Annotated in this window: 49 protein-coding genes, 1 tRNA gene and 2 pseudogenes (1 of these 52 cut by a window edge); 28 read left to right on the top strand and 24 right to left on the bottom strand. The window is 72.7% G+C overall.

Features of this window, described 5'->3' with window-relative positions; genetic code table 11:
- Positions 1–680, bottom strand: partial view of a helix-turn-helix transcriptional regulator gene (locus ACIHAR_RS14030; protein ID WP_400019373.1) — the 5' portion only. 322 nt of this gene lie to the left of the window's left edge; 680 of the gene's 1,002 nt are visible here — the first part of the coding sequence; the start codon lies at positions 678–680; its stop codon lies off the left edge, out of view.
- A gap of 62 nt (positions 681–742) precedes the next feature.
- Here ACIHAR_RS14030 and ACIHAR_RS14025 point away from each other — a divergent pair, with 62 nt between their 5' ends.
- From ACIHAR_RS14025 to ACIHAR_RS14005, 5 genes are all read left to right on the top strand, one after another.
- Positions 743–2,272, top strand: a complete 1,530-nt coding sequence (locus ACIHAR_RS14025; RefSeq protein ID WP_400019371.1) for an MFS transporter — start codon at positions 743–745, stop codon at positions 2,270–2,272.
- 310 nt (positions 2,273–2,582) lie between these two features.
- Positions 2,583–3,344 (top strand): DeoR/GlpR family DNA-binding transcription regulator, encoded by a 762-nt coding sequence (locus ACIHAR_RS14020; RefSeq protein ID WP_400019369.1) that lies wholly within the window; start codon positions 2,583–2,585, stop codon positions 3,342–3,344.
- A complete protein-coding gene (gene pfkB, locus ACIHAR_RS14015; protein ID WP_365463841.1) occupies positions 3,341–4,288 on the top strand; it encodes a 1-phosphofructokinase in 948 nt (315 codons plus the stop codon). The genes ACIHAR_RS14020 and pfkB overlap by 4 nt, the downstream gene beginning before the upstream one ends.
- A gap of 400 nt (positions 4,289–4,688) precedes the next feature.
- Positions 4,689–6,803: a fructose-specific PTS transporter subunit EIIC gene (locus ACIHAR_RS14010; protein WP_400019366.1), complete on the top strand. Its 2,115-nt coding sequence runs from the start codon at positions 4,689–4,691 to the stop codon at positions 6,801–6,803.
- 201 nt (positions 6,804–7,004) lie between these two features.
- Complete coding sequence (locus tag ACIHAR_RS14005) at positions 7,005–7,469, top strand: hypothetical protein (RefSeq protein WP_400019364.1); 465 nt, start codon at positions 7,005–7,007, stop codon at positions 7,467–7,469.
- Between the two features lie 313 nt (positions 7,470–7,782).
- Here the strand turns inward: ACIHAR_RS14005 and ACIHAR_RS14000 are convergent, their stop codons facing one another.
- From ACIHAR_RS14000 to ACIHAR_RS13985, 4 genes are all read right to left on the bottom strand, one after another.
- Positions 7,783–8,529 carry a DUF6227 family protein gene (locus ACIHAR_RS14000; RefSeq protein ID WP_365463835.1) on the bottom strand — a complete coding sequence of 249 codons (747 nt, stop codon included), beginning with the start codon at positions 8,527–8,529 and terminating at the stop codon, positions 7,783–7,785.
- A 195-nt stretch (positions 8,530–8,724) separates the two neighbouring features.
- Entirely contained in the window at positions 8,725–9,963 is a 1,239-nt protein-coding gene (locus ACIHAR_RS13995) for an Ig-like domain-containing protein (RefSeq protein ID WP_400019361.1), read from the bottom strand.
- Between the two features lie 360 nt (positions 9,964–10,323).
- Positions 10,324–11,352 (bottom strand): P1 family peptidase, encoded by a 1,029-nt coding sequence (locus ACIHAR_RS13990; protein WP_400019359.1) that lies wholly within the window; start codon positions 11,350–11,352, stop codon positions 10,324–10,326.
- Between the two features lie 41 nt (positions 11,353–11,393).
- Positions 11,394–12,632, bottom strand: coding sequence for a low temperature requirement protein A (locus tag ACIHAR_RS13985; RefSeq protein WP_365463829.1), 1,239 nt, complete (start codon positions 12,630–12,632; stop codon positions 11,394–11,396).
- 164 nt (positions 12,633–12,796) lie between these two features.
- Between ACIHAR_RS13985 and ACIHAR_RS13980 the strand changes: the two genes are divergently transcribed.
- On the top strand, positions 12,797–12,979 hold the full coding sequence (locus ACIHAR_RS13980; RefSeq protein WP_365463826.1) for a hypothetical protein: 183 nt from the start codon (positions 12,797–12,799) through the stop codon (positions 12,977–12,979).
- Position 12,980: 1 nt separating this feature from the next.
- On the opposite strand, the gene mscL is transcribed toward ACIHAR_RS13980, so the two are convergent.
- From mscL to ACIHAR_RS13950, 6 genes and pseudogenes are all read right to left on the bottom strand, one after another.
- Positions 12,981–13,454 carry a large conductance mechanosensitive channel protein MscL gene (gene mscL, locus ACIHAR_RS13975; RefSeq protein ID WP_365463823.1) on the bottom strand — a complete coding sequence of 158 codons (474 nt, stop codon included), beginning with the start codon at positions 13,452–13,454 and terminating at the stop codon, positions 12,981–12,983.
- A 381-nt stretch (positions 13,455–13,835) separates the two neighbouring features.
- Positions 13,836–14,294: pseudogene (locus tag ACIHAR_RS13970) on the bottom strand (hypothetical protein); the annotation flags it as partial.
- A gap of 750 nt (positions 14,295–15,044) precedes the next feature.
- Positions 15,045–15,878: an S-methyl-5'-thioadenosine phosphorylase gene (locus ACIHAR_RS13965; protein WP_400019356.1), complete on the bottom strand. Its 834-nt coding sequence runs from the start codon at positions 15,876–15,878 to the stop codon at positions 15,045–15,047.
- 98 nt (positions 15,879–15,976) lie between these two features.
- Positions 15,977–16,282, bottom strand: coding sequence for an FmdB family zinc ribbon protein (locus ACIHAR_RS13960; RefSeq protein ID WP_365463817.1), 306 nt, complete (start codon positions 16,280–16,282; stop codon positions 15,977–15,979).
- Positions 16,283–16,349: 67 nt separating this feature from the next.
- Complete coding sequence (locus tag ACIHAR_RS13955; RefSeq protein WP_365463814.1) at positions 16,350–17,639, bottom strand: MFS transporter; 1,290 nt, start codon at positions 17,637–17,639, stop codon at positions 16,350–16,352.
- A gap of 490 nt (positions 17,640–18,129) precedes the next feature.
- Positions 18,130–19,653, bottom strand: a complete 1,524-nt coding sequence (locus tag ACIHAR_RS13950) for a potassium/proton antiporter (RefSeq protein WP_365463811.1) — start codon at positions 19,651–19,653, stop codon at positions 18,130–18,132.
- Between the two features lie 245 nt (positions 19,654–19,898).
- Between ACIHAR_RS13950 and ACIHAR_RS13945 the strand changes: the two genes are divergently transcribed.
- On the top strand, positions 19,899–22,721 hold the full coding sequence (locus ACIHAR_RS13945) for a penicillin acylase family protein (protein WP_400019353.1): 2,823 nt from the start codon (positions 19,899–19,901) through the stop codon (positions 22,719–22,721).
- Between the two features lie 147 nt (positions 22,722–22,868).
- Here the strand turns inward: ACIHAR_RS13945 and ACIHAR_RS13940 are convergent, their stop codons facing one another.
- Entirely contained in the window at positions 22,869–23,444 is a 576-nt protein-coding gene (locus ACIHAR_RS13940) for a 5-formyltetrahydrofolate cyclo-ligase (RefSeq protein ID WP_388752224.1), read from the bottom strand.
- Between the two features lie 132 nt (positions 23,445–23,576).
- Here ACIHAR_RS13940 and galU point away from each other — a divergent pair, with 132 nt between their 5' ends.
- The 7 genes from galU (at position 23,577) to ACIHAR_RS13905 (ending at position 29,222) form a co-directional block, all read left to right on the top strand.
- Positions 23,577–24,488 carry a UTP--glucose-1-phosphate uridylyltransferase GalU gene (gene galU, locus ACIHAR_RS13935; RefSeq protein WP_365463802.1) on the top strand — a complete coding sequence of 304 codons (912 nt, stop codon included), beginning with the start codon at positions 23,577–23,579 and terminating at the stop codon, positions 24,486–24,488.
- Complete coding sequence (gene glp, locus ACIHAR_RS13930; protein WP_400019350.1) at positions 24,485–25,810, top strand: gephyrin-like molybdotransferase Glp; 1,326 nt, start codon at positions 24,485–24,487, stop codon at positions 25,808–25,810. The genes galU and glp overlap by 4 nt, the downstream gene beginning before the upstream one ends.
- Before the next feature lie 85 nt (positions 25,811–25,895).
- Positions 25,896–26,408 carry a cyclic pyranopterin monophosphate synthase MoaC gene (gene moaC / locus ACIHAR_RS13925; protein WP_365463796.1) on the top strand — a complete coding sequence of 171 codons (513 nt, stop codon included), beginning with the start codon at positions 25,896–25,898 and terminating at the stop codon, positions 26,406–26,408.
- A complete protein-coding gene (locus ACIHAR_RS13920) occupies positions 26,405–26,947 on the top strand; it encodes a MogA/MoaB family molybdenum cofactor biosynthesis protein (protein ID WP_365463793.1) in 543 nt (180 codons plus the stop codon). Before moaC ends, ACIHAR_RS13920 begins: the two co-directional genes overlap by 4 nt.
- Positions 26,944–27,612 carry a GNAT family protein gene (locus tag ACIHAR_RS13915; protein WP_365463903.1) on the top strand — a complete coding sequence of 223 codons (669 nt, stop codon included), beginning with the start codon at positions 26,944–26,946 and terminating at the stop codon, positions 27,610–27,612. Before ACIHAR_RS13920 ends, ACIHAR_RS13915 begins: the two co-directional genes overlap by 4 nt.
- A 150-nt stretch (positions 27,613–27,762) precedes the next feature.
- Positions 27,763–29,061 (top strand): gephyrin-like molybdotransferase receptor GlpR, encoded by a 1,299-nt coding sequence (glpR, locus tag ACIHAR_RS13910; protein WP_400019348.1) that lies wholly within the window; start codon positions 27,763–27,765, stop codon positions 29,059–29,061.
- Between the two features lie 87 nt (positions 29,062–29,148).
- Positions 29,149–29,222: transfer RNA gene (locus tag ACIHAR_RS13905), tRNA-Ala, on the top strand.
- Between the two features lie 116 nt (positions 29,223–29,338).
- Here ACIHAR_RS13905 and ACIHAR_RS13900 read toward each other — a convergent pair.
- Positions 29,339–31,741, bottom strand: a complete 2,403-nt coding sequence (locus ACIHAR_RS13900) for an FtsX-like permease family protein (RefSeq protein WP_400019346.1) — start codon at positions 31,739–31,741, stop codon at positions 29,339–29,341.
- Between the two features lie 416 nt (positions 31,742–32,157).
- A pseudogene (locus tag ACIHAR_RS13895) lies at positions 32,158–32,880 on the bottom strand (ABC transporter ATP-binding protein); the annotation flags it as partial.
- Between the two features lie 167 nt (positions 32,881–33,047).
- Here ACIHAR_RS13895 and ACIHAR_RS13890 point away from each other — a divergent pair.
- Complete coding sequence (locus ACIHAR_RS13890) at positions 33,048–34,460, top strand: sensor histidine kinase (RefSeq protein ID WP_400019345.1); 1,413 nt, start codon at positions 33,048–33,050, stop codon at positions 34,458–34,460.
- Complete coding sequence (locus tag ACIHAR_RS13885; RefSeq protein ID WP_400019343.1) at positions 34,457–35,155, top strand: response regulator; 699 nt, start codon at positions 34,457–34,459, stop codon at positions 35,153–35,155. The genes ACIHAR_RS13890 and ACIHAR_RS13885 overlap by 4 nt, the downstream gene beginning before the upstream one ends.
- Here ACIHAR_RS13885 and ACIHAR_RS13880 read toward each other — a convergent pair.
- Positions 35,145–35,627 (bottom strand): GNAT family N-acetyltransferase, encoded by a 483-nt coding sequence (locus ACIHAR_RS13880; protein WP_365463778.1) that lies wholly within the window; start codon positions 35,625–35,627, stop codon positions 35,145–35,147. The two genes, ACIHAR_RS13885 and ACIHAR_RS13880, sit on opposite strands and share 11 nt — an antisense overlap.
- 89 nt (positions 35,628–35,716) lie before the next feature.
- Here ACIHAR_RS13880 and ACIHAR_RS13875 point away from each other — a divergent pair, with 89 nt between their 5' ends.
- On the top strand, positions 35,717–36,511 hold the full coding sequence (locus tag ACIHAR_RS13875; protein ID WP_365463900.1) for an exodeoxyribonuclease III: 795 nt from the start codon (positions 35,717–35,719) through the stop codon (positions 36,509–36,511).
- On the opposite strand, the gene ACIHAR_RS13870 is transcribed toward ACIHAR_RS13875, so the two are convergent.
- Positions 36,499–37,167: a MerR family transcriptional regulator gene (locus tag ACIHAR_RS13870; protein WP_365463775.1), complete on the bottom strand. Its 669-nt coding sequence runs from the start codon at positions 37,165–37,167 to the stop codon at positions 36,499–36,501. The genes ACIHAR_RS13875 and ACIHAR_RS13870 overlap by 13 nt on opposite strands.
- Before the next feature lie 163 nt (positions 37,168–37,330).
- Here ACIHAR_RS13870 and ACIHAR_RS13865 point away from each other — a divergent pair, with 163 nt between their 5' ends.
- The 4 genes from ACIHAR_RS13865 (at position 37,331) to ACIHAR_RS13850 (ending at position 40,920) form a co-directional block, all read left to right on the top strand.
- The gene (locus tag ACIHAR_RS13865; protein WP_365463772.1) at positions 37,331–38,848 is read left to right on the top strand and encodes an NAD(P)/FAD-dependent oxidoreductase; all 1,518 of its coding nucleotides are present in this window, start codon (positions 37,331–37,333) and stop codon (positions 38,846–38,848) included.
- Positions 38,845–39,747, top strand: a complete 903-nt coding sequence (locus ACIHAR_RS13860; RefSeq protein ID WP_365463769.1) for an alpha/beta hydrolase — start codon at positions 38,845–38,847, stop codon at positions 39,745–39,747. Before ACIHAR_RS13865 ends, ACIHAR_RS13860 begins: the two co-directional genes overlap by 4 nt.
- On the top strand, positions 39,744–40,628 hold the full coding sequence (locus ACIHAR_RS13855; protein ID WP_365463766.1) for an SDR family oxidoreductase: 885 nt from the start codon (positions 39,744–39,746) through the stop codon (positions 40,626–40,628). Before ACIHAR_RS13860 ends, ACIHAR_RS13855 begins: the two co-directional genes overlap by 4 nt.
- Positions 40,629–40,716: 88 nt before the next feature.
- Positions 40,717–40,920, top strand: coding sequence for a hypothetical protein (locus ACIHAR_RS13850; protein WP_365463763.1), 204 nt, complete (start codon positions 40,717–40,719; stop codon positions 40,918–40,920).
- A gap of 417 nt (positions 40,921–41,337) precedes the next feature.
- On the opposite strand, the gene ACIHAR_RS13845 is transcribed toward ACIHAR_RS13850, so the two are convergent.
- Positions 41,338–44,598, bottom strand: coding sequence for a S41 family peptidase (locus ACIHAR_RS13845; RefSeq protein ID WP_400019339.1), 3,261 nt, complete (start codon positions 44,596–44,598; stop codon positions 41,338–41,340).
- Positions 44,599–44,783: 185 nt separating this feature from the next.
- Between ACIHAR_RS13845 and ACIHAR_RS13840 the strand changes: the two genes are divergently transcribed.
- The 5 genes from ACIHAR_RS13840 to ACIHAR_RS13820 all read left to right on the top strand — a co-directional run bounded on the left by ACIHAR_RS13840 (position 44,784) and on the right by ACIHAR_RS13820 (position 50,307).
- Positions 44,784–45,383 carry a TetR/AcrR family transcriptional regulator gene (locus tag ACIHAR_RS13840; RefSeq protein ID WP_365463757.1) on the top strand — a complete coding sequence of 200 codons (600 nt, stop codon included), beginning with the start codon at positions 44,784–44,786 and terminating at the stop codon, positions 45,381–45,383.
- Positions 45,384–45,562: 179 nt separating this feature from the next.
- The gene (locus ACIHAR_RS13835; RefSeq protein WP_400019336.1) at positions 45,563–47,788 is read left to right on the top strand and encodes an MMPL family transporter; all 2,226 of its coding nucleotides are present in this window, start codon (positions 45,563–45,565) and stop codon (positions 47,786–47,788) included.
- Positions 47,789–48,141: 353 nt separating this feature from the next.
- Positions 48,142–48,750, top strand: a complete 609-nt coding sequence (locus ACIHAR_RS13830; protein WP_365463751.1) for a lamin tail domain-containing protein — start codon at positions 48,142–48,144, stop codon at positions 48,748–48,750.
- A 223-nt stretch (positions 48,751–48,973) separates the two neighbouring features.
- Positions 48,974–49,465: a YbaK/EbsC family protein gene (locus ACIHAR_RS13825; RefSeq protein ID WP_400019334.1), complete on the top strand. Its 492-nt coding sequence runs from the start codon at positions 48,974–48,976 to the stop codon at positions 49,463–49,465.
- Positions 49,462–50,307 carry a DMT family transporter gene (locus ACIHAR_RS13820; RefSeq protein ID WP_365463745.1) on the top strand — a complete coding sequence of 282 codons (846 nt, stop codon included), beginning with the start codon at positions 49,462–49,464 and terminating at the stop codon, positions 50,305–50,307. Before ACIHAR_RS13825 ends, ACIHAR_RS13820 begins: the two co-directional genes overlap by 4 nt.
- Before the next feature lie 145 nt (positions 50,308–50,452).
- On the opposite strand, the gene ACIHAR_RS13815 is transcribed toward ACIHAR_RS13820, so the two are convergent.
- Entirely contained in the window at positions 50,453–50,857 is a 405-nt protein-coding gene (locus tag ACIHAR_RS13815; RefSeq protein WP_400019331.1) for a VOC family protein, read from the bottom strand.
- Positions 50,858–51,258: 401 nt separating this feature from the next.
- On the opposite strand from ACIHAR_RS13815, the gene ACIHAR_RS13810 reads away from it, so the two are divergent.
- On the top strand, positions 51,259–52,134 hold the full coding sequence (locus tag ACIHAR_RS13810; protein ID WP_400019329.1) for an arylamine N-acetyltransferase: 876 nt from the start codon (positions 51,259–51,261) through the stop codon (positions 52,132–52,134).
- A 79-nt stretch (positions 52,135–52,213) separates the two neighbouring features.
- The gene (locus ACIHAR_RS13805) at positions 52,214–52,489 is read left to right on the top strand and encodes a DUF1876 domain-containing protein (protein ID WP_365463737.1); all 276 of its coding nucleotides are present in this window, start codon (positions 52,214–52,216) and stop codon (positions 52,487–52,489) included.
- A 265-nt stretch (positions 52,490–52,754) separates the two neighbouring features.
- Here the strand turns inward: ACIHAR_RS13805 and ACIHAR_RS13800 are convergent, their stop codons facing one another.
- The 6 genes from ACIHAR_RS13800 to ACIHAR_RS13775 form a co-directional block, all read right to left on the bottom strand.
- Positions 52,755–53,924, bottom strand: a complete 1,170-nt coding sequence (locus ACIHAR_RS13800; RefSeq protein WP_365463734.1) for a serine hydrolase domain-containing protein — start codon at positions 53,922–53,924, stop codon at positions 52,755–52,757.
- Positions 53,925–53,997: 73 nt separating this feature from the next.
- Entirely contained in the window at positions 53,998–54,444 is a 447-nt protein-coding gene (locus ACIHAR_RS13795; protein WP_365463731.1) for an organic hydroperoxide resistance protein, read from the bottom strand.
- A gap of 101 nt (positions 54,445–54,545) precedes the next feature.
- Positions 54,546–55,007 (bottom strand): MarR family transcriptional regulator, encoded by a 462-nt coding sequence (locus tag ACIHAR_RS13790; protein WP_365463728.1) that lies wholly within the window; start codon positions 55,005–55,007, stop codon positions 54,546–54,548.
- Positions 55,004–55,771 (bottom strand): energy-coupling factor ABC transporter ATP-binding protein, encoded by a 768-nt coding sequence (locus tag ACIHAR_RS13785; RefSeq protein WP_400019325.1) that lies wholly within the window; start codon positions 55,769–55,771, stop codon positions 55,004–55,006. Before ACIHAR_RS13785 ends, ACIHAR_RS13790 begins: the two co-directional genes overlap by 4 nt.
- Complete coding sequence (gene cbiQ, locus ACIHAR_RS13780; protein ID WP_388752185.1) at positions 55,759–56,520, bottom strand: cobalt ECF transporter T component CbiQ; 762 nt, start codon at positions 56,518–56,520, stop codon at positions 55,759–55,761. Before cbiQ ends, ACIHAR_RS13785 begins: the two co-directional genes overlap by 13 nt.
- A 1-nt stretch (position 56,521) precedes the next feature.
- On the bottom strand, positions 56,522–57,577 hold the full coding sequence (locus ACIHAR_RS13775) for an energy-coupling factor ABC transporter permease (RefSeq protein ID WP_365463719.1): 1,056 nt from the start codon (positions 57,575–57,577) through the stop codon (positions 56,522–56,524).
- Positions 57,578–57,671 lie beyond the last annotated feature (94 nt).

Below are 57,671 nucleotides of genomic sequence, written 5' to 3'. Positions count from 1 at the left end.
TCGGCGGCGTCGCCCTCCGGCACCTCCCGGGGAGCGAACCGTGCGCCGGTGGCGAACGGCTCGCTGACCCGGTCGACGCGGAACGTGCGCCAGTCCTGCCGTTCGAGGTCGTACGCGACCAAGTACCACCGGCGTCCCGTGGACACCAGCCGGTACGGCTCGGTCAGCCGGCGGGTCTCGGTCCCGTCCTTGGCCCGGTAGGCGAACCGCAGCCGCTCCCGCCCGGCCACCGTCGAGGCCATCACGGTCAGTGTCTCGGGTGCGATGCTCGCCCCGTCTCCGCTGGTCAGCGGCGTGGTCGCGGCCTGGAGGGTGGAGACCCGGTGCCGTAGCCGGGAGGGCAGCACCTGTTCCAGTTTCGCCAGCGCGCGCACCGACGCCTCGTCCACGCCCTCCAGCGCGTGCCCGGCGCCCGCGCGCAACCCGATCGCGATCGCCACCGCCTCCTCGTCGTCGAGGACGAGCGGCGGCATGGCCTTGCCGGCGACGAGCCGGTATCCGCCGTCCGAGCCCTTGGTCGCCTGCACGGGATACCCGAGCTCGCGCAGCCGGTCGATGTCCCGCCGGACCGTGCGGCGGGAGACCCCGAGCCGGCCGGCGAGCTCGCCGCCGGGCCATTCGCGGGGCGTCTGGAGGAGGGAGAGGAGCTGCAGCAGCCGTGCCGGAGTGTCCGTCGTCATGTCGTCGAGCATGCCCGACCACTAGGACATGATCTGACCTAATGCGCTCCTATGTTCGGGACATGACCTCCACCGAAGCCAATTCCGGCGGGCAGTCCGCCACAGGTGACCGTCGCCGCTGGTTCGCCCTCGCGATCGTGATGACCGCGGCCTTCATGGACCTCGTCGACGTCACGATCGTCAACATCGCCATCCCCGCCATCCAGCGGGACGCCGGTGCCTCCTTCAGCCAGATCCAGTGGATCACCGCCGGGTACGCGCTCGCCTTCGCCGCGGGCCTGATCACGGGCGGTCGCCTCGGCGACATCCACGGCCGCAAGCGCCTGTTCCTCATCGGCATCGGTGGCTTCACCGTCGCGTCCGCGCTGTGCGGCTTCGCCGCGAACCCCGAGATGCTCGTCGCCTCCCGGATTCTCCAGGGCGGCATGGCGGCGCTGATGGTCCCGCAGGTGCTGTCGATCGTGCACGCCACCTTCCCGGCACACGAGCGGGGGAAGGTGTTCGGGCTCTTCGGCGCGGTCGTGGGGCTGGGCGCCGTCTCCGGTCCGCTGCTCGGCGCGCTGCTCACCGAGTGGAACCTGTTCGGGCTCGAGTGGCGGCCCATCTTCCTCATCAACCTGCCCGTCGGCATCGCCGGCCTGATCCTCGGCAGCCGTTTCATCACCGAGTCGCGCGCGCCGAAGGCGCTCAAGCTGGACCTCGTCGGCGTCGTCCTCGTGACGCTGGGCCTGCTGATGCTGCTGTACCCGCTCACCCGCGGCCGCGAGCTGGGCTGGCCGCTGTGGGGCCACCTCTCGATGGTCGGCGCCCTCGGCGTCTTCGGGGCGCTCGTCGCGTACGAGAAGCGCAAGGGCGCGCGTGACGGCTCCCCGCTGATCGAGCTCTCCCTCTTCCGGGTGAAGAGCTTCGCTGCCGGCATCGCGGTGCAGACCGTCTTCGGCGTCGGCCTGGGCGTCTTCTTCCTCGTCTGGACGCTGTACATGCAGATCGGTCTGGGCTGGAGCGAACTGCGCGCCGGTCTCACGGGGGTGCCGTTCTCGCTCGCCGTCTCGACGGCCGCGGGTCTGTCGGTGCAGAAGCTGGTGCCGCGCTTCGGCCGCAAGGTGCTCCAGGCGGGCGCGCTCACCATGGCCGCGGGCGTCCTTCTCTACCTGTGGGAGTCCGAGCGGTACGGCCTCGGCATCGCACCCTGGCAGATGGCGCTCCCGCTGGTCGTGATGGGCGTCGGCATGGGCCTGATCGTCGCCCCGCTGACGGACGCGGTGCTCTCCGAGGTGCCGCGCTCCCACGCCGGTTCGGCGTCCGGGCTCATCAACACCGTGCAGCAGATGGGCAACGCGCTCGGCCTCGGCCTGGTGTCCGTCGTCTTCTTCGGGCGGATCGGCGACCGGCTCACCCCGGCCGAGGTGGGCCCGGAGTACGCCGACGCATTCCAGTACGCGCTGGGGTGGGTGGCCGCGGTGATGGGCGCCATCTTCCTGCTGATGTTCGCCCTGCCGAAGCGCCCGGCGCAGCATGTGGAGGGGGCGGGGGAGCAGCCCTCCGAGCGAGGCGCCGTCGCCGACGAGCGGCAGCCCGAGCCCGTGGGCTGATCGATTCGGAACGATTCTCCGGAGGGGCCCGGCATCTTCCCAGGTGCCGGGCCCCTCGGCTGTGTCCTGAACAGGTGGGCCGACCGGTGGGCCGACCGGTGGGCCGACCGGTGGGCCGACCGGTGAGCTGACTGGAAAGTCCGTTCATGCCCGGATGGGGCCCGAACCTGTTTACTTCCTGGACATGTGGGCGTAGCCTCCAAGGAGAAACCACAAGTTCGGGCATGCTCGGGCACGGTCCCGGACATGAGTCGGAGGCCCGCCGGGCATGGGCGGGCGTCGGTCGGGCATCGGTCGGAGGCGAGCGGACATGTACGCACCGGAGCGGCAGCAGGAGATCCTGCGGCTCGCCCGCGACGGCGGCCGGGTGGACGTCCTGTCGCTGGCCGAGGAGTTCCAGGTCACGGCGGAGACCATCCGCCGGGACCTGAAGGCCCTCGACCGCGCCGGCCTCGTCCGGCGGGTGCACGGCGGTGCCATACCGGTCGGACGCCTGGACTTCGAGCCGGACCTCGCCGAACGGGAGAGCACCTCCGCCGACGAGAAGGACCGCATCGCCAAGGCCGCCCTCACCGAGCTGCCCACCGAGGGCACGGTGATCCTCGACGCCGGTACGACGGTCGCCCGCCTGGCCGCCGCGCTTCCCCTGGAGGCCTCGCTCACCGCCGTCACGCACTCCCTGCCCATCGCGGCCCGCCTCGCGGACCACCCCGGCATGCAGCTCCACCTCGTCGGGGGACGGGTACGCCACCGTACGCGCGCCGCCGTGGACGCCTGGGCGCTGCGCGCGTACGGCGAGATCCGCGCCGACGTCCTCTTCGTCGCCGCGAACGGCTTCTCCGCCGAGCACGGACTGACCACGCCCGACCTGGCCGAGGCGGCCGTCAAGCGCGCGGCGATCGCCGCCGCCCGCCGAGTGGTCCTGCTCGCCGACTCCTCCAAGCACGGCCAGGAGCACTTCGCCCGCTTCGGCGACCTGAGCGACGTGGACCTGCTGATCACCGACAGCGGGCTGATCCCCGACGACGCGGCCGCCATCGAGCGCGGCGGCACGGAAGTAGTACGCGCATGATCCTCACCGTCACCCCCAACCCGTCCCTCGACCGCACCTACGAGGTCCGCGCCCTGACGCGCGGCGAGGTCATCCGCGCCGAGACCGAGCGCATGGACCCCGGCGGCAAGGGCGTGAACGTCTCGCGGGCCGTCGCCGCCGCCGGACGGCGCACGGTCGCCGTCCTGCCCCTGGGTGGTGCGCCGGGCAAGCTCGTCGCCGACCTGCTGGACGCGCAGGGCATCGAGGTCGCGCCGGTCCCGATCGCCGGATCCACCCGCTCGAACATCGCGCTGGCCGAGTCGGACGGGGCGCTCACGAAGATCAACGCGCCGGGGCCCGAGCTGTCGGCCGCCGAGCAGGAACTGCTGCTGGAGACGGTGCGCGAGCAGTCGCGCGAGGCGGACTGGATCGCCTGCTGCGGCAGCCTTCCGCGGAGGCTCGCGCCGTCCTGGTACGCCGATGTGGTCGCGCGGGCGCACGCCGGGGGCGCGCGGATCGCGCTGGACACCTCGGGTCCGGCACTGCTGGAGGCGCTGCGCGCGCGGCCCGACGTGGTGAAGCCGAACGCCGAGGAGCTCGCGGAGGCCGTCGGCCGCCCCCTGGCGACCGTGGGCGACGCGGTGAAGGCGGCCGAGGAACTGCGTGAGATGGGCGCGCGTGCCGTGCTCGCGAGCCTGGGCGCCGACGGCCAGATCCTCGTGGAGGACGCGGGCACCTGGTTCGCGTTCGCGCGGGTCGAGGCCGTCCGCAGCAACGTGGGGGCGGGCGACTCCTCCCTCGCCGGCTTCCTCGTCGCCGGCGGCAGCGGCCCGCAGGCGCTCGCCTCCGCCGTCGCGCACGGCGCGGCCGCCGTCCAGCTGCCCGGCAGCGTGATGCCGACCCCGGCCGACCTGGACCCGGCGGCGGTGACGGTCACGGCGGAGGTGCCGGTGGACCGCGAACTGAAGGAGTCGGTGTCATGACCGTCCGCGCGCTCCCCGAGACGCTCACCGCACCGGACCGAGGACCGGCGAACCGAAGGTGGTCGGCGGACTTCAGGTCGACGAACTCCAGGTCGGCGCGTCCTAGGCCGGTGGACCGTGAGACGCCGGACCCGGAGTCACCGGCCCGTGAGCGGCGGGGCGCCCCGTTACTCGCCGCGCGGGACGGTCGGCAGGGCACCCTGAGCCGCTCCGCCGACCTCGCCGGACCACGCAGGCGGGGCTTCCCCGATCCCGCCCCCGTGAGCCCGGACTCCGCGGGCCGTGTCTGCGCCGGCCCCGCCACCGCCGGCCCCGGTGCCCCGGCACCATCCCCCACCACCCCCGTCCCCTCCCCCGCCCACCCCACGCTCCGGGCGATACGCGTGCGAAGGAGCCCGCGATGAGTGACATGATCACCGCGGATCTGGTCGACCTCGACCTGTCCGCCGACACCAAGGAAGCGGCGGCGCGATCCCTCGCCGAGCGCATGGTGGCCCAGGGCCGGGTGACCGACCTGGAGGGCTTCCTCGCCGACGTGTCCGCCCGCGAGGCCCAGATGCCGACCGGGCTCGACGGCGGCATCGGCATCCCGCACTGCCGCAGCGCCCACGTCACCGAGCCGACGCTCGGCTTCGGGCGCAGCGCCGCCGGCATCGACTTCGGCGCCCCGGACGGCCCCGCCGACCTGATCTTCCTGATCGCCGCCCCGGCCGGCGCCGACGACGCCCACCTGACGATCCTGTCCTCGCTGGCCCGCCAGCTGATGAACGCCGAGTTCACCGACGCGCTGCGGTCGGTGGACGACGCGGCGGCCGCGGCGGCGCTGATCCGCGGGGACGAGGAACCGGCCGGTGCCGAGGGCACCCCCGAGGACTCCGTGGCGGTGTCGGCGGCGGCCTCCGCCGACACCGCCACGGCCACCACCGCGGCCCCGGCCGGTGAGGACGCCTCCCAGGAGAGCGCCGCCGGCGCTGGCGCCTCCCTGGAGAGCGCCGGTGAGGACGCGCGCCCCTTCCGCGTCGTCGCCGTCACCTCCTGCCCGACCGGTATCGCCCACACCTACATGGCGGCCGAGTCCCTGGAGAACGCCGGCCGTGAGGTGGGCGTCGAGGTGGTCGTCGAGACGCAGGGCTCGGCCGGCTTCACCCGGCTCGACCCGGCCGTCATCGCCGCCGCGGACGGCGTGATCTTCGCTCACGACGTCCCCGTGCGCGACAAGGACCGCTTCGCCGGCAAGCCCACCGTGGACGTCGGCGTGAAGGCCGGCATCAACCGGCCCGCGGCGCTGATCGCCGAGGTACGGGGCAAGGCCGAGCGCGGTGAGGTGACGTCGGGGGCGCCCGCCGGCTCCGGCACGCCGGTCGAACGCGCGGGCGACTCCACCGAGGGCTACGGCACCAAGCTCCGCAAGTGGCTGATGTCCGGCGTCAGCTACATGGTCCCGTTCGTCGCCGCGGGCGGTCTGCTCATCGCCCTCGGTTTCGCGATCGGCGGCTACCAGATCAACAAGGCCCCCTCGGTCATGGAGCACTTCGCGTGGACCCAGGCCGACAGCTGGGGCGCGCTGTTCTTCCAGATCGGCGCCGCCGCCTTCGGCTTCCTCGTCCCGGTCCTGGCCGGCTACATCGCCTACGGCATGGCGGACCGGCCCGGCCTCGTCCCCGGCTTCGTCGGCGGGGCCATCTCGCTCACCATCAACGCGGGCTTCCTCGGCGGTCTGGCGGCCGGTCTGATCGCCGGCGGTGTGGTGATGGCGATCCAGAAGGTCAACATCCCGGTCGCGCTGCGCGGCATCATGCCGGTGGTGGTGATTCCGCTGGTCTCCTCGGCGATCGTCGGGTTCCTGATGTTCGTCGTCATCGGCAAGCCCATCGCCTCCGCCCAGAAGGGCATGACCGACTGGCTGAACGGCCTCACCGGCTCCAACGCCATCCTCCTCGGCGCCCTGCTCGGCCTGATGATGTGCTTCGACCTCGGCGGCCCCGTCAACAAGGTCGCGTACACCTTCGCCACGGCCGGCATCGCGGTGGCGGCCCCGAGCGACTCGGCGATGAAGATCATGGCGGCCGTGATGGCGGCCGGCATGGTCCCGCCGCTGGCGATGGCCCTCGCCACGACGGTCCGCGGCAAGCTCTTCACGCAGACCGAGCGCGAGAACGGCAAGGCCGCCTGGGTCCTGGGCGCCTCCTTCATCTCCGAAGGCGCGATCCCGTTCGCCGCCGCCGACCCGCTGCGCGTGATCCCCTCCGCGATGGCCGGCGGCGCCGTCACCGGCGCCCTGTCGATGGCCTTCGGCGCCACCCTGCGCGCCCCGCACGGCGGCATCTTCGTGGTCCCGCTGATCGGCAACCCGCTCCTGTACCTGGTCGCCATCGCGGCCGGCGTGTGCGTCACGACCGCCCTGGTCGTCGTCCTCAAGGGCCTGCGCAAGCCGGTCCCCGGCGCCACGGCCCCCGGGCCGGAGAGCGGCGCGGCCGCGGCGACGGCGGAGCGGAAGCAGCCGGTGGCGGCGTAGCGGCGAGCGGGCTGGTTCCTGATGGAGCGGCCGGTCGCATCCTCGCAGAACGGGGACGCGACCGGCCGCTCGTCCTCCTGTCGCCCCGTACGCCGGTCACGGACCATTCGCGCGGGATGGTGCATGGGTGCGGCCTGCACCACCTGCGAGATACGTCACGGTCCGGGCTCGCAGTCCCGGACCGTGATGTCTACTGACCGCATGCCTGAGCACCTCTCGATCCGCCGCCTGGCGGCCGGCGCCGCCGCCCTCGCCCTGGTCTGCGCCGCCTGGCCGGCAGGCCGGGCCCGCGTCCTGCGCCGTGGCGGCCCTCACGGCACGGGCGCACGGGGTCCCGCGGCGGACGGACTGGGCTCCGGGGCGGGCGTACCGTGCCGGGGCGCCGGAGCCCGCCCCTTCGGAGCGGGCGCCCGGCTGCGCTTCCGCGGCGCCTTGCGGACCGTCCGCGACGCCTTCCGGCCCGCGCGTGACGCCCTCCGGCCCGCCCGCGGCGCGCTGGGAAACTTCCACGGCGTGTTCCGTGAGGCGTTCCGTCCCTTGAACGGCTCCCTCGCCGCCGTCCCGCGCCAACGCCAGGTCGGCCCGCACCGGGAGGCCGTGGAACTGACCCCCGAGGAGAGGGCCGCCTTCGCGGGCCTCGTCCGCCGACTCGGCGGCAGCCACTGACCGTAGGCCCGCCGCGCACCACAGCCGACGGGTCGTGGGCAGACGTGCGCGCGGGATAACGGTCCGCACTCGGCGGCATCGGCTCGCATACGGCCTGTACTCGGAGCGATCCCGGACGCGTGTGGGCCACCCACGCTCGGGGGTACCTCCGTTCGGGGCACCTGCGCGCAGGAGCCCGATTGTGCGCAGAAGGCCCCTCTGGCTCAGGAGTCCCGGCTGTGCGCAGAAGACCCGGTCGGCTCAGAGTCCCGGCCGTGCGCAGAAGACCCGCAGGCTCAGGAGTCCCGGCTGTCCGCAGGAGGCCCGGCTGTGCTCAGGACACCTGTGCCGCCCGCCGCTCCATCGCTTCCCGGGCCGCGGCCTCCGACGGATACACCTCGCACATGTGCCGCCCGTCGGGCGTCGCCGTGTGCTCGACCTCCCACAGGGAGATCTCCTGGCCGTCGCGGAGCAGGAAGGCGTGCTCGTAGAGCGCGAAGCCCAGGCCGATGCGGCCCGCGCGGCACGGGCGCCCGAAGGCCTGGGTGATCTGGTGCGCGAACGCCGTCCTGAGCAGCCTGGCCGTGTCCGGGCCGGGCCGGTCGGCGTTCTCCGCGCGACGCAGCAGCCGGCGCGCGTGGTCCGCCGAGTCGTCCGGCACGTACACGTGCCGGGGCGCGGGGACCGGCGCCAACTGCACCAGCACCGGCAGCTCGAAGTCGGGCCCGTCCGGCGGCAGCGGCAGCCGGGCCGTGGCCGCGCGCAGCTCCTCCTCGTCGACGTACACCTCGCACTGCGGCTCGCTGCCCGGCTCGGGGTTGTGGACGAGCTCCCACAGGGTGAGCGCGGAGCCGTCGGCCAGCAGCCAGGTGTGCCGGTACGTCTCGCGGTGCAGCCCCGCACTGTGGTGCGCGGAGTGCAGCGAGCTGTCGTGCGCGAGCGCGCAGTCGAGCCGCCTTATCGTCTCGTCGGGCAGCTCGAACGAGTTCAGGGCGCGACCGAGGAGCCGCGCGAGGTGCTCCTCCGGAGTCTCGGGCGACTCGGCTGGTTCGTGCGCTGCCGTCTCGTACGGAACGCTCAAGGTTTCTCCCGGCGTTGCTGCATGTCACCTTGTGGGTGCATACCGTAGCCCCTCGGTCGGACATCATGTCCGGGAACCGAGAAAACGTACGCCGGGAAAACGCGCGGGCCGCACGGGATGTTCCCGCACGGCCCGAGGATGCGTCAGAAATCGCCGGTCAGAGGCTCGTCCCGCCGAAACGGGACGACCCCCCCGTCATTCGGCGCTCCCCGCGGTCCACTCGCTCCAGGCCATGTTCCACCCGTTGAGGCCGTTGTCCGCAGCCACCGTCTCGTCGGGGGAGTTCTTGACGATCACCACGTCGCCGATGAGCGAGTTGTCGTAGAACCACTTGGCGGGGGTGTCGCCCTGGGCGCCCCGTACGTCCGCGAGCCCGACGCAGCCGTGGCTGGTGCCCTCGCGGCCGAACGGCGGATTGCCCTTGTTGTACCAGTAGTTGCCGTGGATGAAGGTGCCGGACCGCGTCAGGCGCATCGCGTGCGGCACGTCCGGGATGTCGTACTCCCCACCCAGTCCGACCGTCCGGCTGTTCATGCGCGTCTGCGTGAACTTCTCCGAGATCACCATCTGGCCGTTGTAGGTGGTGTGCTGGGCGCTCCCCGACGAGATCGGCACGGTCTTCAGCGTCTGCCCGTCCCGCACCACGGTCATGGTCTGCGTGCCGACGTCGACCGTCGAGACCTGTGAACGCCCGACGGTGAAGGTCACCGTCTTCTTCTGGACGCCGTAGACGCCGTTCGCGCCCTCCACGCCGTCCAGGTCGATCTTCATCGTGACCTTGGAGCCGGCCTTCCAGTACTCCTGCGGCCGGAAGTCGAGCCGCTGCGAGCCGAACCAGTGCCCGACCACCTGCTGCCCACTGCTGGAGGTGACCGTGATGTGCGACTGCACGGCCTTCCTGTCGCTGATCACCTTGTCGAAGGTGAACGACACGGGCATCCCGACACCTACCGTCGTGCCGTTGTCCGGCGTGTACGTGCCGATGAAGCTGTTGGCCGGCGTGACGGTGGTGAAGAGGGAGTTGGCGGCGGCCGTCCGGCCGTCGTCGTCCTTCGCGGTCGCCGATATCCGGTACTTCGTCCCCCGCTCCAACTGCTCCTTCGGCTTCCAGCTCTTACCGTCGGCCGACAGCGCCCCCGGCACGGACTCCCCGGTTCCCGCCACCGTCATCGTCACACCGGTGAGCCTGCCGTCGCTCACCTTCACGCCGGTCGTGTTGATCGACGCGCCCGTCGAGCCGTCCTCGGCCGAGATGACGATCTTCGCGGTGGACGTCCTGGCCCTGTCCTTGCCGCCCTTGTCGTCCTCGTTCCCGGCCTTGGCGCTCCCACCGCAGGCGGTCAGGCTCAGGGCGCCGACCATCAGGACGGCACAGGCCCCCAGTGCGCGCCGCGCTGCTATGTCCGGCGTTGTCACGGGCTGCTCCAGCTTCATGTGATTGTGTGTGGTCCGCTCCAGTACGTGGAGGAAGAGGAGCCTGCGCCGGGCAAGGTTCCCGCCGTGCGCGGCGGACGCCACCACGTGACAGAACCGGGACAATCACGCACGCCGACGTGACCTTCGGGCCTCATCGGGCCCCACCGGGCGCTTGAAGCACCCTGCCGCCCGGTGAGGACAACACCGCTCTCCTGGGCGCCGTGATACCCCGGCCCACAGGCGTCACAGCGCCCTGCCGTCCTGGTGCTACGACACTCCGGCTCTCCGAGTGCCAGAACACATTTCCCGTCCGTCCGTCATGGCGCCGCGCCCTCCGTGCGCCGTGCCCCCCAGCCCTCCGGCGGCCCGTCCGCCCCTTCACCTCCCCCCGTACAGCTCCGTGTACGACGGCCAGACCCCGCCCGCCCCCTCCACCGACTCCGCCGCCCGCACCGCCCGGACGATCGCGCGGGTCACCACGTCAGCGCCCGACGCGAGGACGTCGTTCAGCGCGAGCGGGTGCTCGGGGGCGAGCCGGCGTGTGCCCGTCGCCAGCGTGAACACCGTGTCCCCGTCGTGGAGCAGGTGCACCGGCCGCACCGCGCGGGCGATGCCGTCGTGCGCCGTGCCCGCCAGCTTCTGCGCCTGCGCCTTCGTCAGGTCGGCGTCGGTGGCGACCACCGCGAGCGTGGTGTTCAGAGGAGCCGGCGCGTTTCTCGCCGCGCTCTCGGCGAGGCGCCGGCGCGCGGCGTCGTGCACGCGCGCCTCGGGGTACTCCACGCGCCCCTGGAACAACTCCCCGTACAACACGCCCGTCCCGGGGTCCAGCACCGACCCCACCGCGTTGGCCACGACGAGCGCGGCCACGGTGATCCCCGAGTCGAGCACGGTGCCGGCGGTGCCGACCCCGCCCTTCAGCGGCCCGACGGCGGCACCCGTGCCGGCGCCCACGCAGCCCTCCGGGACCCGCGCGTCCGGCTCGCTCGCCGCGGCGGCCTCGACCGCGGCCCTGCCGGTCGCCGCGTCCGGGCGGGCCCGGAAGTCGCCGCCCCGCCCCAGATCGAAGACGCAGGCGGCGGGCACCACCGGGACGACGTGGGCGGGGTCCGGGCCGACGGGCACCCCGCGCCCCCGCTCCTCCAGCCAGGCCATCACGCCCGACGCCGCGTCCAGCCCGTAGGCGCTGCCGCCCGTCAGCACGATCGCGTCCACGCGCTGCACGACATTGCGCGGGTCGAGGGCGTCGGTCTCCTTCGTGCCGGGGCCGCCGCCGCGCACGTCCACGGCGGCGACCGCCCCTCCCTCGGGCGCGAGGACGACCGTGGTGCCGGTGAGCCAGCCGTCACCGGTGCGCGTGGCGTGGCCCACCCGCATGCCGGCGACATCCGTCAGAGCGTCAAGTGTCATGGGGCCCAGTCTCGACCAGCGTGCCGCCGCGGGCGGCGAGGTCACACCGTCGTGCCCGCCGCGGGCGACGCGCTCGCCCGCGCGGTCCTGCGGGCCGTCAGCGCCGTCCCGGTCGCCACCGCCAGCGCCGCGACCAGGCCGGTCGCGAGGACCGCCCACTCGCCGAGGAAGGTGCAGCAGATCACCAACAGCGCCGTGGCCGGCAGGACGAGCTGCTGGGTGAGACCCACTTTGAAGTGGCGCACGTGCAGCGCCCACACGGTGAGCAGGAAGAGCGCGGTCGGCAGGGTGACCGCGGCCGACGCGGCGAGCGTGGACAGGTGGGCCTTGCCGATCGCCTGCTCGACCGCCACCTCCAGGCCCGCGCCGATCGCCGCCGCCGAGGCGAAGACGACGTAGTGGCCGTAGCCCCACACGAACGCCTGCTTGCTGGTGCGCAGATGGCCGTGGATCGGCACAGCGAAGTAGATCCACCAGGCGCAGAAAATGATCAGGAGGCCGCCCGCGGCGATCGGCAGCAGTTCGTCCAGGGAGCGGCTCTCGTCGATACCGGACTGCACGGCGACCGTGGCCGCGGCGATCGTCTCGCCCAGCACGATGATCGTCAACAGTCCGTAGCGCTCCGCGATGTGGTGGGGATGCCAGGCGGTCGAATGGTCCTTCTCCGCGACGAGCGGCACACACATCTCCAGCAGCGCCATCACGAGGAACAGCCAGTACCTGCCGCCTTCGGGAAGCAGCAACAGCCCCAGCCAGCCGACCTGGCAGAGCACCACGCCGCCGGCGTAGCGCAGCGCCATGGTCCTCTCCGGACCCTCGCTCGACCGCGCGGCGCGCAGCCACTGCGTGGTCAAGGCCAGCCGCATGATGATGTAGCCGAGGGTGACGGCCAGGAAGTCGTGGTCCTCGAACGCCCGGGGCACCCCGGCCGCGAGAACCAGGACGCCGGCGATCTGGATCAGCGTGACGACTCGGTACAGGACGTCGTCGTTGTCGTACGCCGAGGCGAACCAGGTGAAGTTCATCCAGGCCCACCAGATGGCGAAGAAGACCATCGCGTAGCTGGCGATGCCCTCGCCCGTGTGGGACTCGGCGACGGCGTGCACCAGTTGGGCGCCCGCCTGGGCGATGGCCACGACGAAGCAGAGATCGAAGAAGAGCTCGAGCGGTGAGGTGACCCGGTGGGCCTCCGCGCGCCCGCGCGCGGTGAGCCTGCGCAGGGGTTTCGCGTTGCCCGGGGTGCCGGAGGGTGAGGGCGGCGGAGGGGGACTGGTCGTCATGGGACCCAGCACAGCAGACAGGAGGGGGAACTTCTTGTCGGGGGGTGCACGGGGTTGTCGGGCCGGCGGGCGGATGTGGGCCGGTGGGCGGCCATCGCAGCGCCCCGGGTGTCGCGGCCTGAGGAGCCCCGGCCGGGCCGACCCCGGGGCCGTACCCTGGACGCATGAGTACCCCCTCCGCCCCCGAGCCGCGCGAGCCGAAGGCCGCGCTGATCTTCGACGACCCGCTGGACCAGCAGTCCTCGGACGACACGGACCGTGGGTGGGGCGAGCGACCGGCGACCGGAGGCGACAGCGCGGCCGACCTCAGGCGCTTCCTCGACGAGAAGCCGCCCCACCACATCTGAACTACGGCGCGTCGTGCCCTGAGCCACGCTGCGCCACGAGCGCGTCGCGGATCTCCTTGAGCACTTCCAGCTCGGTCACCGCGACGACCTCCTGCGTGCCCTCCCGGGCCTTCCTGCGCGCCTCCTGCTTGGCCAGGTACCTCGCCATGGGCAGCACCATCAGGAAGTAGACGACCGCCGCGGTGATCACGAAGGTGAGCGTGGCGCCCAGGACGGAGCCCCACAGGATGCGGACGCCCGTCGCGCTGTCGCCCGTGCCGGTGCAGGGACCCTTCAGGCAGGAGCTGTAGCTGTCCAGGTTCTTGGTGCCGAACGCTCCGACCAGCGGGTTGATGATGCCCTTCACCACCGAGTTGACGATGTTCGTGAAGGCCGCGCCGATCACCACCGCCACCGCCAGATCGACGACGTTCCCGCGCATCAGAAAGGCCTTGAAGCCCTGCCAGACGCTCGGTTCCTTCTTGTTCTCGGTCACCTCGGGGACACTCCTCGCTTGCACAGGATGGGGAACGAACAGCTCCGCAACCTACGTCAGCGCGACACGGGCGTGTCCAATCCAGGCGCAGCAAGGCGGCAGTTGACAGCGGACCGCGCAGAAGGCGGACGACGGGGCTCACCACAGCGTCACCGCCAGCCGGGCCGTCGCGCTCGCGCCCGCCAAGCGCGCCGCGGTCGACGGGGGAACCGACAACACGACCAGCGCGCCGCCGTCGACCGCACCGGGCAGACCGGCCTCACCGGCCACGTCGACTCCACCGGCCACCTCGACTCCACCGGCCGTGTCGGCTTCACCGGTCACGTCGGCCGTGCCGTCCGGCGCGCTCGCCCCGAGCCCGCCGAGACCGCCGGGCCCTCGGTCCAAGGGTTCCGGCACCCTTGTCACGAGCGCCTTGCGCGCCACCACACGGGCCTCGCCGCCCGCCGCCGTCTGCTCGGCCGCGATGACGTCGACCCGGTCACCGGGCCGCAACAGCCGTACGGTGGCCGCGTCGGCGATCCGCACCGGAGCCTCGACGGCCTCGGCGGTCGGACGACGTCGCACGGGCTCGCCCGTGGACGACGGCCCGCGCACGTGCCCGTCGCCGGCGGGATGCCCGCGGGCCCGTCCGGCGGCGTCACCCGGGCCCGCCGCCACGAGAGCGGCGGCGGTGACGGCCAGGCCGAGCGCGAGGGCACGCCTGCGGCTGCGTACGAGTCGCCGCAGCTGATACCGCCCGCCGCGGACGCGCACGGGAGCGAACTGCGGCACCTCGCACGGGGCGGGGGCGTCCGCGCCGGGCGGACGCGGGACGGACGGAAAAGGGGAGAGGGACACGGGTTCACCACCTGCGACGAGGGATCGGCTTGCGAAGCCACGATGAGCCTTCGCGCCGCCGCCCGCAGGAGCCGGTGGACCACCAGCCGGTTGTGGACAACTCCCTCACCCGAACGATGAGTTCCGTGTCCGCGCAGGCCCGCCGACGGTTCCTAGGCCGACCGACCGACCGACCGACCGACCTACCGACCGGTCGATCGTGCCGGGTCGGCGGAAGGCCGGGGCCTGCGCTGAGGCTGGGGTCGCCGCGCCGCCTGCCTTCTATACCGGCGCCGTCGCGCCGCCTGCCGTTGTGCTGTCCGCCGCCAAGCGGGTCTCACCGCACCGCCGCCCGGGGGTTTCTCCCCGCCCCACGCCCGCTACGGCAGAGCAGACCGCCGCCCCCGAAACCGGGGAAGCCGCGCCGCCTGCCTCAGGCCTCCGAAGCCGGTGCCGCCGCGCTGTCTGCCTCCGGCCGCCTGTGCCGAGGCTGGAGGTCGCCGCGCCGCCTGCCTCCGAAACCGGGGCGGCAGCGCTGTCCGCAGCCGAGCCGATGCCACCGCACCGCCGTCCGAGGGCTTCCACCCCGCCTGCCCGCAAGCTGCCTGCAAGCCGGGTCTTCGCTCCCGCCCGCCCGGAAGCCGGGTCTTCGCTCCCGCCCGCCCGGAAGCCGGGTCTTCGCTCCCGCCCGCCCGGAAGCCGGGTCTTCGCTCCCGCCCGCCCGGAAGCCGAGGCTTCTCACCCACCCCCCGCTGCGGCCCCCCACCCCCACTACGGCAGAGCAAACCCCGGATTCAAGCCCCCCAGTGCCTTCGTGCACAGGCAGTCCCGCTCATCCGTCGCCGGCAGTGCCGCCACCGCGTCGAACAGCACGCCCCGCAGCCGGTCCACGTTCTCAGCGAACACCCGCAGCACCTCCTCGTGGGAGACGCCCTCGCCGCTCTCGGCGCCCGCGTCCAGGTCGGTGACCAGGTTCAAGGAGGTGTAGCAGAGCTCCAGTTCACGGGCGAGCGCGGCCTCCGGGTGGCCGGTCATGCCCACCACCGACCAGCCCTGCGCCTGGTGCCACAGCGATTCGGCGCGGGTGGAGAACCGCGGGCCCTCGATCACGACCAGCGTCCCGCCGTCCACCGGCTCCCAGTCCCGGCCGCGCGCGGCCTTCAGAGCCGCCGCGCGTCCGACGGGGCAGTAGGGGTCGGCCAGGGACACGTGGACCACGTTGGGCACCGATCCGTCGGGCAGCGGCAGCCCGTCGAAGTACGTCCCCGCCCGCGTCTTCGTGCGGTCGACGAGCTGATCGGGCACGAGCAGAGTGCCGGGCCCGTACTCGGGGCGCAGGCCGCCCACCGCGCACGGGCCCAGGACCTGGCGCACGCCGACGGAGCGCAGGGCCCACAGGTTGGCCCGGTAGTTGATCCGATGGGGCGGCAGATGGTGGCCGCTTCCGTGCCGGGGCAGGAAGGCGACCCGCCGGCCGGCGATCCGGCCGAGGAAGAGGGAGTCGCTGGGTGGCCCGTACGGGGTCTCCACCTGGATCTCGGTCACGTCGTCGAGGAACGAGTAGAAGCCCGAGCCGCCGATTACGCCGATCTCTGCGTTCACCATGACCAGCACAGTAGCCGGAATCGAACACACTCATCTCCCGGCTCCGCAAACACCGGGGACCCCGCCGTCGTACGACGACAGGGCCCCGGGGGAAGGCCTTACGCGGCGGAGGTGCCGGCCGAGGTGCTGGAGGAGCTCGACGACTTCGTGTCCGAGGAGGACGACGAGGTCGAGGTCGAGGACGTCGACGACTTCGAGGACGACGCCGACGAGCTGCTCGACGAGGAGCCGCGGCTGTCGTTGCGGTAGAAGCCGGAGCCCTTGAAGACGATGCCGACCGCGGAGAACACCTTCTTGAGGCGGCCATTGCAGTTGGGGCACTCGGTCAGGGCGTCGTCGGTGAACTTCTGCACCGCCTCGAGGCCCTCGCCGCACTCGGTGCACTGGTACTGGTAGGTCGGCACTGTCTTCCTCCTGGCACTCTCACTCATTGAGTGCTAACGACGATCCATAGTGACGCATTCCCGAGCATCAGTCCACTGCCACCGGCACGCGGTGACCGACGCCACGTGCGACGGTACGTCCTCGAGGGCGTGCCGACAGCCGGGATCGCAGGGCCACCAGGGTCGCCAGCGCCAGGACGGTGCCGCCCATCGGCACCAGGAACCCGGCACCGCCCCAGAGGCGGTCCTCCAGCTGTCCGGCGACGGTGACGGCCGCCGCCTGGCCGAGCGCGACCGCGCCGGTCAGCCAGGTGAACGCCTCGGTGCGGGCGCCGGCCGGAACCAGGCCCTCGACCAGCGTGTAGCCGGTGATCAGCGCGGGCGCGATGCACATGCCGACCAGGAGCCCGAGGCCGGCCAGGAGCGGCACCGAGTGCGCGGCCCACAGGCCGGAGGCGGCCAGGGTCAGCGCGGCGTACCCGACGACCAGGCGGTGCTGCGGGGCCGCCTTCCAGGCGACGGCGCCGCAGACCAGGCCGGAGAGCATGTTGCCGGCGGCGAAGGTCCCGTACAGGACGCCGTTCAGGCCGGGCTCGCCGATCGACTCGGTGAACGCGGCCAGCGACACCTGCATGCCGCCGAAGACGGCGCCGATGCCCAGGAAGGTCACGATCAGCACGCGCACGCCGGGGACGCGCAGGGCGGAGGTGTGCTCCACGCGCGCGTGCCCGTCGACGGCGACGGGCGGCTGCGTGCTCTTGCGCGCGGCGAACAGCAGACCGCCGACGAGGGTCAGCGAGGCCTCCGCGACCAGGCCGGCGGCCGGGTTCACAGCGGTGCACAGGGCGGTCGCCAGCAGCGGGCCGACGACGAAGGTGAGCTCGTCCGTGACGGACTCGAAGGCCGCCGCGGTGGTCATCAGGGGCGAGCCCTTCAGCTTCACGCCCCAGCGGGCGCGCACCATGGGCCCGATCTGGGGGACCGAGGCGCCGGTGGGCACGGCCGCCGCGAACAGGGCCCACAAGGGCGCGTGGGCCAGGGCGAGCGCCGTCAGGGTCAGGCCCGACACCGCGTGCAGCAGCACGCCGGGGATCAGCACCGCGCGCTGGCCGTAGCGGTCCGCGAGCCGCCCGCTGTAGGGCGCGCACAGCGCCATGGAGACGCCGGTGACGGCCGCGGCGGCGCCCGCCGCGCCGTACGAGCCGGTGGTGTGCTGGACGAGGAGCACGATGGAGATGGTCAGCATCGCGAACGGCTGGCGCGCCGCGAAGCCGGGCAGCAGGAACGTCCAGGCGCCGCGGGTGCGCAGCAGCTGTCCGTATCCCGGGCGGGGTGCCGCCGAGTCCTTCGACGGCTCGGAGGTGACCGTGGATGCCACGGCCCGTGCCTTTCTGCCGCCTGGTAGCGCGCCCCCTGGTGAGAGGGCCGGCGCCGAGAGCTGTCCTCTTGCGCTACTGCGGTAGATACCGGCGCCACTGAGGGGGCAGTCCCGGCCGCCATACGGTCGCGCCAGCTCTGCGTCAGGCAGAGTTGGTTCGATCAAGGTGCGCCTTCAGGATACAGGGACCTTGGGCGGGGAACCCTGTGAAAATGAGCACCACGGGCGCCGTCACCTCCGAATCAAGGGGGTGTGAAAAGTGCGAAACCCGCGCTTAACGCCCGCTGCCGTCGCCCGACGCCCCCTGCCGTCGCCCGACGCCCGTCGCCTTCCCTCGGCGCCCGCCACCGCCCCTCGGCGCCCGTCGCCTTCCCTCGGCGCCCGCCACGGTCCCGACGCCCGCCACCGCTTCTCAGGCCGCCACCGCTACTCAGCGCCCGTCGAGGTCTCCCAGCGCCCGTCGCCGTCACCCGGCGCCCGTGGCCGTGTCTCAGCGCCCGCCGCCGTTCATGCCGAGCCAGCCGGCCAGCTTGCCGCCGCGTCCCACGGCGCGCAGTCGGCGTTCGGCCGCGTCACGGACGGGGTCGGTGGCGACGACGAGGAGTTCGTCGCCGCGCCGCAGCACCGTCGTCGGCAGCGGGACGAAGGACTTCCCCTCGCGCACGACGAGGGTGACGGCGGCCCCGGCGGGCAGGCGCAGCTCGTTGATCTCGACGCCGTGCATCCTGGAGCCCTCGGGGATGGCGACGGACAGCAGATGTCCGCGCAGCCGCTCCAGGGGCGCCGACTCGATGCCGAGGTCGGCGGCCTCGGTGTCGTCGCCCAGCCGGAGCCTGCGGGCCAGCCAGGGCAGCGTCGGCCCCTGGATCAGGGTGTAGACGACGACCAGGACGAAGACGATGTTGAAGATGCGGCGACTGGCCTCGACGCCCTCCACCATGGGGATGGTCGCGAGGATGATGGGCACGGCGCCGCGCAGACCGGCCCAGGACATCAGCGTCTGCTCCTGCCACGGGACCCGGAACGGCGTCAGGCAGAGCACGACGCTCAGCGGCCGCGCCACCATGGTCAGCGCCAGGCCGATCACGAGCGCGGGCCACACGTCGTCGCCCAGCTCGTGCGGGGTGACCAGCAGACCGAGCATGACGAACATGCCGATCTGGGCGATCCAGCCGAGGCCTTCGGCGAACCCGCGGGTCGCGGGCCAGTGGGGGAGCTTCGCGTTGCCCATGACCATGGACGCCAGGTACACGCCCAGGAAGCCGCTTCCGTGCGCCATCGCGCCCGCCGCGTACGCCACGACCGCGATGGCCATGACGGCGATCGGGTAGAGGCCGGAGGCGGGAAGCGCGACGTGCCGCAGGGCCCAGGAGCCCAGCCAGCCCACCGCGAGGCCGATGGCGGCGCCGATGGCCAGCTCCAGCGCTATCTCGCCCAGCAGCACGTACCAGTGCTCCACGGGGCCCGCCATGGAGAAGGCGACGACCAGGATGACCACCGGGGCGTCGTTGAAGCCCGACTCGGCCTCCAGTGTTCCGGTCACGCGCGCGGGGAGGGGAATCTTGCGCAGGACGGAGAAGACCGCCGCCGCGTCCGTCGAGGACACCACCGCCCCGACGATGAGCGCCTGCCGCCACTCCAGCCCCGTCAGGTAGTGGGCGGCGGCAGCCGTCACCCCGACGCTCACCGCGACCCCCACCAGCGCCAGCGTGGAGGCGGCCGGCAGCGCCGGCTTGATCTCCTTCCACTTCGTGCTCAGACCACCTTCGGCCAGGATCACGACCAGGGCCGCGTAGCCGATGACCTGGGTCAGTTCGGCGCTGTCGAAGTGGATGTTGCCGATGCCGTCCTGGCCCATGAGGACGCCGATGCCCAGGTAGACGAGCAGGCTGGGGAGCCCGCTGCGCGAGGAGATCCGGACCGCTGCGACGGCGACGAGCAGGACGAGTGAGCAGACGAGCAGGAGCTGGTTGAGGTGATGGACAGTCAGCGGCGGTTCCCTTCCCTGGCGCACGCGACGCGCGCGCGGGTGCACACGTACATCGGACAGGAGGCGTCGTGCCCCGTGCCCAACTACTTCGTTACCTTACCTAACTCTTGACGATTTCTTGACACTCGGCAGGGCAAGATCGAACGTTCATCCGTGCCGGTTACCGACTCCGCGTCAAGTGGCGCGGACCCCTGCGCCTATGGTTGCTCCAGCGCTCATTCATAGTCACAGCCCGACCTGCCGCTCGCGTTAGGACAGCAAGGACAGCGATGCCCCCCAACACCACCGCCACAACGGGTGACAAGCCCGGCAAGTCCGGCAGGAAGAAGGGGCGCAAAGCCCGTCTTATCGTGCTCGTGCTGGTGCTGGCCATCATCGGCGGCATCGCCTACGGCGGCTACTGGTCCATCAGCACGGTCCGCGCCTCCTTCCCGCAGACCAAGGGTTCGATCACGCTCGAGGGCCTGTCGGGTCCGGTCGACGTGAAGCGGGACGGCTACGGCATCCCGCAGATCTACGCGTCCTCCGACGAGGACCTGTTCATGGCGCAGGGCTACGTCCAGGCGCAGGACCGGTTCTACGAGATGGACGTGCGCCGGCACATGACCTCCGGCCGCCTGTCGGAGATGTTCGGCAAGAGCCAGGTCGACAACGACGAGTTCCTGCGCACCCTGGGCTGGGACCGGGTTGCCGAGGAGGAGTACGACAAGGAGCTGTCGGCCTCCACGAAGAAGTACCTCCAGGCCTACGCGAAGGGCGTCAACGCCTACCTCGCGGGCAAGGACGCCGAGGACATCTCCCTGGAGTACGCGGCGCTCGGGTTCACCAACGACTACAAGCCCGCTCAGTGGACCCCGGTCGACTCGGTCTCCTGGCTGAAGGCGATGGCCTGGGACCTGCGCGGCAACATGCAGGACGAGATCGACCGCGCGCTGCTGACCAGCCGCCTCGGCCCGCAGCAGATCGCCGAGCTCTACCCGGAGTACCCCTACGACCGCAACGGGACGATCGTCCAGGAGGGCCGGTACGACGAGCTGACGGAGGCCTTCGAGCAGGGCGGCTCGGGCGGCTCGGGTGACTCGGGTGACTCGGACGATTCCGGCAGCGGCTCCACGGACGGCTCGTCCGACGGCTCGACCGAGGGGTCGACCGACGGCGCGGGCGACTCCTCCGGCACGGAGGGCTCGGCCCTGCAGAGCCAGCTCTCGGGCCTCTACGACGTCCTGGACGACCTGCCCGCGGCAGTCGGCGTGAACGGCAACGGCATCGGCTCCAACTCCTGGGTCGTCGCCGGAGAGCACACGATCACCGGCAAGCCGCTGCTGGCCAACGACCCGCACCTGTCGGCCTCGCTGCCGTCCGTCTGGTACCAGATGGGCCTGCACTGCCGCACCGTCTCCAGCACGTGCCAGTACGACGTCTCCGGCTACACCTTCGCCGGCATGCCCGGCGTGATAATCGGCCACAACCAGGACATCTCCTGGGGCATGACCAACTCCGGCGTCGACGTCACCGACCTCTACCTGGAGAAGCTCTCCGGCGACGGCTACGTCTACGACGGCGAGGTCGAAGCGTTCACCACGCGCGAGGAGACCATCAAGGTCGCCGGCGGCTCGCCCAAGAAGATCGTCGTACGGCAGACCGCCGACGGGATGCCCCTGCTGTCCGACCGCGACACCGAACTGGTGAAGGTCGGCAAGAAGGCGACCGTGGACGCCGCGGCCCCCGACCGCGGTGACGGTTACGCCGTGGCCCTGAAGTGGACCGCCCTGGAGGCGGGCACCACCATGGACGCCGTCTTCGAGATGAACAGGGCGGCCGACTGGGACGACTTCCGCGCCGCTGCCAAGAAGTTCGACGTGCCCTCGCAGAACCTGATCTACGCGGACACCGAGAACCACATCGGCTACCAGCTGCCCGGAAAGATCCCCACGCGCGCCAAGGGCGTCGACGGCTCGATCCCGTCCCCGGGCTGGGACTCCAAGTACAAGTGGACCGGCTACATCGACTTCGACGAGCTGCCCTACGAGTACGACCCGGAGCGCGGCTACATCGTCACCGCCAACCAGGCCGTGGTCGACCCGGAGAAGTACCCGTACACGCTCACCACGGACTGGGGATACGGCACCCGCAGCGAGCGCATCACCGACCTGATCGAGCTGAAGACCAGGAACGGCGGCAAGATCTCCACCGACGACATGCGCCAGATGCAGCTCGACAACGACAGCCAGATCGCACGGCTGGTCGTGCCCGCGCTGCTGAAGATCAACCTGGACGACCCGGACGTCCGCGAGGCGCAGGAGCTGCTGCAGGGCTGGGACTACACCCAGGACGCCGACTCGGCCGCAGCCGCCTACTTCAACGCGGTCTGGCGCAACATCCTCAAGCTGGCGTTCGGCAACAAGCTGCCCAAGGAGCTGAGGGTCAAGGGCCAGTGCCTGTGGGTCGACCCGGTCAACAGCACCGGGCCCGTCGACGAGACCGGCAAGGTCCGCGAGTGCGGCCAGCGCGACGGCGACCAGGCGCAGCCGGACGGCGGCGACCGCTGGTTCGAGGTCGTGCGCAACCTCATGGGGAAGCCGGACAGCGACTGGTGGACGACGCCCGAGTCGGGCAGGCGCCCCGGCGCCGACCACAACCGCGACAAGCTGTTCGAGCGCGCCATGATCGACGCCCGCTGGGAGCTGACCGCGAAGCTCGGCAAGGACATCGACACCTGGAGCTGGGGCCGGCTGCACCGCCTGTTCCTGAAGAACCAGACCCTGGGCACCAGCGGCCCCGGCTTCCTGCAGTACGTCCTCAACCGCGGCCCGTGGAAGCTCAGCGGCGGCGAGGCTGCGGTCAACGCGGCCGGCTGGAACGCCGCCGGCGGCTACGACGTCGTGTGGGTGCCGTCCATGCGGATGGTGGTCAACCTCGACGATTTCGACAAGTCGAAGTGGATCAACCTCACCGGGGCCTCCGGACACGCCTTCAGCGCCCACTACACCGACCAGACGGCCAAGTGGGCCAAGGGCGAACTGCTCGACTGGTCCTTCTCGACGAAGGCGGTCGGCGGCAACACCAGCGACACCCTCGTGCTCAAGCCGTGAGCGACCGCTGAGCGACCGGAAGGGGCCCTCCACGCGCGCGTGGAGGGCCCCTTCCCGTGACGGCCCCTTTCCCGTGACGGCCCCTTTTCCGTGGACCGCCACGGCCGAGGGGCAGAGGGGCCCAGGAGCCCAGGGACCCAGGAGGGCTCACCCGAAGCGGCGCACCCCTGACGGCGTCACCACGGCGTCCACCGGCCGGTCGTGCGCCTCCGCCGGGACGTGCCGGACGACCTCGGCGTCGTACAGGAGCACCACCAGGGCGGGGCGGGCGGCGGCCCGTTCCAGCCGTGCCAGCACGCGGTCGTACGAGCCGCCGCCGCGCCCCAGACGCATGCCGCGCCCGTCGACCGCGAGGCCGGGCAGCAGCACCACGTCGGCCTCCGTCACGGCGTCGGGACCCAGGCGCTCGCCGACGGGCTCGAAGAGCGCCATCCTGCCGCCGTGTTGGATCCGGGCCAGCGAGCCCTCGCCCGCGTAGGCGCCCCAGTCCAGATCGTTGTCGGGCAGCAGCGCGGGGAGCAGGACGCGCACGCCCCGCTCGCGCAGCGCGTCCAGCAGCGCGAGCGTTCCGGGCTCGCTCCCGACGGAGACGTACGCCGCGACGGTCCGCGCGTGCGCCAACTCGGGCAGCTCCAGCGCGTGCTCGGCCAGCGCGGCGGCGGCCTCGCGCATGTCATCGGTCGTCAATGTGTTTCTCACCGCGAGGAGCTCTCGCCGCAACATATGTTTGTCAGACTCTGGTCCGCCTTTGAGGTGGTTCACGTGTCGCTCCCGCACTGTTCCAATACGCACATACGATCATGAATTAACCGGAGCTACAGATTCCCCTCAAACCCACCGGATAAGGTTTTCGGCATGACTCAGTCGCACCCCAGGATCAGCAAGGCTGTCATCCCAGCGGCCGGACTCGGCACCCGGTTCCTGCCGGCGACCAAGGCCACTCCCAAGGAGATGCTGCCGGTCGTGGACAAGCCCGCGATCCAGTACGTGGTCGAGGAAGCCGTCGCCGCAGGGCTCGACGACGTCCTCATGATCACGGGGCGCAACAAGCGCCCGCTCGAGGACCACTTCGACCGCAACTACGAGCTCGAGTCGGCGCTGGAGAAGAAGGGCGACGCCCAGCGGCTCGCCAAGGTCCAGCAGTCCAGCGACCTCGCGACCATGCACTACGTGCGACAGGGCGACCCCAAGGGCCTCGGTCACGCCGTCCTGTGCGCCGAGCCGCACGTCGGGGAGGAGCCGTTCGCCGTCCTGCTGGGCGACGACCTGATCGACCCCCGCGACCCGCTGCTGCGGCGGATGATCGAGGTTCAGGAGCTGTACGGCGGCAGCGTCGTCGCGCTCATGGAGGTCGCCCCCGAGCAGATCCACCTCTACGGCTGCGCCGCCGTCGAGACCACCGTCGACAGCGACGTGGTCAAGGTGACCGGCCTGGTGGAGAAGCCGGAAGCGGCGGACGCCCCGTCGAACTACGCCATCATCGGCCGCTACGTCCTCGACCCGAGCGTGTTCGGCGTCCTGATGCGGACCGAACCGGGCCGGGGCGGCGAGATCCAGCTCACCGACGCCCTCCAGCAACTCGCCCAGGACGAGAAGGTCGGCGGCCCGGTCCACGGCGTCGTCTTCAAGGGCCGCCGCTACGACACCGGCGACCGCGGCGACTACCTGCGTGCCATTGTCAGACTCGCGTGCGAACGTGAAGATCTGGGTCCGGACTTCCGGGCTTGGCTCCGCAGCTACGTCACCGAGGAGATGCAGCAACTTTGAGCACCGCCGCGCCCCGACCCGCCGCCCAGGACCGCCTCTGGACGGTGGACGAGCACCTCGAGGACATCCTCGCCACCGTCCGGCCCCTCGAGCCGATCGAGCTGCAACTGCCCGACGCCCAGGGCTGCGTCCTCGTCGAGGACGTCACGGTGCCGGTCTCGCTGCCGCCCTTCGACAACAGCTCGATGGACGGGTACGCGGTGCGGGTCGCGGATGTCGCCGGAGCGAGCGAGGACTTCCCGGCGGCCCTGGAGGTCGTCGGGGACGTCGCGGCCGGTCAGGCCGCCGAGCTCCTCCACGTGGGGCCGGGACAGGCCGCCCGGATCATGACCGGAGCCCCGCTGCCGCCCGGCGCCGAGACAGTCGTCCCCGTGGAGTGGACCGACGGGGGACTCGGCGAGGGCCCGGTCGACGGGATGCGCGCCCGCAGCCTCGCACCGGAACAGGCCACGGGGCACGTGCGCGTGTACCGGCCCGCCGAGGCACGCGCCCACGTGCGCGAGAAGGGCAGCGACGTGAAGGCCGGGGACCGCGCCCTCGAGGCGGGCACCGTCCTCGGCCCGCCCCAGATCGCCCTGCTCGCCGCAATCGGACGCGGCACGGTACGCGTGCGCCCGCGCCCGCGCGTGGTCGTCCTGTCCACCGGCAGCGAACTCGTCCCGCCAGGCGAGGAACTGCGCAGCGGCCAGATCTACGACTCCAACAGCTTCGCCCTCACCGCGGCCGCCCGGGACGCCGGCGCCATCGCCTACCGGGTCGGCGCGGTCGCCGACGACGCGGACACGCTCCGCTCCACCATCGAGGACCAGCTCGTCCGCGCCGACCTGGTCGTCACCACGGGCGGCGTCAGCGTCGGCGCCTACGACGTCGTCAAGGAGGCGCTGTCGCACGTCGGCGACGAGGACGAGGCGGGCAGCGGGATCGAGTTCCGCAGACTCGCCATGCAGCCCGGCAAGCCCCAGGGCTTCGGCTCCATCGGCCCCGACCACACCCCCCTGCTGGCGCTGCCGGGCAACCCGGTGTCCTCGTACGTCTCCTTCGAGCTGTTCGCGCGGCCTGCGATCCGCACCCTGATGGGGCTCCAGGACGTCCACCGGCCCACCACGCGCGCGACCCTGACCACGGACAAGGCGCTGACCTCGCCGCAGGGGCGCCGGCAGTTCCTGCGCGCCGCGTACGCCGAAGGCACCGTGCGCCCGGTCGGCGGCGCCGGCTCGCACCTGGTCGCCGCCCTGGCGCACGCCGACGCGCTGATCGTCGTCCCCGAGGACGTGGAGTCCGTCGAGCCGGGCGCCGAGGTCGAGGTGGTCCTGCTCGGCTGACCGCCCCTGGTTGGGGGTACCGTGTCGCGCACAACAGGCCCGTGCACCGCACCGCGACGGGCCCGGACCGGGAGTGCGACACACCATGGCTGTGCCTTCCCGGGGGGAGACCCCCGGACCCCCTGAGCAGGACCGACTGACGCACATCGACGACGCGGGCGCCGCCCGCATGGTCGACGTGTCCGGCAAGGACGTCACCGCGCGCACCGCGCGCGCCAGCGGACGCGTCCTCGTCTCGCCTCGCGTGGTCGAGCTGCTGCGCGGCGAGGGCGTCCCCAAGGGCGACGCGCTGGCCACCGCCCGCATCGCGGGCATCATGGGCGCCAAACGCACGCCCGACCTGATCCCGCTGTGCCACCCTCTGGCGGTCTCCGGTGTGAAACTGGACCTGTCGGTCGCGGACGACGCCGTGGAGATCACCGCCACCGTGAGGACGACGGACCGTACGGGTGTCGAGATGGAGGCCCTCACCGCGGTCTCCGTCGCCGCGCTGACCGTGATCGACATGGTGAAGGCGGTCGACAAGGGAGCGGTCATCACGGACGTGCGGGTCGAGGAGAAGACGGGCGGCAAGTCGGGCGACTGGAGCCGGTCATGACACAGGACGCGCCGGCCGGCGGTGCGCCGCTCTCCCCGTACAGCGCCCTGGTCGTGACCGCCTCCAACCGGGCCGCCGCCGGGATCTACGAGGACAAGGGCGGCCCGCTGATCGCCGAGGGGCTGAAGCGCTTCGGCTTCGCGGTCGACGGCCCGCAGGTCGTCCCCGACGGGGACCCGGTGGAGACCGCCCTGCGCGCCGCCGTGGAGACCGGCTACGACGTCGTCGTCACCACCGGTGGCACCGGGATCTCGCCCACCGACCGCACCCCCGAGGCGACCCGCGCGGTGATCGACCACGAGGTGCCGGGCATCGCGGAGGCCATCCGGGCGTACGGCCGGGAGAAGGTGCCGACCGCGGCGCTCTCCCGGGGCCTGGCCGGAGTGGCGGGAGGCACACTCATCGTCAACCTGCCGGGCTCGGCCGGCGGGGTGAAGGACGGGCTGGCCGTCCTGGAGCCCCTGCTGGTGCACGCCGTCGACCAGATCCGCGGCGGCGACCACCCCAGACCCGGCGCCCGTCCCGGGGGTGCGAGCTGAACAGCCCGTCCTGGCCCGTCGAACTCGCGGAGGGCGATGTCGTCCTGCGGCCGATAAAGCTGCGCGACCAGCGGGCGTGGCGCGAGGTCAACCGGCGCAACCGGGACTGGCTGCGCCCCTGGGAGGCGACCATCCCGCCGCCCGCGCCGAGCGGGCCGATCACGCACCGGCCGACCTACCGCCAGATGGTCCGGCACCTGCGCTCCGAGGCGAACGCGGGACGGATGCTGCCGTTCGTCATCGAGTACCAGGGACGGCTCGTCGGGCAGTTGACGGTCGCCGGGATCACCTGGGGATCGATGTGCTCGGGCCACGTCGGCTACTGGGTGGACCAGGCGGTGGCCGGCCGTGGGGTCATGCCGACGGCCGTGGCGCTCGCCGTGGACCACTGTTTCCGAACCGTCGGGCTGCACCGCATCGAGGTCTGCATTCGCCCCGAGAACGGGCCCAGCCGCCGGGTCGTGGAGAAACTCGGATTCCGCGAGGAGGGGCTGCGCCCGCGTTATCTCCACATCGACGGGGCCTGGCGCGACCACCTCGTCTTCGCGCTCACCGCGGAGGAAGTGCCCGAGGGCCTGCTGAGCCGCTGGCGGCGCACGCGGCCTCGCAGCGCGCCGCGCGACCCGCAGAACACGCCGGGGAATCACAGCGGACCGGCAAATTGAAAATGTGTTCGAAATTGATCGCTGAATTTCCGGCTCTGGTGACCTGCTGATCGCATCGGTCGCAAAAAAAGCTCGAAATATCAGCCAGATCGTGCGACACACCGGCCCAATTGGCGGATGGCCTCACGCAAACCCCTCTACCGTGTGAGCGTGAGCAGCAGCGGCCTCATCTACGCAGTCATTGTCGGGGCCTGGGCCGCCTACTTGGTGCCGATGTGGCTCCGTAGGCAGGACGAGCTGAACGAGGCCCGTCCGACGGAACGCTTCAGCACCGCCATCCGGCTGCTGTCCGGACGGGCGGGGATGGAGCGCCGGTACGCCAAGGACCTGCGGGCGCGCTCCGCCGACGAGGGGGAGCCCGACGCCGTCGTTCCGGACGCCGTCACCGACTCGGTGGACGTCCGGGCCTTCGCCATGCCTCCGACCCGTCCGCACGCCAGGGCCACGGTCCAGGAGCGGGAACCGGTCCACCCGGAGGCGGCGCGCGAGCCGGCCCCCAGGCCCGCGGCCAGATCCGCGAACGAATCGGCCGCCGTGCCGACGCACCCGCGCGTGCCCGAGGCGCGGCGCACGCCCCCGGCACCCACGCCCGCCCCCGCACCCGCCTCCACACCCGCCTCCGCCGCGGCATCCGCGCAGGCGGCCGCGGCGCGCGCCCGGCGCACGAAGGTGCTCGCGCGCCGCAGGCGCACCACCGTGATGCTCTTCCTCGCGTTCACGCTCGGCGCGATCGTCGCCGCCGTCGGGGGACTCGCCTTCCTGTGGGCGCCCGGCGTGCCCGCCGTCCTGCTCAGCGGGTACATCGCCTACCTGCGCTCCCAGGAGCGCCGCCGCTTCGCCTACCAGATGGACCGCAGACGCGCCGAGGCCGCCGCCCAGCGACTGCGTGAGCGCCAGCCGCGCCGCCGGACCTCCGCCTCCGGGCCCCCCTCCGCCGACGGCGGCCCCGACGCCGGCGCAGAGGAGCCGCACGAGAGCCCCGAACCCGAGACCGACCCCGGCCTGCTGGCGCTCGCCGCCGACCGCAGGGCGCTCGTCGAGCAGACCGACCACGCCGAGTGGGTCGACCAGCAGCGCGAACGGCAGCGGCGGCCGGGACACGGCGAGAGCTGGGACCCGGTGCCCGTGCCACTGCCCACCTACGTCACCGCACCGGTCGCCCCCCGCGCCACCGCCGATGTGGACCTCGGGGCCCCGGACGCCTGGAGCTCGGCCCGCTCGAGCCCCGTCGTCCCGGACCAGGAGGCGGCGGACGCGACCCGGGACGCCGGCGGCGACGCCGGGCCCGGCGCCGAGACCGGGGACCCGGGGGAGGCGGCCAGGCCCGAAAGCGGCGAGCGCAGTGACGCACGGCGCGCCGCGTCGGCCCGGCGGTCGCGCGAGCGGGGCCGCACCCCCCTGTTCGACCAGTACGAGGACGGCGAGCGGCCGCGGGCCGCCAACGAGTGAACGACCCCACGCCTGGGCCGCTGGTCGGGGCCGGGGAACGGATTTCCAAGCAGCCCGATGGGGGTGCTAGAGTTTCACTCGTTGCAAGGGCCTGTGGCGCAGTCCGGTAGCGCACCTCGTTCGCATCGAGGGGGCCAGGGGTTCAAATCCCCTCAGGTCCACGCAGCATGGAGCCCCTGCCGGCGAAAGCCGGCGGGGGCTCCAGCTTTTTTCGGGTCAGCGCCCAGCGCTTCTGGGGTCGGTACTCGGCGCTTGTCGGGTCAGCGCCACGGCGCTCTCAGGTGAGTGCCCCGGCGGGGCGGCGCAGGGCGAACGCCGTCGGTGTCAGTACGGAGACCAGCGCCAGCACCGCGCACGCCCCCGTCGTCCACCCGAGCGCCGGCCACGGCACCACGACCGCCACCGGCGCCGACAGCAGCGCCAGCGCCCCGCCCATCCCGGCCAGGTTGACCAGCGTCACCAGCAGACCCAGCACCCCACCCACCGCTACGACGGTCAGCGCCTCCGCCGCGGCCAGCCGCAGCACCTGACCCCCGGTCGCGCCGGCCAGCCGCAGGGCCGCCAGATCCCGTCCGCGCTCGGCCGCCCCCATGACGAGGGTGTTGGCGACGGAGATGCCGGTGTAGAGCAGCGCGATGCCCAGCACGAGCAGCACACCGAGCCGGGTCGCCCGGTTCGTCTCCGGGTAACTCGCCGCCACCCACCGCGCCTTGCTCGCCACCCGCACCCCGTCGACCGCCCGCAACTCCGCTCCGACCGCCGCCGCGTCGGCCTCCGCCCGCACCCGCACGTCGACCCGGTCGACACGCGCCCCGCCCGCGTTGGCGGCGGTGACGTACGCCCCGTTGTCCCCGGTCCCGGTGGCCAGCACGGCGACGATCCGCAGCGTCCTCGCCGTCCCGTCCCCCAGCCACACCCGCACCCGCTGCCCCACCCCGTGCTCGGCCCACTCCTCGTTCACCACGATCGACGCGTCGTCGAGATCCGCGACCCGCCCGGCCGTCACCGGCAGCCGCACGGTCCCGGCGAGCAGCCCCGGATCCACCGCCCGTGCCTCGGACCGCACCAGCGCGACCCCGTCCTCCAGCGTGTGCACGGCCGTCGCCGAGGACGCCGACACCACCGCGCCCTCCACCCGCCGCAACCGGTCGACCGCCGCGGGCTCGATGTGCGTCCCCTGAGCCGACGTCACCACGAAGTCCGCCCCGGTCCGCTCCCGCACCTCCGCCGCCCGCGCCTCGTTCAGGGTGGCCGTCGCGCCCAGGAGAGAACCCGCGAGGGCCACCGTGACCAGCACGGGCGCCGCGACCGCGGCGGTCCTCCGGAGCCCGGCGACGGCGTTCGCCCGCACCAGCAGCCCCGTCGTGCCCGGCAGCCGGGGCACCAACGGCCGAACGAGGACCGGCGCGAGCAGCGCCACCGCCGTGATGAGCAGCATGGGCCGTACGACGTACGACTTGCGGTGCAGCAGGTCACCCGGGTCGGTCGCCAGCGCGTACGCCAGGGTCGCGACGGCCGTCACCAGCAGCGCCGCCCCGCACACCCGTCGCGCCCACGGCAGCGCCTGCCCGTCCACGGAGGCCTCCCGCAGCGCCTGCGTCGGCGCCGTCCGCCCGGCCCGCCAGGACGCGACCGCCGCACCGGACAGCGCCACCGACAGGCCGGTCCAGAAAGCCACGTGGTTCGGCCAATCATGGCCGCCGATCGCATACCAGTCCGGCGCCAGCCCGCCCTCCACCACCGCCTCGCCCAGCAACGGCGCCCCGTACGCGCCGAGCGCGCAGCCCGCCGCCGAGGCGAGGACTCCGACCAGCAGCGCCTCCGCCAGCACCGCCCGGCGCACCTGACCCGGTGTGGCGCCCGCGGTGCGCAGCAGCCCGAACTCCCGGCGGCGCCGCTCGACCGCGAAGGCGAAGGTGGAGGCCACGACGAACACCGAGACGAACGCGGTCACCCCGCCGGCCGTCCCGAACAGTGCGTTCAGCGCGGTGAGGGCCTCGCCGTCGCGCTCCGGACCGGCGTCGGCCAGCCGCCGGTCCGCGCCGGTGAGCACCCGCGCGCCCGAACCCTCGACGACGGCCCGCACGGCCGACGCGTCCGCCTCCACCACCAACTGGCGGGACTCCGGGGCCAGCCGGGCGGCCTCCGCATCCGTGGCGAAAACGGCGTCCTCGAACCCGAGTCCGCGCACACTCCCCACGACCAGGGCGCCGTTGCTCAGCCGCTCGCCCACCTCCGCCCAGTCACCCGTGATCACGACCTCGCCGTCCGCCCGCGGCGCCCGCCCCGCGCCCAGCGCGTACGGGGCGAAACGCGCCGTCGACCACGGGTGCCCGACCAGCCCGGCGGGCCCGCCCTCGACGTGCACGGGGAAGGACCGGTCCTCGGTCACCGGCCCGAGCGCCCGCAGCGCGGTGACGACCCGGTGCGGCACCGCTCGCGGCTCCGCCAACTCGGCCGTCCGCACGCCGATCGGCGTCTTCACGCGCAGCGCGTCCTGCCCCTTCACCACCACCGGCGCCGCCGCGAACCGCTCCGGCGCCCGCACGGGCGCCTGGAGCGAGGCCGCCAGCGCCTGCCCCATCACGGCGAGCAGCCCCACCCCGAGCGCGAGGGCGACGAAACTCCCGACGAACGCGGCCCACCGGACCCGCAACGTACGCAACGCGACACTCAGCACGGGGCACCCTCCGCCCGGCCGGTCCCCGCCCGGCCGGTCCCCGCCTGTGGGGTCTCCGTCGGGCGGGCCTCCGGTTGGGCGGCCCTCGCCCGTGCGGTCTCCGCCCGACCGGCCCCCGCCTGTGCGGTCTCCGCCGGGCGGGTCTCCGCGCGTGCGGTTTCCGGCAGGCCGGTCTCTGCCCGTGTGTTCTCGGCGGGGCGGTTCTCCGCTCGGTCGGCCCTCGCCCGTGTGTTCTCCGTCGAGCGGGTCTTCGCGCGTGCGGTCTCCGGCGGGCCGGTCTCCGCTCGGTCGGCCCTCGCCCGTGTGTTCTCCGTCGAGCGGGTCTTCGCGCGTGCGGTCTCCGGCGGGCCGGTCTCCGCCCGGCCGACCCCCGCCCGTGCGGTGTCCCGCCCGAGGCCGGTCTCCGCCCGGCCGTTTTCCAGTGCGGCCATGCGGGTGGCGACCGTCTCCGCGTCCGCCGCCGTGAGTTCGCCGTGCACCCGGCCGTCGACCAGGAACACCACACGGTCCGCGTACGACGCCGCCACCGGGTCGTGGGTGACCATCACGACCGTCCGGCCGTCGGCGTCGACCATGCCGCGCAGCAGCGTCAGGATGTCGCGGCCGGTCGTCGAGTCGAGCGCGCCGGTCGGCTCGTCACCGAACAGCACCTCGGGCCGGGTGATCAACGCGCGGGCGAGCGCCACCCGTTGCTGCTGGCCGCCGGAGAGCTCGGCCGGCCGGTGCCGGGCGCGCTCGGCGAGCCCCACCTGCCGCAGGACCTCCCGTACCCGCGCCTTCGCGGGGCGCCGCCCGGCCAGCCGCAGCGGAAGGGCCACGTTCTGCTCGGCGGTGAGGGCCGGCAGCAGGTTGAACGCCTGGAACACGAAACCGATCCGCTCCCGCCGCAGCAGCGTCAACCGCCGCTCGCTCAGCCCGGTCAGCTCCGTCCCGCCGATCCGCACCGACCCGGAGTCGGGCCGGTCCAGCCCCGCCGCGCACTGCAACAGCGTCGACTTGCCGGACCCCGACGGGCCCATGACGGCGGTGAAGGAACCGCGGGGCAGGGCGAGGGTGACGTCGTCGAGGGCGGTCACCCGCGCGCCCTTCGGTCCGTATCTCCGCCGGACGGCGGTCAGTCGGACGGCGTGATCGCTCATCTGCGCCTTCACTCTCCCTCGTTCGGTGTCCGTGGGTCCACCGAACCGCGGAGCGAGGGCCCCGGTCGCTGGGGCGGGAACGAGACTTGAGGTAGGGCCAGGCATACCCCCGGAACTCCCCCTGGACGGATGGCCGCGCCCGACCCGCCCCTTCTACGGTGATCCGCATGCACCCCCGAACCGCGTCCGCGTCCCTGTGGCAGGCCCTCGCCCGCCCGGGCTACCTGCTGTCACCGTGGCCCTGGCGCGCCGCGGCCTACCTGCTGACCGGGACGCTGACCGGAGCCGCGGTCCTGGTCGGCCTGGTGACGTGGGTGGCCGTGGGCGGCGTCCTGGCGATCGCCCTGGTCGGGCTGCCCCTTCTCGGCGCCGTCGCCTTCGCCGGACTGCCCCTGGCCGCGCTCGAACGCCGTCGGCTGCGATTCGTGGTCGTGGGGACGGACGAGGTCCCCGACCCGCACGCCGAGCCCTCCGCCCCCGGCCTGCGCAGCTGGCTCACCACCCGCCTGCGGGAACGCGCGACCTGGCGGGAGCTCGGCCACACCCTCCTCACCGCGGGCCTGCTCTGGCCCGCCGAGGCCCTCCTCCTCACGGTGGCCCTCGCCTTCCCCCTCTCGGTGATCGCGACGCCGGTCCTTCTGGCCACGGTCGGCGAGGACCGCGGGACGAAGGTGCTCAAGGTGTGGACGGTCGCCGACTGGCCCACCGCCTTCGCCGCGGCCGCCCTGGGCGTCCTGCTGCTGTCCGCCGGCGCCTACGTCCTCGGTGTCGCGGCCGGAGCCCGGGCCGCCCTCACCCGCCTGCTCCTCGCCCCGCCCGACGGCGACCCCTCCGCCCGAGTCGTCGAACTCACCCGCTCCCGCGCCCGACTCGTCGACGCCTTCGAGGCGGAACGCCGCCGCATCGAACGCGACCTGCACGACGGCGCCCAGCAGCGCCTCGTCGCCCTCACCATGACCCTCGGCCTCGCCCGCCTCGACGCCCCGCCCGGCGGCCCCCTCGCCGAACAGCTCGCCAAGGCCCACGAGGAGGCCGGCGCCGCCCTCGCCGAACTGCGCGAGCTGATCCACGGCATCCACCCGAAGGTCCTCGCCGACTACGGCCTGGGAGCCGCCGTGGCCGACGCCGCCGACCGCTCGCCCGTCCCCGTGGACCTGGACCTCGAGCTCCCCGGCCGATATCCCCAACCCGTGGAGAGCGCCGCCTACTTCGTGGTCTGCGAGGCGCTCGCCAACGTGGCCCGGCACAGCGGCGCGAGCCGCGCCCGGCTGCGCGGGGGACACCAGGGCGGCCGCCTCGTCCTGGAGCTGGAGGACGACGGCCGGGGCGGCGCCGAGCCCGGCCGCGGCACCGGGCTCACCGGACTCGCCGACCGGGTGTCGGTACTGGATGGAAGACTGTCGCTGACCAGCCCGCCGGGCGGACCGACCCTGCTGCGTGTGGAGATCCCTTGCGAGCCGACGGACAACGGGCCGATGGACGCCGAGCCGATGGACACCGGGCCGACGGGCACCCGGCCGACGCGGACCGGGCCGACGCGGACGGAGCCGACCGACACCGAGGCGACGACGACCGGATGACCGGCGACGACCGGACCGGCGACGACCCGGCCGGCGACGACCCGACCGGCGGTCTGCGCGTGGTCCTCGCCGAGGACAGCGTCCTGCTGCGCGACGGACTCACGGCCCTGCTCACCCGCTTCGGCCACCGGGTCGTCGCGACCGTCGGTGACGCCGAGGCCCTGCTCGCCGCCGTCGCCACGCACACCCCCGACATCGTCGTCACCGACGTCCGGATGCCGCCCGCGTTCCAGGACGAGGGCCTGCACGCGGCGGTCCGGCTGCGCGCCGAACGCCCCGGCCTGCCCGTCCTCGTCCTCAGCCAGTACGTCCAGCGCGCCTACGCCGCCGAGCTCCTCGACTCAGGCGACGGCACCGGCGTCGGCTACCTCCTCAAGGACCGCGTCGGCCAGGTCGAGGAGTTCGTGGACGCCCTGCACGCGGTCGCGGCCGGCGGCACGGTCGTGGACCCGGAGGTCGTACGGCAGTTGCTGCGCCGCCGCCGCGACCCGCTGGCCCGGCTGACCCCCCGGGAACGGGAGGTGCTGGCGCTCGTCGCGGAGGGGAAGTCCAACGGCGCGATAGCCCAGGCTCTGGTCGTGTCGGAGGCGGCCGTCGGCAAGCACATCGGCAGCATCCTCACGAAACTGGACCTGCCGCCCGCCGACGACACCCACCGCCGGGTCCTGGCGGTCCTCGCCTACCTCAGGGGCTGAGCGGCTTCGCGTAGCACCGGCTGGACTCGTACATGCGGTAGTAGCCGAACTTCGTGCACGGCTCGTACCCACTGGACGTGTACAGCGCGATGGCCTCCGGCTGCTCGGTACCGGTCTCCAGGACCATCCGCCGACGGCCGGCCGCCCGCGCGTCGTCCTCCAGGGCGGCGAGCATGCGCCGGGCCAGCCCCCGTCCTCGCATCTCCCTGATCACGAACATCCGCTTGAGCTCGGCGTCCCCGTCCTGGTTCCCCTCGCCGTTCTCGTCCTGGCTGCGCCAGCCGCCGGTGGCCACGGGGCGCTCCAGCTCGTCGTAGGCGATGAGATAAACGCCACGCGGCGGGTCGAAGTCGGCCGGCTCCAGGGGGGTGGCGTCGCCGCCGTCGCCGTAGCGCTCGTGGTATTCGGCCTGGACCTCGTCGTTCAGCTTGACGGCGTCGGGGTGGTCGAAGGAGATGCGACGTATATGCACGCGGCTCAAGGTACATCCATGCAGTAGTCGGGACGACGGTGAAATCTGGACTTAGTCCAGTGTGCAGGTATCGTGCCGGGGTGCTGACCGTGACCTCCGTGAACGTGAATGGGCTGCGTGCCGCCGCGAAGAAGGGCTTCGTGGAGTGGCTCGCCGAGACCTCCGCCGACGTGCTGTGCCTGCAGGAGGTGCGTGCCGAACCGCACCAGCTGCCCGAGGCGGCCGGCGCCCCCGAGGGCTGGCACGTCACGCACGCCCCGGCCGCCGCCAAGGGCCGCGCCGGCGTGTCCCTCTACACCCGCCGGGAGCCCGACGCCGTCCGCATCGGCTTCGGCTCGTCCGAGTTCGACACCAGCGGCCGCTACCTCGAGGCCGACCTCCCCGGCGTCACGGTCGCCTCCCTCTACCTCCCTTCCGGCGAGGTCGGCACCGACCGCCAGGACGAGAAGGTGCGCTTCATGGGCGAGTTCATCGCCTACCTCAAGAGCCTGCGCGAGCGTGCCGCCGCCGACGGCCGGGAGGTTCTGATCTGCGGCGACTGGAACATCGCCCACCAGCAGGCCGACCTGAAGAACTGGCGCTCCAACACCAGGAACTCCGGCTTCCTCCCGGAGGAACGGGAGTGGCTGACCCAGGTGTTCACCCCGGAGGCCGGCGGTTACGTCGACGTGGTCCGCACCCTGCACCCGGACGCGACGGGACCGTACACGTGGTGGTCGTACCGGGGAAGGGCCTTCGACAACGATTCAGGTTGGAGGATCGACCTCCAGGTCTCCACGCCGGGGCTGGCCGCCAGGGCCGTCAAGGGCTACGTGGAGCGCGCGGCGACGCACGGCGAGCGCTGGTCGGACCACGCACCGGTGACGGTCGTCTACGACCTCTGATCCGGCCGCCGGCTCGTCTCGTCCCGCAACCTCCGGTCCAACGCCAGTGAGAGTTCTGCCTCCACCACGCTCCTGGCCAGGGGGCGCAGGCGGGGGAGTGCCTGCTGGCCGGCGTGGCGCAGGACCAGGTCGGTGAAGAGGGCGGCGAGGGCGTCGGCGTGTTCGCGGACGCGGGCGCCCGCCGCCAGGACCTCGGCGAGGGGGATGCCCTCGCCGACCAGGGCGGCGGAGACGTCCAGCAGCCGGCGGCTGATGTGGACGATCTCCTCGCCGTCGGTGCCCAGGTAGCCGAGGTCGAGGGCGGCGGCGAGGTTCTCGGGGGTGACCTGGCCCTCGAAGCGGGCGGCGAGTTCCTCGGGGGTGAGGCGGACCGGCTCCTCCTCGGTGGGGGTGCCGACGCCGAGGAGGTCGGCGACGTCCCGTCCGTGGTCGAAGGCCTCGGCGAGTTCCGCGATGCCGTTGAGGGTGTGGCCGCGTTCCAGAAGTGCCGCGATCGTGCGCAGGCGGGCCAGGTGGTGGTCGTCGTACCAGGCGATGCGGCCCTCGCGGCGGGGTGGTGGGAGCAGGCCACGTTCGCGGTAGAAGCGCAGGGTGCGCACTGTGATGCCGGCCTCCCTGGCCAGCTCCTCCGTCCGGTATTCCCGCTTGTCCGCCACGCCGGAAGCCTATGTCGTACCCCCGGTAACTTTCCTCCGCACGGCCCCTACCCATCGGTAGGAAGCTGCTCTACGCTCCCATTGCGCCAGTGTTCACTGGCAGAGTCGGTCGAACGACGGCAGAACGGCAGAGTCGCGAAGACGCGAGGCAGGGAGGCGCGGGATGGCCGAGCACGTCCATGTGCGGGTGGCGGTGATCGGGTCGGGGTTCGGCGGGCTGGGGGCCGCCGTAAGGCTGCGGCGCGAGGGGATCACCGACTTCGTCGTCCTCGAACGCGCCGGCAGCGTCGGCGGCACCTGGCGGGACAACAGCTACCCGGGGTGCGCCTGCGACGTCCCCTCCCACCTCTACTCCTTCTCCTTCGCGCCCAACCCCGGCTGGCCGCGCACCTTCTCCGGGCAGGAGCACATCCGCGCCTACCTGGAGCACGTCACGAACGTCTTCGGCCTGCGTCCCCACATCCGCTTCGACTCCGAGGTCAAGAGGATGACCTGGGACGGGGAGAAGCTGCGGTGGGACATCGAGACGGCGAGCGGACGGCTGTCGGCCGACGTCGTCGTCTCCGCCACCGGGCCGCTGTCCGACCCGAAGATCCCGGACGTCCCCGGCCTGGACTCCTTCCCCGGCAAGGTCTTCCACTCCGCCCGCTGGGACCACGACTACGACCTCACCGGCAAGCGGGTCGCCATGGTCGGCACGGGCGCCTCCGCCATCCAGATCGTGCCCGCCATCCAGCCGACGGTGGGCCGTCTCACTCTCTTCCAGCGCACCCCGCCCTGGGTGATGCCCCGCGTCGACCGGGCCATCAGCGGTGCCGAGCGCTGGGTCCACCGGCAACTGCCGTTCACCACCCGGCTCCGCCGCGGCCTCCTCTGGGGCATCCGCGAACTCCAGGTGCAGGCCTTCACCAAGCACCCGAACGAACTCGGCTTCGTCGAACGGCTCGCCCGGCACAACATGGCCCGCGCCGTCAAGGACCCGGCCCTGCGCGCCAAGCTCACGCCGGACTACCGCATCGGCTGCAAGCGGATCCTGCTGTCGAGCGAGTACTACCCGGCGCTCACCCGGCCCAACGTCGACGTCGTCGCGAGCGGCCTGCGCGAGATCCGCGGTTCCACCCTGGTCGCCGCCGACGGCAGTGAGGCCGAGGTCGACGCGATCGTCTTCGGCACCGGTTTCCACGTCACCGACATGCCGATCGCCGAGCGGGTCGTCGGCGCCGACGGGCGGACCCTCGCGGAGACCTGGAAGGACGGCATGGAGGCACTGCGCGGCGCCTCCGCGGCCGGCTTCCCCAACTGGATGACGATCATCGGGCCCAACACCGGTCTCGGGAACTCCTCGATGATCCTCATGATCGAGTCCCAGCTGAACTACATGGCCGACTACCTCCGTCAGCTGGACGTCCTCGGCGGACGGGCCGCCCTCGACGCCCGCCCCAGCGCCGTGCACGCCTGGAACCGCCGCGTACAGGACCGGATGAAGCGCACGGTGTGGAACACGGGCGGCTGCACGAGCTGGTACCTCGACGCGGCCGGCCGCAACACCACCATCTGGCCGGGCACCACGGCGGAGTTCCGCCGGGAGACACGGCGCGTGGACCTCGCCGAGTACGAGATCCTGCGCGCGCCCGCGCCGAAGGGGCCGCGCCGGCCGGAGCGGACGGAGGCCACCGCGTGAGCGTCGTCCCCGCCCCCGTCCCCGTCCCCACGCGCACGCTCACCGTCCTCTCCGCCGACGGCACCCCCCTCCACGTCGAGGTGCACGGCCCCGACAGCGCCCCCGCCGTCGTCCTCGCCCACGGCTGGACGTGCTCGACCGCGTTCTGGGCGGCCCAGATCCGTGAACTGGCCGCCGACCACCGGGTCATCGCCTACGACCAGCGCGGCCACGGCCGCACCCCGGCGAGCCCGGCGTGCAGCACGGACGTCCTCGCCGACGACCTCGAAGCCGTCCTCACGGCCACCCTGGCACCCGGTGAGAAGGCGGTCGTGGCCGGGCACTCCATGGGGGGCATGACGATCATGGCCGCGTCCACCCGCCCCGCCTTCCGGGCGCACGCGGCGGCCGCCCTGCTGTGCAGCACGGGAAGTTCGCGGCTGGTGGCCGAGTCGACCGTCCTGCCCCTGCGCCCCGGCCGGCTGCGGACCTGGCTGACCGGGCGGGTCCTCGGATCCAGGGCGCCGCTCGGCCCGGTCACGCCCGTCGCCCGCCGGATCCTCAAGTACGCGACGATGGGAGCCGGTTCCGCCCCGCACATGGTCGAGACGTGCGCCCGGATCGTGCACGCCTGCCCGCGCAGGGTGCGTCACGCCTGGTCGCACGTCCTGAACCTGCTCGATCTCGACCACGGGGTACGGGAGTTGGGGGTGCCGACGGTGGTGGTCGTGGGCACGGCCGACCGTCTGACCCCGCCGGTGCACGCCCGCCGGATCGCCGAAGCGCTCCCGGACTGCGTCGGTCTGATCGAACTGCCCGGCCTCGGGCACATGACCCCGGTCGAGGCGCCGGACCTGGTGACCGGCAAGATCCGGGAACTCGCCACCATTCACGCACCGCAGCTCGAGGAGGGCGCATGAGCAGGGTCGCACTCGAAGGACAGGTCGTCGTCGTCACCGGCGCCGCGCGCGGCGTCGGTGAGCTCCTCGCCCGCAAGCTCTCGGCGCGCGGTGCGCGGATCGCGCTGGTCGGCCTGGAGCCGGACGCCCTCAAGGGGGTCGCGGAGCGGCTGCACGGCGACAGCGCCCACTGGTACGCCGACGTCACCGACCACGAGGTGATGGGCCGGGTCGCGCAGGAGGTGAAGGAGCGCTTCGGCAAGGTGGACGTGGTGGTCGCCAACGCTGGCGTGGCCGCCGGCGGGCCCTTCGTCGACTCCGATCCGGAGGCGTGGCGCCGGGTCATCGAGGTCAACCTCATCGGCTCGGCCGTCACCGCCCGCGCGTTCCTGCCGCTGCTGATGGAAAGCCGCGGCTACCTCCTGCAGATCGCCTCGCTCGCCGCGATCACCCCGGCGCCGATGATGACCGCGTACTGCGCGTCCAAGTCGGGGGTGGAGGCGTACGCGCACAGTCTGCGCGCCGAGGTCGGCTTCAAGGGCGTGCGGGTGGGCGTCGGTTACCTGTCCTGGACCGACACCGACATGGTGCGCGGCGCGGACCAGGACGACGTGATGCGGGAGTTGCGGCAGCGGCTGCCCTGGCCGGCCAACAAGACGTACCCGCTGGGCCCGGCCGTCGACCGGATCGTGGACGGGATCGAGCGGCGGTCCAGCCATGTGTACGGGCAGTGGTGGCTGCGGGGGATGCAGGGGGTGCGCGGGTACCTGCCGGGACTCATCGGGACGGTCGGGCAGCGGGAGATGCGGCGGTTCGCGCCGAGGTTGCAGGGGATGCGGACGGGACTCGTCGGCGCAGGTGGGGCGGCGGATGAGGAAGCCCGTGCTACACAGCGTAGTTGATCGAAATGCGCGCTTCGTCCCCCCGTGTGAATCTGGTCGAGGCCCGACCAAGGGCCGTTCCCCTCACCCTCAACGGGAGTGAACCCACATGGGTATGAAGGACAAGTTCCAGGACCAGGCCGAGCAGTGGCAGAACCAGGCCAAGGAGAAGATGGACCAGGCCAAGGAGCAGGGTCAGCAGCGTGGCCGCGGCCGCCGCGAGCGGGACGAGGAGATGGACCCGCGGGAGCGTGAGCGCACGCAGCGCGAGCGTGAGGAGCAGGAGCGGCTCGACGCCGACTACGACGTGTAGTCGCGCTCGGCTGAGCCACTGACGTGGGGTGCCCTTCCGCTTCTGCGGGAGGGCGCCCTGTGTCGTGCGTGCGGGTTTGCGCGGTTCCCCGCGCCCCTGTGTATGGGGCGGGTGCGGGTTGGTGGGGGTACTTCGCGCAGTTCCCCGCGCCCCTGTAGGCATGGGGGTCACGTGCGGGCCGGTGGGGGCTGGTCGCGCAGTTCCCCGCGCCCCTGAAGGGTGGACGGGTGGGGGCTGGTTGGGTAGGTGCCCGGGCTCTGGAGGTTGGTCGGGTGGGGGCTGGTCGCGCAGTTCCCCGCCCCTGAAGGTTGGACGGGTGGGGGCTGGTTGGGTAGGTGCCCGGGGCTCTGGAGGTTGGTCGGGTGGGGGTGTTTGGGTAGGTGCCCCGGGTCCTGGAGGCGCAGCGCTGGTTCGAGGTCAGGGGCGTGGGGGGAGTTCGGGGCGGGAGCGGTCGGGGGTGGCGCTGAGGTCGGGGGGTGTCGCCGGGGGGTTCGTCTCCAGGAGGTCCAGTGCCAGGGTGACCGCGTCGTCGAGTTGGGCGTACCGGCCCTCCGCCCAGTCCAGCGGTGTGCGCAGGGCCTCCACGTCGGGGGCGACGCCGTGGTTCTCGACGGACCAGCCGTAGGCGTCGAACCAGGCCGCGTTCATCGGGACGGTGATGACGGTGCCGTCGCCGAGCCGGTGACGGCCGGTCATGCCGACGACGCCGCCCCAGGTCCGCTGCCCGACGACCGGCCCGAGCTTCAGGAGTTTGAAAGCGGCTGTGATCATGTCGCCGTCGGAGGAGGTGGCCTCGTCGGCGAGCGCCACCACCGGGCCCCGGGGCGCGTTCGAGGCGTACGACACCGGCTGGGCGTCGCGGGTCAGGTCCCAGCCGAGGATGGTGCGCGTCAGCTTCTCAACGACGAGTTCGCTGATGTGCCCGCCGGCGTTGCCGCGTACGTCCACGATGAGCGCGGGCCGGGACATCTCCATGCGCAGGTCGCGGTTGAACTGGGCCCAGCCGGAGCCGCCCATGTCGGGGATGTGCAGGTAGCCGCACTTGCCGCCGCTCAACTCCCGGACGACCTCGCGTCGTTTGGCCACCCAGTCCTGGTAGCGCAGCGGCCGCTCGTCGATGAGGGGGACGACGGCGACCCGCCGTGAGCGGCCCGCCTCGCCTTCCGCCGGGGTGAAGGTGAGTTCGACCGTCGTCCCGCCCGCCTGTGCGAGCAGCGGGTAGGGCCCGGCGACCGGGTCCACCGGCCGCCCGTCGACGTGGGTGAGCACCGCCCCCTGCCGGATGCCGGTGCCCGCCAGCGGTGAACGCGCCTTGGAGTCGGAGGAGTCGCCGGGCAGGATCCGCTTGACCGCCCATCCTCCGTCCCGTCGGACGAAGTTGGCGCCGAGCAGGCCCTGGCGTCGCTGGTAGTGCGCCGGGCCCTCGTTGCGGCGGGCGGCGCTGACGTAGGCGTGCGAGGTGCCCAGTTCGCCCAGCACCTCGCGCAGCAGGTCCGCGAACTCGTCGGGAGAGGCGACCCGTTCGACCAGCGGGCGGTACTGCTCCAGCACCGCGTCCCAGTCGATGCCGCACATGCCGGGGTCCCAGAAGTAGGCGCGGATCAGACGTCCCGCCTCCGCGTACGCCTGCCGCCACTCGGTGCCGGGGTCGACCTCGTGCATGATGCGGCGTACGTCGATCCAGACGGTCGTGTCGAGGTCGCCGGACTCCGTGGAGGGCACCGCGCGCAGGTCGCCCTCGTCGACGACGACCAGTCGGGTGCCGTCCCCGCTGACCGTGAACCAGTCGAGGTGCCCGACGAGTTCGGACTTCTTCGCCTTGGTGATGTTGAAGTACTCCAGGGTCGGCCGCCCGCTGGTGTCGTCCGGGTTGACGAAGGTCTCGCCGAGCGCGCCCGAGATCGGCCAGCGCAGCCACACCAGGCCGCCGCCCGCCACCGGGTGCAGCGCCGAGTACTTGGAGGCGGCCACCGGGAACGGTGTCACCCGGTTCTCCAGTCCCTCGATCTCGACGGTCACCGCTCCGTCCGCGCCCTCCTCGTCCTCCAGCGGGTCCAGTCCTCCGGCGGCCGGCCGCCCCTCCGGGTTCAGCGCGAAGGGGGAGGGGGTCGCCGAGGACAGGGGCACCAGGTAGGGCCGGCAGCCCAGCGGGAAGGAGAGGTCCCCGGTGTGCACGTCGTAGACGGGATCGAAGCCGCGCCAGGAGAGGAAGGCGAGGTAGCGGCCGTCCCGGGTGAAGACGGGGTTCTCGTCCTCGAACCGGCCGTTGGTCACGTCGACGACCAGCCGTTCCCCTTTCGCGAGTCCGGAGATCCGGGCCATCTTGATCTGCCGCAGGGACCGCCCGATCCCCGGGTGGGACCAGGTCAGCCATGCTCCGTCCGGCGAGAACGCCAGGTCGCGCACGGGCCCGTTGATCGACCGGATCAGCTCGGTGACCTCGCCGTTGGAGTCCTCGGAAGCGTCGAGGAGCAGCAGCCGCCCGTCGTGCGAGGCGATCGCGAGCCGTTCGCCCGCCGGGTCGGACACCAGTTCCAGTACCCGGCCCAGTTCCCCGGACGCCAGCCGCCGCGGCTCGCGGTCCCCGGTGGCGCGCGGCAGGTAGGCGATCTCGACGGCGTCCTCGCCTTCCGCGTCCGTCACGTAGGCGACCTGCCCGCCGGACCCGAGCATCTCCGGGAGCCGGACGCGTACCCCGCGCGGGTCGGTGATGGTGCGGGCGGGTCCGTCCCGGTGGGTCAGCCAGTACAGGCTGCCGCGCACCACGACCGCGCTGGCCCGCCCGGTCTCGTCCACGGAGATGCCGTCCACGTGCTGGGCGGCCGGGATCTGGTACGGCCGCCGTCCGGCACGCGGTCCGCTCAGTCGTACGTCGATCCGGCGCGGGCGGGAGTCGGGGGCCAGGTCGTCGACGATCCACAGGTCCCCGGCGCACTGGTAGACCACCCGCGTGCCGTCGCTGGAGGCGTGCCGGGCGTAGAAGGCGTCGTGGTCGGTGTGCCGGCGCAGGTCGGAGCCGTCGTAGGCGCAGGAGTAGAGGTTGCCGATGCCCTCGTGGTCGGAGAGGAAGGCGATGCGTCCGCCGACGAACATGGGGGAGTGGAGGTGGCCGCCGAGGTCGGGGAGCAGCCGTTGCCCGTGCAGCCAGAGCCGGCCCGTGGCGCCGCCCCGGTAGCGCTTCCAGGCGGCCGGCTCGTGCGGCGGGGTGCCGGTGAGGAGGAGGGTGCGGTGCCCGCTCTCGATGTCGGCGACCTGGATGTCGGCGACCGGTCCCCAGGGGAGTTTGCGGCCGGGGTCGCCGCCGGGGGAGACCTTGTAGGCCCAGGTGAAGTGGGAGAAGGGCTCGCCGTGGGAGGCGACGGCGAGGATCTCGGCGTGGCCGTCCTCGTCGGGGGGCGTCCACCCGCACACCTGGGTGTCCGAGCTGCCCCAGTACGTCAGCCGCCGCCCCGGCCCGCCGTCCACCGGCACGAGGTGGATCTCCGGGTCGAGACTGCGCCAGCTCGTGTACGCGATGTGGCGGCCGTCGGGGGAGAAACGGGGATGGCCGGCCTTGGTGCGGTCGACGGTGAGCCGCCAGGCGCGGCCGGGTCCGTCCAGGGGGGCCAGCCAGAGGTCGTCCTCGGCCACGAAGCACAACAGGTCACCGCTGAGATGCGGCAGGCGCAGATACGTCACCTCCCCATGCTTTTCCTGTCGGGAGGGCCGGGCAACTCGTGCGCCACGGGCGCGAGGGGCTCCGCGTGACCCAGGACACGTACGAAACGGTTTCGTTTCGTTTGTGACTGCGCTACATTCGTCGTGTACGAAACCGTGTCGTTCGGAGAGCCTCCGAAGGGCGATCGGAGCAGGAGGTGAGCGCAATGACCGAGATGGCGACGGCGCGTCGCAGTCGGATCACGCCCGAGCGCGAGGCCGAGCTGTACGCGGCCGTGCTCGACCTGCTCCGCGAGGTCGGCTACGACGCCCTCACCATGGACGCCGTGGCCGCCCGCACCCGGTCCAGCAAGGCGACGCTCTATCGCCAGTGGGGCGGCAAGGCCGAGCTGGTCGTGAAGGCCATGCGGCACAACAAGCCGGGCAGCATCGCCGACGTCGACACCGGATCCCTCCGGGGCGACCTCCACGCCCTCGTCTCGCGCGAGGACGACTGCACCATGGAGCGGAACTCCGACCTGATGCGGGCGCTGGCGATGGCGGTGCACTCCAACCCCGACCTGATGCGGGCGTTCAAGGAACTGCTCGTCGAGCCCGAGATGGAAGAGTTCCAGCGGGTCCTGCAGCGCGCGGTCGACCGCGGCGAGGTCCGGGCCGACCGCCCGGCGCTGCGGTACATCGTGCACCTGCTGGTCGGTGCGTTCGCGACCCGCACGTTGATCGACGGCCTTCCTCCCACACGGAAGTTCCTCAGTTCGTACATCGACGCCGTGGTCCTCCCCGCCCTCGGCGTCCCCACCACCTGACCACCACCTGACCGTCCCCGCGGTCCGCCCATCCTGACGTCACCGCTCACGTCGTCGGGCCGATCACCCCTGCCTTCGCGCCGGGATGGTCACCCCTGCCCTCGGGGCAGTGCCGGAACCCCGCCCGGGATCTCGGCGCAGGCCCCCACACCACACGACATGACCGGGAGTACGCCTCCGTGGCCACGTTCCTCTACAAACTCGGCCGGCTCGCCTTCCGGCGACGCCACTTCGTCGCCCTGATCTGGGTGGCGCTGCTGACGCTCGCGGGCGTCGGCGCCGCCTCCGCGCCCACCGCCGGCAACACGTCCTTCTCCATTCCCGGCACGGAAGCGCAGAAAGCTTTCGACCTGCTCGAAGAGCGCTTCCCCGGCATGAGCGCCGACGGCGCCACCGCCCGCGTCGTCTTCAAGGCTCCCGCCGGCGAGAAGATGACGGACGCCGCCCACAAGGCCACCGTCGAGAAGACGGTCAAGGAGCTGTCCGACGGCTCCGAGGTCGCCTCCGTCACCGACCCCTACACCGGTCAGGCCGTCAGCAAGGACGGCACGATCGCGTACGCCTCCGTGAAGTACGAGGTCTCCGGCATGGAGCTGGAGGAGTCCTCACGCGAGGCGCTGAAGGACGCCGCGAACGAGGCGCAGGACGCGGGCCTGACCGTCGAGATCGGCGGCGACGCCCTCAACGTGACTCCCGAGACCGGCACGACGGAGATCATCGGCATCGCGGTCGCCGCCGTCGTCCTGGTCGTCACCTTCGGCTCGCTGCTCGCGGCGGGCATGCCGCTGCTGACGGCGATCATCGGCGTGGGCATCGGCGTCTCGACGATCACCGCGCTGGCGAACACGCTGGACCTCGGCTCCACGACGTCCACGCTGGCCTCGATGATCGGCCTCGCGGTCGGCATCGACTACGCGCTCTTCATCGTCTCCCGCTACCGCGGCGAACTGGCCGAGGGCCGCTCCCGCGAGGACGCGGCCGGCCGCGCCGTCGGCACCGCGGGCTCCGCGGTCGTCTTCGCCGGCCTGACGGTCGTCATCGCCCTCGTCGGCCTCTCCGTCGTCAACATCCCGATGCTGACCAAGATGGGCGTCGCGGCGGCGGGCACCGTGGCGATCGCGGTCCTGATCGCCCTCACCATGATCCCCGCCCTGCTCGGCTACGCGGGCCGCCGGGTGCGCCCGGCGGGGGAGAAGAGCAAGCTGCTCGGCGGCGGCCGTGCCACGTCCGCCGAGAAGGCGGCCAGGCCCAACATGGGTACGCGCTGGGCGAGCTTCGTCGTACGCCGCCCGATCGCCGTCCTCCTGCTGGGCGTCATCGGCCTCGGCGCCGCGGCCGTTCCGGCCTCGTCCCTCGAACTCGGCCTCCCCGACGACGGCTCGCAGCCCACCTCCACCACCCAGCGCCGCGCCTACGACCTGCTGTCGGAGGGCTTCGGCCCCGGCTTCAACGGCCCGCTGATGATGGTGGTCGACGCCAAGGGCAGCGACGACCCGCAGGCCGTGTTCACCGAGGTCGGCGAGGAGATCAAGGGCCTCGAGGGCGTCGTCACGGTCACCCCGGCCGCTCCCAACAAGGCGGGCGACACGGCGACGATCACCGTCATACCCGACTCGAAGCCGTCCTCGGTCAAGACGGAGGACCTGGTCCACGCGATCCGTGACAAGGGCACGGAGATCAAGGCCGACACGGACGCCGACGTCCTGGTCACCGGCACGACGGCGATGAACATCGACATCTCGCAGAAGATGAACGACGCGCTGGTCCCGTACCTGATCCTGGTCGTCGGCCTGGCGTTCCTGCTGCTGATCGTGGTCTTCCGCTCGATCCTGGTCCCGCTGAAGGCGGCCCTCGGCTTCCTGCTCAGCGTGCTGGCCGCCCTCGGCGCGGTCGTCGCGGTCTTCCAGTGGGGCTGGCTGTCCGGCCTGATGGGCGTCGAGGAGACCGGCCCGGTCATGTCGATGATGCCGATCTTCATGGTCGGCGTGGTCTTCGGCCTCGCCATGGACTACGAGGTCTTCCTGGTGACCCGTATGCGTGAGGCGTACGTCCACGGCGAGAGCGCCGGCCAGGCCGTCGTCACCGGCTTCAAGCACGGCGCGAGGGTGGTCACGGCGGCGGCCGTGATCATGATGGCGGTGTTCGCGGGCTTCATCGGCTCGTCCGAGTCGATGGTGAAGATGATCGGCTTCGGCCTGGCGATCGCGGTCTTCTTCGACGCGTTCGTCGTCCGCATGGCGATCGTGCCCGCCGTCCTGGCCCTGCTCGGCAGCAAGGCCTGGTGGCTCCCGAAGTGGCTGGACCGCGCGCTGCCGAACGTGGACATCGAGGGCGAGGGCCTGAAGACCGCCGCGGACGCGAGGGACACCGACCCGGACGAGGACCGGGCACTGGCCCGCGCATGACGCCGCGCTGAGCGGGCGCGGAAGAAGGACCGCCGGTGAGGGCTCCGTGGGGACGGGGCGCCCTCACCGGCCTCTTTCGTTGTGACGCACTTTCGGGTGAGGGCCCGGCCGGTGCCCGGGGGACGCGGGACGGCGGTCGGCGGCTTCGGCCCGGTGAGCGGGGGCTCCAACCGGGTCGGAGGACCTCAACCCGGTGTATTCGCCTCATAGATGGGCGTTGCAGTCGACTGTCACCAGTAGATGGATGATTGGTAACACAGGGCGTGGATCGGGCGAAAAGGACGTGTCGGGTGGTGAGGTGTGGTCCTGCGGCCGAACACCGGCCGTGACCCGCACCATCCGAAGGAGACCTAGTGTCCGTTTCCCCCGTTTCCGCCCGCCGTCTGGCTGCCGCCGCGCTCACGGCCGCTGCCGTGATCGGGACGGTGGCGCTGCCGGCCTCCGCCGCCGCCCACTCGCGCCCGGACCGGCCGAAGGTGGAGATCAGCGCCGTGCAGCACGACGCACCGGGCCGTGACACCCGCGCCAACCGCTCCCTGAACAAGGAGTGGGTGGAGCTCACCAACACCAGCCGCCACTCGGTCGACCTGAACGGGTGGACGCTGTCCGACGAGGACGGCGACGTCTACACCTTCCACCACTACCGCCTGGCCGGCCGCGCCACCGTCCGCGTCCACACCGGCGAAGGCCGCGACACCCGCAGCGACCTGTTCCAGGACCGCAACCGTCACGTGTGGGACAACCGCTCCGACACCGCCACCCTGCGCAACGACCGCGACCGCGTCGTCGACGAGGTCTCCTGGGGCAGCGACCGCCACCACGGCGGCAACCGACACGACCGCGACCGCCACGACGACTGGGACCGTCGCCAGGGCGGCGACCGTCACCACGGCGGCGACCGTCACCACGGCGGCGACCGTCACCACGGCGGAGACCGTCACCACGGCTGGGGCCGTGACTGACGCTCCTTCCGCATGCCGGTGACGGCTGAGCACGACACCGGCGGACCCGTGTGACACGGCGACGCGTCCGGACCACCCCTCCCGGGCCGGGCGCGTTCGCCGTCGTCCGCCCGGCCGGCGTCCCCCGCGGCGACGGTGGCCGGGCGGCCCTGGCGCCCCGCCGGCCGGACCGCCGGCAAATGCACTCGCCTGCCTCATACACGCACCGCTAGCGTGCCTGTCCATGACGACGACCGAAGCCCACCCCCGTTTCGCCGAGGCGCTGCGGACCCTCGGACTGGACGGCCTCGACGCCCGCATCCGCCGCTTCCCCGACCAGACCCGCACCGCCGCCGACGCCGCCGCCGCGATCGGATGCGAGCTGAGCCAGATCTGCAAGTCCCTGATCTTCGCGGCGGACGGGGTGCCGGTGCTGGTGCTGATGGACGGGGCGTCCAGGGTCGACGTGGAGCTGGTCCGGCGGGAACTCGGCGTCGAGAAGGTGGCGAGGGCCGACGCCGGCGTCGTACGGGAGACGACGGGGTACGCGATCGGGGGCGTGCCGCCGTTCGGGCACCGCACCCGTACCCGCGTCCTCGCCGACCAGGGCCTGCTCGCGCACGACGTGGTGTGGGCCGCGGCGGGCACCCCGCACACCGTCTTCCCCATGGCGCCCGCGGAACTGGTCGACCACGCCGGCGCGACTCTCGTGGACGTGCGCGAGCGCGCTTCGTGACGCCGCTGGTCACGGCCGCCGTACTGCTCGCCGCCGTCACGCACGCCGCGTGGAACGCGATCGCCCACCGCATCACGGACAAGCTCACCGGCTTCACCCTGATCTCGGGCGGCGGCCTGCTCATCGGCCTGGCCCTGGCCCCGTTCACCGCCTTCCCGGCCGCGGCGGCGTGGCCGTACCTGCTGGTCTCCGCCGCGATCCACATCGCGTACTACGCGCTGCTGATGCGGTCGTTCCGGCTGGGTGACTTCGGGCAGGCCTACCCGATCGCGCGCGGGTCGGCGCCACTCGTGGTCACGGTCCTCGCCGCCGTCTTCGCGCACGAGGTGCCGGACGGCTGGGCGGCCGCCGGTATCGCGGTGTCCTGCGCGGGCCTGACCGGCGTCGCGCTGTGGGGGCTGCGCGGGCACCGGCCCGACTGGGCCGCGATCGGCGCCGCGCTCGCGACCGGCCTGACGATCGCCGCGTACACCGTCGTCGACGGTCTCGGCGTCCGCGCCTCCGGCTCCTCACTCGGCTACATCGCCTGGCTGATGGCCGTCCAGGGGACCGTGCTGCCCGCGTACGCGATCATCCGCCGGCGCGGCGGGACCCTGGCCGCGCTCCGCCCCTTCGCCGCCCTCGGTCTGCTCGGCGCCGTCCTGTCCGTCGCCGCCTACGCCCTCGTCCTGTGGGCGCAGACCCGCGCCGATCTGGCCCCGATCGCGGCCCTGCGCGAGTCGTCGATCATCGTCGGCGCGGCCATCGGGGCCGTGTTCTTCAAGGAGCGCTTCGGCGCGCCCCGCATCGCCGCCGCCGGGCTCCTCGTCGTCGGCATCGGACTGATGCTGCACGCCGGTTGAGACGCGCGGCGGGCCGGGACGTACGGGACCCGGCCGCACCGGGCCGCGTACGTCGCCGTGTCGACGGTGCCGGGGCGTGTCGGCGGGAACCCGCCCGGGTGGCGGCCGCCGAGGCCGCCACCCGGACACTGGCCGCGGAGCGCCGCTACGGCCGCGCGTACGGCCGCGTCATGATCTCCATGTTGTGGCCGTCCGGGTCGTCGAAGTAGGCGCCCCGGCCGCCGAACAGCTGGTTGATCGCGCCGGGTTCGGTGTGGCCGGGATCGGCGTAGTACGTGACCCCGACGGCCTCCAGACGCGCGATCATCACGTCGAACTGCTCGTCCGGCACGAGGAACGCGTAGTGCTGGGCCTGGATCGGCTCGTCGCGCATCTCGTAGAAGTCGAGCGTGACGCCGTTGCCGAGGTCCACCGGCAGGAACGGCCCGAAGGGCGCGCCGACCGGCAGCCCCAGGATCGCGGCGAGGAACTCGGCCGAAAGCCGCCGGTCGCTCGCGTAGACGGCGGTGTGGTTCAGCTGGACGGTGTGGGTGTGCTGGGCGTCGGACATGTGTGGGTGAAGGTCTCCGGGTCTCGGGTGTCGCCGTCCTGAAGAGGGACGGGAAGGAACGGGTGTCGCCGTCCTGAAGGGGGACGGGCAAACGGTGTCGCCGTCCTCACGAGGGACGGGAAGGAACAGGAAGAGAAGAGGGACGCGAAGGAAGCGGGGGAACGGCTCCGACACGTGGACACGGCGGGCCTCTCGCCCGTCCCGCGCTCACGTCGAGGCCGGGAGCCCCACTCGTGCGTGGCCCATGGCCGACCCGGCAGTCACCCGCCCGACCGTAGTGCGCGCCCCCGGCCGGCGCAACGGAGATCCCGGCCAAGGAGGGAGCCTACGACCAAGGGCCCAGCCCCACCCCCGCCCCGCGCCCGAGGCCGCCGCGGACGGGCCGTGGCTACGGTGGCGCCATGTCTGAGACAGCGCAGTTCACCTCCGCCGACCTCGACGCCTACTTCCGCCGGATCGGCTGGAGGGGCGAGCGGCACGCCGACGCCGGGACGCTGCGGGGAGTGCACCTCGCCCACGCCCACTCCCTCCCCTTCGAGAACCTCGACCCCGTGCGCGGCACCGCTCCCTCCCTCGCTCCCGCCGACCTGGTCGCCAAGCTCGTCCGCAGCCGGCGCGGCGGGTACTGCTACGAGCACAACACCTTGTTCGCGGGCGCGTTGGAGGCGCTGGGCCTCGGGGTGACGCGGCTGGCCGCGAGGGTGGTCGTCGGCGCGGAACGGTTCGAGGACCGCCCGCGCACGCACATGGCCCTGCTCGTCGACGTCCCCGGCGAGCCCCGGCCGTACCTCGCCGACGTCGGCTTCGGCGCCCCCGGAGCCCTCCTCGAACCCGTCCCGCTGACGCCGGACACCGAGTTCCACGCCGCGGGCCGCCGGCACCGGCTGGTCCACGCCCCGCACCGCGGCCCGCTGGAGCTGTGGGTCCTGGAGACCTACGGGGCGGAGAAGGAGCCCGGGGACGGGCAGGGGCGCGAGCCGGAGCAGGGGGCGTGGCAGCCGCAGTACGCCTTCACCCTCGAGCCCTTCGAGCGCCCCGACTTCGAGGTGATCAACTGGCACGTCGCCACCAACCCCCGCTCCCCCTTCAGCCACCGCCCCTACGCCCAGCGCGTCACGCCGGAGCGCCACCTCCTCCTCAACGGCGCCCACCTCACCGAGACCCGCGCCGACGGCACCGTCACCGAGCGCGAGCTCACCGCGGAGGCGGAGGCCCGCCGCGTGCTGGAGGAGGAGTTCGACATCGCCGTGCCGGAGGGCACGACGCTGCTGTCCTGATGCGTGTTTTCCGGGCCCGCGTGGGTGCGCCCGACCGTGCGGAGGAGCACCCTGGAAGCAGATGTTCCGGAGGTGATCCATGATGAAGACCGCTGTGGGATGGCACATCGAGCTGGAGTTCCAGGAGGACGACCAGCACACGCGCGCGGCCGCGATGGTGCGGTTGCCCGACGGCACCGAGGTCCGGGCCCACGGGCACGCCACCCGTCACCGGGTCGACGCCAACCAGCCCCGGGTCGGCGAGGAGATAGCGGGGGCCCGTGCTCTGAACGAGCTCGCCATGCAACTCCTCACCAAGGCCCACACGGAGATCGACGAGGCGTCGGGGCGTACGTCGCACCCGATCCACGTCTGAGGGTGGCCCTGGTCGTGGGTCGAGCCGTTCCGGCGGCTCGGCCCACGATCGCCGTTCCGGCGGGCAGGTCCGCGATCCGGGCACGGACGGCTCGGTCGGCCCTCGCCGTCGTGCCCCAGTCCGCTCTCGTGACCGCCGTCGTGGCCCAGTCCGCTCTCGTGACCGCCGTCGTGGCCCAGTCCGCTCTCGTGACCGCCGTCGTGCCTGAGCCCGTGGTCGTGACCGCCGTCGTGCCTGAGCCCGTGGTCGTGACCGCCGTCGCGTCTCAGTCCTCGGTCATGACCGCCGTCCGTACCGCCCGCACCAGTGCCTGTGCCCGCGCGTCCGCCGTGACGCTCGACCGGAAGCCGTTGGTGACGTACCCGAAGGCGATGCCCGACTCGGGGTCGGCGAAGCCGAGTGCGCCGCCGCGGCCGGGATGGCCGAAGGAGGCGGGGGACAGCAGCGGGGACGCGGCGCCGTGCAGCATGTAGCCGAGGCCGAACCGCGTGTTCACGACCAGGACCCGGTCCGCCCCGGCCGAGCGCTCCGCGCGCGCCGCCTCCGTCGTCTCCGGGGAGAAGAGGCGGGTGCCGCCCTCCACCTCGCCGATCAGGGAGGCGTAGAAGCGGGCCAGACCGTCCGCCGTGGCGATGCCGTTGGAGGCGGGCAGGGCGGCGGCCCGGTAGCCGGGGTCGTTCTCGTCGGGCAGCGGCGTGATCGCGGCGAAGGCGCGGCGGGTGAGGGAGTGGGGGTCGGCGTAGGCGTCGGCGACGGCCCGCTTGGGCCGGGTCCTGAGCGCTCCGGCCCGCACGGGTTCCTCGACCTGCCCGACGCGCCCCACTCGCGCGGCCCGCTCCGCCGGGAGGCCGAGCCACAGGTCGGCCCCGACCGGTCCGGCGATCTCCTCGGTGATCCACGCGCCGATCGCCCGCCCGGTGACCCGCCGCACCAGCTCCCCGGTCAGCCAGCTGTACGTCTGCGCGTGGTACCCGTGGTCGGTGCCCGGCTCCCACACCGGCGCCTGTGCCGCGACCGCCGCCGCGCCCAGGGCGGGATCGGCGGCCTCGGCGGGCGTCAGCGGCCGGTCGAGCACGGGCACGCCCGCCCGGTGCGCGAGCAGGTCCCGCACGACGGTCCGCTCCTTGCCGGCGGCCTTGAACTCCGGCCAGTACGCCCCGACGGGCGCGTCCAGGTCCAGCTCGCCGCGCTGCCACAGCAGCAGGAGCACGGCGGCGGCGACCCCCTTCGTCGCCGACCGCACGATCTGCGCGGTGCCCCGCTCCCACGGCGCCCCGCCGTCGACGTCACGGCTGCCGCCCCACAGGTCGACGACCTTGTGCCCGTCCCGGTAGACGGCCACCGCGGCGCCGCGGTCGCCGAGCGCCTCGAAGTTCCGTACGAACGCCTCCCGGACCGGCTCGAAGCCCTCGGCCACCGCACCGTTCACGTCCACGCCCGCACGTCCTCTCGACTCGCCTTCGACTCTGGGGGAACATCCGCGCGGGGCCTGCGATTCCTGCGTCCGGCTAGCCGAGAAGGATCGTTACGTCGATGTTGCCGCGGGTGGCGTTCGAGTACGGGCACACCTCGTGCGCCGCGTCCACCAGCTTCTCGGCGAGGCCGGTGTCGAGGACGGGCAGCGAGACGCTGAGGGCGACGGCCAGCCCGTATCCCCCGGACGTGTTGGGGCCGATCCCGACCTTCGCGGCCACCGTCGAGCCGGCGAGGTCGTATCCCGCCCGGTTGCCGACGAGGATCAGCGCGTTGTGGAAGCAGGAGCTGTAGCCGGCCGCGAACAGCTGCTCCGGGTTGGTGCCGTTGCCGTCGCCGCCCAGTTCCGGCGGCATCGCCACCCTCAGGTCGATCTGCCCGTCCTGGCTGGTCACGTAGCCGTCCCGACCGCCGTGCGCGGTCGCCTCGGCGACGTACATGATCTTCGTCGGACGGGTGTCGACAGCGTCGCCCTCGACCACGGCGGGACCTCCCCGAGCTGGTGCACTTACATCGCGCACAAGGTACCGGCCGGTAGGTAGGTGTCCGTCCACCAGGGGTGGCGACCGCGGGTAACGGGAGATCAGCGCGCGCGATCCGCGACCGCCTGCGCCGTCCGCGCGAGCCGCCACAGCTCCTCGCGCAGGCGGACGGCGTCCGCCCCGTCCAGTTCCGTCGCCGTGAGCAGGCCGGCGGGCACGCGCGCGGCGCGCTCGCGCAGCTCCTCGCCGCGCCCGGTGCACGCGACCAGCACCGAGCGCTCGTCGCGCGGCGCGCGATCGCGGCGGACGAGACCCGCGCTCTCCATCCGCTTCAGCAGCGGCGAGACCGTGCCGTAGTCGAGCCGCAGGGCCGCCGCCAGCTCCTTGACCGTGGTCTCGCCGCGCTCCCACAGCACGAGCAGGACGAGGTACTGCGGGTAAGTGAGGCCGAGTTCGTCGAGCAGCGGGCGGTAGGCGGACGTCACCGCGCGCTGTGCCGCGTACAGCGCGAAGCACAGCTGGTCGTCGAGCAGCAGTGAGCCCTCGGTCTCCTGGTTCGTCACGCGCCCATTGTCACGGACCGCGGGTCGAAGCCGAAGGGCAGCTCCAGCCGGTGGGCGCGCATCAGCTCCTCGTCGGAGAGCAGTTCACCGGTCGGGCCGTCCGCCGCGATCACGCCCTCGCTCAGGATCAGGGAGCGCGGGCACAGTTCGAGGGCGTACGGCAGGTCGTGCGTGACCATCAGGACGGTGACGTCCAACGAGCGCACGATGTCGGCCAGTTCGCGGCGGGAGGCGGGGTCGAGGTTGGAGGACGGCTCGTCCAGGACGAGGATCTCCGGCTCCATCGCCAGGACGGTGGCGACGGCGACCCGGCGGCGCTGGCCGAAGGACAGGTGGTGCGGAGGACGGTCCTTGAAGCCGGCCATGCCGACCCGCTCGAGCGCCCGGTCCACGCGCGCCTCCAGTTCGGCGCCCTTGATCCCGGCCGCGGCCGGCCCGAACGCCACGTCCTCCCGCACGGTCGGCATGAACACCTGGTCGTCCGGGTCCTGGAAGACGATGCCGACCTTGCGCCGGATCTCGGCCATGTGCTGCCGGCCCACGGGCAGCCCGGCGACGGTCACCGTGCCGGTGCCGCCGGTGAGGATGCCGTTGAGGTGCAGCACCAGGGTGGTCTTGCCCGCGCCGTTCGGCCCGAGCAGCGCCACCCGCTCGCCGCGCGCGATGGAGAAGTCCACGCCGAACAGCGCCTGGTGCCCGTCGGGGTAGGCGAAGGCCAGTCCGGCCACTTCAAGTGATGCGGTCACATCGGTCACAGGGCCCATCCCAACACGCAGACGACCAGCGCGGCGAACGGCAGGGTCAGCGCGTACGACCACTGGGCGCGCGAGGCGGTCACCTCGTCGATCACCGGCATCGCCCCGGCGTACCCGCGGCTGACCATCGCCAGGTGCACGCGCTCCCCGCGCTCGTAGGAGCGGATGAACAGGGCACCCGCGGACTTCGCGAGCACCCCCCAGTGGCGGACGCCCCGCGCCTCGAAGCCGCGCGACTCCCGCGCGATCCGCATGCGCCGCATCTCGTCGGTGATGACGTCGCCGTAGCGGATCATGAAGGACGCGATCTGCACCAGCAGCGGCGGGAGCTTGAGCCGTTGCAGCCCGAGGAGGAGTTCGCGCAGCTCGGTGGTGGCGGCCAGCAGTACGGACGCGGCGACGCCGAGGGTGCCCTTGGCGAGCACGTTCCACGCGCCCCACAGGCCGTTGACGCTGAGCGACACCCCGAGGACGTCCACCCGCTCGCCCTCCGCCACGAACGGCATGAGCACCGCGAACGCGACGAACGGGACCTCGATCAGCAGCCGCTTGAGCAGGAATCCGGCCGGCACGCGCGCCCGGGACGCGACGAGGCCGAGCAGGACGGCGTACAGGCCGAACGCCCAAATCGCCTCCCGCGGCGTCGACACCACGACCACCACGAAGGCGAAGGTGGCGGCGAGCTTGGTGTGCGGCGGCAGGGCGTGCACGGGCGAGTGCCCGTGCCGGTACAGCTTGTGCGCGTGCCCCGCTCCCATGTCAGACGCTCACGTTCTCCGGGGAGGCGTCGGCGGTACGGCGCCGGCGCACCGCCCAGAACACCCCGGTGCCCGCGACGACGGTCACGCCGACACCGATGACGCCCGCCAGCCCCCCGGACAGGCGGGCGTCGTCGACGTCCTTGACGCCGTAGTCGGCGAGCGGGGAGTCGGCGGCCGCGTGCTCCTCGACCTTCTTGTCGATGCCCTTGTCGGCGGCCACCTTCTCCAGGCCGTCCGGGTTCGCGGAGGCGTAGAAGCTGACGAAGCCGGCGAGGACGAGGGAGGTGACCAGACCGGACACCCACAGGGTGCGCCGGGAGGTGCGCGCCGCGACGGGCGCCGTGCGCGCCTCCTCGGCCGCGGGCACGTCCACGAGTTCGCCGTTCACCCGCAACCGCAGCTTCTGCCGCACTCCGCGCGCGCCGTGGACGAGGTCCGGCCGTACGGCGATGACGGCGCCCACGGTCAGGGCGGTGATCGCGGCCTCGCCGATGCCGATCAGCAGGTGCACGCCGACCATCGCGGTGGCGACCTTGCCGATCGCCACGTCGGTGGTGCCGCCGATCCAGTAGATCAGCGTGAAGGCGAGGGCGGCCGCCGGGACGGAGAGGAGAGCGGCCACGAAGGAGGCCGCCGTGACGGACCGCCGGCCGCGCGGCAGCACCTTCAGCAGGCCCCGGAAGACGGCGTACGCGACGACGGTCGTCACGCCCGCCATGACGGTGATGTTCACGCCGAGCGCGGTCAGCCCGCCGTCGGCGAAGAGGATGCCCTGCATCAGCAGGACCACGGACACGCACAGGATCCCGGTGAAGGGACCCACGAGTATCGCGGCGAGCGCGCCGCCGAGCAGATGGCCGCTGGTACCCGCCGCGACGGGGAAGTTGAGCATCTGCACGGCGAAGATGAAGGCGGCCACCAAGCCGGCCAGCGGCGCCGTCCGCTCGTCGAGCTCACGGCGCGCGCCGCGCAGGCTCACGGCGACGGCGCCCGCGGCGACGAGACCGGCGGCGGCGGAAGTGGGGGCGTCGATGAATCCGTCAGGTACGTGCACCGTTCGATGATAGTGGCTTGATGCGAACGGTTCGCAAGAGCGAGTCTCTTGTGTATCGCACATGTGAGATACGGCTGCCTCGCCGGGCGCGCCC

Source organism: Streptomyces sp. NPDC052016, from assembly GCF_044548445.1.
Taxonomy (GTDB): Bacteria; Actinomycetota; Actinomycetes; order Streptomycetales; family Streptomycetaceae; genus Streptomyces.
Note: the sequence above shows the minus strand (reverse complement) of the source record. Positions and strands in the feature narration are given on the sequence as shown.

Coding starts and splice junctions, on each gene's coding strand:
- ACIHAR_RS14025 (WP_400019371.1), top strand. CDS start 743: ATGACCTCCACCGAAGCCAATTCCGGCGGGCAGTCCGCCACAGGTGAC.
- ACIHAR_RS14020 (WP_400019369.1), top strand. CDS start 2,583: ATGTACGCACCGGAGCGGCAGCAGGAGATCCTGCGGCTCGCCCGCGAC.
- pfkB (WP_365463841.1), top strand. CDS start 3,341: ATGATCCTCACCGTCACCCCCAACCCGTCCCTCGACCGCACCTACGAG.
- ACIHAR_RS14010 (WP_400019366.1), top strand. CDS start 4,689: ATGAGTGACATGATCACCGCGGATCTGGTCGACCTCGACCTGTCCGCC.
- ACIHAR_RS14005 (WP_400019364.1), top strand. CDS start 7,005: ATGCCTGAGCACCTCTCGATCCGCCGCCTGGCGGCCGGCGCCGCCGCC.
- ACIHAR_RS13995 (WP_400019361.1), bottom strand. CDS start 9,963: ATGAAGCTGGAGCAGCCCGTGACAACGCCGGACATAGCAGCGCGGCGC.
- ACIHAR_RS13990 (WP_400019359.1), bottom strand. CDS start 11,352: ATGACACTTGACGCTCTGACGGATGTCGCCGGCATGCGGGTGGGCCAC.
- ACIHAR_RS13985 (WP_365463829.1), bottom strand. CDS start 12,632: ATGACGACCAGTCCCCCTCCGCCGCCCTCACCCTCCGGCACCCCGGGC.
- ACIHAR_RS13980 (WP_365463826.1), top strand. CDS start 12,797: ATGAGTACCCCCTCCGCCCCCGAGCCGCGCGAGCCGAAGGCCGCGCTG.
- ACIHAR_RS13965 (WP_400019356.1), bottom strand. CDS start 15,878: ATGGTGAACGCAGAGATCGGCGTAATCGGCGGCTCGGGCTTCTACTCG.
- ACIHAR_RS13945 (WP_400019353.1), top strand. CDS start 19,899: ATGCCCCCCAACACCACCGCCACAACGGGTGACAAGCCCGGCAAGTCC.
- ACIHAR_RS13940 (WP_388752224.1), bottom strand. CDS start 23,444: ATGTTGCGGCGAGAGCTCCTCGCGGTGAGAAACACATTGACGACCGAT.
- galU (WP_365463802.1), top strand. CDS start 23,577: ATGACTCAGTCGCACCCCAGGATCAGCAAGGCTGTCATCCCAGCGGCC.
- moaC (WP_365463796.1), top strand. CDS start 25,896: ATGGCTGTGCCTTCCCGGGGGGAGACCCCCGGACCCCCTGAGCAGGAC.
- ACIHAR_RS13920 (WP_365463793.1), top strand. CDS start 26,405: ATGACACAGGACGCGCCGGCCGGCGGTGCGCCGCTCTCCCCGTACAGC.
- ACIHAR_RS13890 (WP_400019345.1), top strand. CDS start 33,048: ATGCACCCCCGAACCGCGTCCGCGTCCCTGTGGCAGGCCCTCGCCCGC.
- ACIHAR_RS13885 (WP_400019343.1), top strand. CDS start 34,457: ATGACCGGCGACGACCGGACCGGCGACGACCCGGCCGGCGACGACCCG.
- ACIHAR_RS13865 (WP_365463772.1), top strand. CDS start 37,331: ATGGCCGAGCACGTCCATGTGCGGGTGGCGGTGATCGGGTCGGGGTTC.
- ACIHAR_RS13855 (WP_365463766.1), top strand. CDS start 39,744: ATGAGCAGGGTCGCACTCGAAGGACAGGTCGTCGTCGTCACCGGCGCC.
- ACIHAR_RS13850 (WP_365463763.1), top strand. CDS start 40,717: ATGGGTATGAAGGACAAGTTCCAGGACCAGGCCGAGCAGTGGCAGAAC.
- ACIHAR_RS13840 (WP_365463757.1), top strand. CDS start 44,784: ATGACCGAGATGGCGACGGCGCGTCGCAGTCGGATCACGCCCGAGCGC.
- ACIHAR_RS13825 (WP_400019334.1), top strand. CDS start 48,974: ATGACGACGACCGAAGCCCACCCCCGTTTCGCCGAGGCGCTGCGGACC.
- ACIHAR_RS13815 (WP_400019331.1), bottom strand. CDS start 50,857: ATGTCCGACGCCCAGCACACCCACACCGTCCAGCTGAACCACACCGCC.
- ACIHAR_RS13810 (WP_400019329.1), top strand. CDS start 51,259: ATGTCTGAGACAGCGCAGTTCACCTCCGCCGACCTCGACGCCTACTTC.
- ACIHAR_RS13805 (WP_365463737.1), top strand. CDS start 52,214: ATGATGAAGACCGCTGTGGGATGGCACATCGAGCTGGAGTTCCAGGAG.
- ACIHAR_RS13785 (WP_400019325.1), bottom strand. CDS start 55,771: ATGGGCCCTGTGACCGATGTGACCGCATCACTTGAAGTGGCCGGACTG.
- cbiQ (WP_388752185.1), bottom strand. CDS start 56,520: ATGGGAGCGGGGCACGCGCACAAGCTGTACCGGCACGGGCACTCGCCC.